Origin of the sequence: Aquidulcibacter paucihalophilus, from assembly GCA_030285985.1 — a bacterium.
In the GTDB taxonomy this organism is placed as follows: domain Bacteria; phylum Pseudomonadota; class Alphaproteobacteria; order Caulobacterales; family Caulobacteraceae; genus Brevundimonas.
Window position 1 is genome coordinate 2,787,576 of the sequence record CP127384.1, and the last position, 56,541, is coordinate 2,844,116.

General features: G+C 69.2%; 54 protein-coding genes and 1 pseudogene (2 of these 55 running past the window's edge). 9 read left to right on the forward strand and 46 right to left on the reverse strand.

The annotated features are described in order from the left end of the window. The 12 genes from KB221_13725 to KB221_13780 all read right to left on the reverse strand — a co-directional run. Positions 1-2,074 carry the 5' portion of a bifunctional [glutamine synthetase] adenylyltransferase/[glutamine synthetase]-adenylyl-L-tyrosine phosphorylase gene (locus tag KB221_13725; protein WIY69123.1) on the reverse strand. 815 nt of this gene lie to the left of the window's left edge, so 2,074 of the gene's 2,889 nt are visible here — the first part of the coding sequence; it begins with the start codon at positions 2,072-2,074; its stop codon lies beyond the left edge, outside the window. Next, a complete protein-coding gene (locus KB221_13730; protein WIY69124.1) occupies positions 2,071-3,477 on the reverse strand; it encodes a HAMP domain-containing sensor histidine kinase in 1,407 nt (468 codons plus the stop codon). The genes KB221_13725 and KB221_13730 overlap by 4 nt, the downstream gene beginning before the upstream one ends. A gap of 9 nt (positions 3,478-3,486) precedes the next feature. Then, entirely contained in the window at positions 3,487-4,158 is a 672-nt protein-coding gene (locus KB221_13735) for a response regulator transcription factor (protein WIY69125.1), read from the reverse strand. A 69-nt stretch (positions 4,159-4,227) separates the two neighbouring features. After that, on the reverse strand, positions 4,228-5,769 hold the full coding sequence (locus tag KB221_13740; protein ID WIY69126.1) for a trypsin-like peptidase domain-containing protein: 1,542 nt from the start codon (positions 5,767-5,769) through the stop codon (positions 4,228-4,230). Between the two features lie 178 nt (positions 5,770-5,947). Next, complete coding sequence (locus tag KB221_13745; GenBank protein WIY69127.1) at positions 5,948-6,451, reverse strand: cytochrome c-type biogenesis protein CcmH; 504 nt, start codon at positions 6,449-6,451, stop codon at positions 5,948-5,950. Beyond that, entirely contained in the window at positions 6,448-8,430 is a 1,983-nt protein-coding gene (locus KB221_13750; GenBank protein ID WIY69128.1) for a heme lyase CcmF/NrfE family subunit, read from the reverse strand. The genes KB221_13745 and KB221_13750 overlap by 4 nt, the downstream gene beginning before the upstream one ends. After that, a complete protein-coding gene (ccmE, locus tag KB221_13755) occupies positions 8,427-8,912 on the reverse strand; it encodes a cytochrome c maturation protein CcmE (protein ID WIY69129.1) in 486 nt (161 codons plus the stop codon). The genes KB221_13750 and ccmE overlap by 4 nt, the downstream gene beginning before the upstream one ends. Next, positions 8,909-9,718 carry a c-type cytochrome biogenesis protein CcmI gene (gene ccmI / locus KB221_13760; GenBank protein ID WIY69130.1) on the reverse strand — a complete coding sequence of 270 codons (810 nt, stop codon included), beginning with the start codon at positions 9,716-9,718 and terminating at the stop codon, positions 8,909-8,911. The genes ccmE and ccmI overlap by 4 nt, the downstream gene beginning before the upstream one ends. Positions 9,719-9,736: 18 nt before the next feature. Next, positions 9,737-11,098, reverse strand: a complete 1,362-nt coding sequence (locus tag KB221_13765; GenBank protein WIY69131.1) for a hypothetical protein — start codon at positions 11,096-11,098, stop codon at positions 9,737-9,739. 82 nt (positions 11,099-11,180) lie between these two features. After that, on the reverse strand, positions 11,181-12,629 hold the full coding sequence (locus KB221_13770) for a sensor histidine kinase (protein WIY69132.1): 1,449 nt from the start codon (positions 12,627-12,629) through the stop codon (positions 11,181-11,183). After that, the gene (locus KB221_13775) at positions 12,626-13,306 is read right to left on the reverse strand and encodes a response regulator transcription factor (protein ID WIY69133.1); all 681 of its coding nucleotides are present in this window, start codon (positions 13,304-13,306) and stop codon (positions 12,626-12,628) included. The genes KB221_13770 and KB221_13775 overlap by 4 nt, the downstream gene beginning before the upstream one ends. Continuing rightward, entirely contained in the window at positions 13,307-13,606 is a 300-nt protein-coding gene (locus KB221_13780; GenBank protein ID WIY69134.1) for a hypothetical protein, read from the reverse strand. A gap of 258 nt (positions 13,607-13,864) precedes the next feature. Here KB221_13780 and KB221_13785 point away from each other — a divergent pair, with 258 nt between their 5' ends. Further along, complete coding sequence (locus KB221_13785; GenBank protein ID WIY69135.1) at positions 13,865-14,302, forward strand: hypothetical protein; 438 nt, start codon at positions 13,865-13,867, stop codon at positions 14,300-14,302. 179 nt (positions 14,303-14,481) lie between these two features. Here the strand turns inward: KB221_13785 and KB221_13790 are convergent. From KB221_13790 to KB221_13880, 19 genes and pseudogenes are all read right to left on the reverse strand, one after another. Beyond that, positions 14,482-15,241 (reverse strand): annotated as a pseudogene (locus KB221_13790) (PhzF family phenazine biosynthesis protein). Next, on the reverse strand, positions 15,238-15,747 hold the full coding sequence (locus KB221_13795; GenBank protein ID WIY69136.1) for a hypothetical protein: 510 nt from the start codon (positions 15,745-15,747) through the stop codon (positions 15,238-15,240). Before KB221_13795 ends, KB221_13790 begins: the two are co-directional and overlap by 4 nt. Further along, complete coding sequence (locus tag KB221_13800; protein WIY69137.1) at positions 15,744-16,313, reverse strand: nucleotidyltransferase family protein; 570 nt, start codon at positions 16,311-16,313, stop codon at positions 15,744-15,746. Before KB221_13800 ends, KB221_13795 begins: the two co-directional genes overlap by 4 nt. Further along, positions 16,310-17,122: a bifunctional hydroxymethylpyrimidine kinase/phosphomethylpyrimidine kinase gene (gene thiD, locus KB221_13805; protein ID WIY69138.1), complete on the reverse strand. Its 813-nt coding sequence runs from the start codon at positions 17,120-17,122 to the stop codon at positions 16,310-16,312. Before thiD ends, KB221_13800 begins: the two co-directional genes overlap by 4 nt. Positions 17,123-17,158: 36 nt before the next feature. Beyond that, positions 17,159-17,956, reverse strand: a complete 798-nt coding sequence (folP, locus tag KB221_13810; protein ID WIY70935.1) for a dihydropteroate synthase — start codon at positions 17,954-17,956, stop codon at positions 17,159-17,161. A gap of 80 nt (positions 17,957-18,036) precedes the next feature. Further along, positions 18,037-18,339, reverse strand: a complete 303-nt coding sequence (locus tag KB221_13815; protein ID WIY69139.1) for a transcriptional regulator — start codon at positions 18,337-18,339, stop codon at positions 18,037-18,039. A gap of 3 nt (positions 18,340-18,342) precedes the next feature. Further along, positions 18,343-18,987 carry a hypothetical protein gene (locus KB221_13820; protein WIY69140.1) on the reverse strand — a complete coding sequence of 215 codons (645 nt, stop codon included), beginning with the start codon at positions 18,985-18,987 and terminating at the stop codon, positions 18,343-18,345. A 58-nt stretch (positions 18,988-19,045) separates the two neighbouring features. Further along, positions 19,046-20,266, reverse strand: coding sequence for an acyltransferase family protein (locus KB221_13825; GenBank protein WIY69141.1), 1,221 nt, complete (start codon positions 20,264-20,266; stop codon positions 19,046-19,048). A 120-nt stretch (positions 20,267-20,386) separates the two neighbouring features. Further along, on the reverse strand, positions 20,387-22,321 hold the full coding sequence (gene ftsH / locus KB221_13830) for an ATP-dependent zinc metalloprotease FtsH (GenBank protein ID WIY69142.1): 1,935 nt from the start codon (positions 22,319-22,321) through the stop codon (positions 20,387-20,389). A gap of 39 nt (positions 22,322-22,360) precedes the next feature. Then, positions 22,361-23,590, reverse strand: coding sequence for an ATP-binding protein (locus tag KB221_13835; protein ID WIY70936.1), 1,230 nt, complete (start codon positions 23,588-23,590; stop codon positions 22,361-22,363). Between the two features lie 125 nt (positions 23,591-23,715). Then, entirely contained in the window at positions 23,716-24,609 is an 894-nt protein-coding gene (locus KB221_13840; protein WIY69143.1) for a tol-pal system protein, read from the reverse strand. A 40-nt stretch (positions 24,610-24,649) separates the two neighbouring features. Beyond that, a complete protein-coding gene (locus KB221_13845) occupies positions 24,650-25,771 on the reverse strand; it encodes a DUF3667 domain-containing protein (GenBank protein ID WIY69144.1) in 1,122 nt (373 codons plus the stop codon). Between the two features lie 111 nt (positions 25,772-25,882). Then, positions 25,883-26,437, reverse strand: a complete 555-nt coding sequence (gene pal, locus KB221_13850) for a peptidoglycan-associated lipoprotein Pal (protein WIY70937.1) — start codon at positions 26,435-26,437, stop codon at positions 25,883-25,885. Between the two features lie 125 nt (positions 26,438-26,562). Then, positions 26,563-27,933, reverse strand: coding sequence for a Tol-Pal system beta propeller repeat protein TolB (tolB, locus tag KB221_13855; protein WIY69145.1), 1,371 nt, complete (start codon positions 27,931-27,933; stop codon positions 26,563-26,565). 127 nt (positions 27,934-28,060) lie between these two features. After that, the gene (locus KB221_13860) at positions 28,061-28,846 is read right to left on the reverse strand and encodes a hypothetical protein (protein ID WIY69146.1); all 786 of its coding nucleotides are present in this window, start codon (positions 28,844-28,846) and stop codon (positions 28,061-28,063) included. Between the two features lie 4 nt (positions 28,847-28,850). Continuing rightward, positions 28,851-29,318, reverse strand: a complete 468-nt coding sequence (locus tag KB221_13865; protein WIY69147.1) for an ExbD/TolR family protein — start codon at positions 29,316-29,318, stop codon at positions 28,851-28,853. Positions 29,319-29,320: 2 nt separating this feature from the next. Then, positions 29,321-30,049 (reverse strand): protein TolQ, encoded by a 729-nt coding sequence (gene tolQ, locus KB221_13870; protein ID WIY69148.1) that lies wholly within the window; start codon positions 30,047-30,049, stop codon positions 29,321-29,323. A gap of 130 nt (positions 30,050-30,179) precedes the next feature. After that, on the reverse strand, positions 30,180-30,635 hold the full coding sequence (gene ybgC, locus KB221_13875; protein ID WIY69149.1) for a tol-pal system-associated acyl-CoA thioesterase: 456 nt from the start codon (positions 30,633-30,635) through the stop codon (positions 30,180-30,182). Beyond that, positions 30,632-31,012, reverse strand: a complete 381-nt coding sequence (locus KB221_13880; GenBank protein ID WIY69150.1) for a hypothetical protein — start codon at positions 31,010-31,012, stop codon at positions 30,632-30,634. The genes ybgC and KB221_13880 overlap by 4 nt, the downstream gene beginning before the upstream one ends. A 112-nt stretch (positions 31,013-31,124) precedes the next feature. Between KB221_13880 and KB221_13885 the strand changes: the two genes are divergently transcribed. Further along, a complete protein-coding gene (locus tag KB221_13885; protein ID WIY69151.1) occupies positions 31,125-32,660 on the forward strand; it encodes a serine hydrolase domain-containing protein in 1,536 nt (511 codons plus the stop codon). Here the strand turns inward: KB221_13885 and ruvB are convergent, their stop codons facing one another. Genes ruvB through KB221_13905 form a run of 4 tightly spaced genes read right to left on the reverse strand, consistent with a single transcriptional unit; the run spans position 32,661 to position 35,262 of the window. Further along, the gene (ruvB, locus tag KB221_13890; protein WIY69152.1) at positions 32,661-33,695 is read right to left on the reverse strand and encodes a Holliday junction branch migration DNA helicase RuvB; all 1,035 of its coding nucleotides are present in this window, start codon (positions 33,693-33,695) and stop codon (positions 32,661-32,663) included. Further along, positions 33,692-34,309: a Holliday junction branch migration protein RuvA gene (gene ruvA, locus KB221_13895; protein WIY69153.1), complete on the reverse strand. Its 618-nt coding sequence runs from the start codon at positions 34,307-34,309 to the stop codon at positions 33,692-33,694. Before ruvA ends, ruvB begins: the two co-directional genes overlap by 4 nt. Further along, the gene (gene ruvC, locus KB221_13900) at positions 34,306-34,821 is read right to left on the reverse strand and encodes a crossover junction endodeoxyribonuclease RuvC (protein ID WIY70938.1); all 516 of its coding nucleotides are present in this window, start codon (positions 34,819-34,821) and stop codon (positions 34,306-34,308) included. Before ruvC ends, ruvA begins: the two co-directional genes overlap by 4 nt. Before the next feature lie 45 nt (positions 34,822-34,866). Continuing rightward, the gene (locus KB221_13905; GenBank protein ID WIY69154.1) at positions 34,867-35,262 is read right to left on the reverse strand and encodes a cupin domain-containing protein; all 396 of its coding nucleotides are present in this window, start codon (positions 35,260-35,262) and stop codon (positions 34,867-34,869) included. 201 nt (positions 35,263-35,463) lie between these two features. Here KB221_13905 and KB221_13910 point away from each other — a divergent pair, with 201 nt between their 5' ends. After that, positions 35,464-36,900, forward strand: a complete 1,437-nt coding sequence (locus KB221_13910) for a M20/M25/M40 family metallo-hydrolase (GenBank protein WIY69155.1) — start codon at positions 35,464-35,466, stop codon at positions 36,898-36,900. Between the two features lie 9 nt (positions 36,901-36,909). On the opposite strand, the gene KB221_13915 is transcribed toward KB221_13910, so the two are convergent. The 3 genes from KB221_13915 to KB221_13925 all read right to left on the reverse strand — a co-directional run bounded on the left by KB221_13915 (position 36,910) and on the right by KB221_13925 (position 38,813). Further along, the gene (locus KB221_13915; GenBank protein ID WIY70939.1) at positions 36,910-37,371 is read right to left on the reverse strand and encodes a cation-binding protein; all 462 of its coding nucleotides are present in this window, start codon (positions 37,369-37,371) and stop codon (positions 36,910-36,912) included. A gap of 104 nt (positions 37,372-37,475) precedes the next feature. After that, a complete protein-coding gene (locus KB221_13920; protein WIY69156.1) occupies positions 37,476-38,039 on the reverse strand; it encodes an energy transducer TonB in 564 nt (187 codons plus the stop codon). Further along, positions 38,040-38,813, reverse strand: coding sequence for a YebC/PmpR family DNA-binding transcriptional regulator (locus KB221_13925; GenBank protein ID WIY69157.1), 774 nt, complete (start codon positions 38,811-38,813; stop codon positions 38,040-38,042). Positions 38,814-38,978: 165 nt separating this feature from the next. On the opposite strand from KB221_13925, the gene KB221_13930 reads away from it, so the two are divergent. Beyond that, positions 38,979-39,179, forward strand: coding sequence for a hypothetical protein (locus tag KB221_13930; protein WIY69158.1), 201 nt, complete (start codon positions 38,979-38,981; stop codon positions 39,177-39,179). On the opposite strand, the gene KB221_13935 is transcribed toward KB221_13930, so the two are convergent. Next, positions 39,176-39,613, reverse strand: coding sequence for a thioesterase family protein (locus tag KB221_13935; GenBank protein WIY69159.1), 438 nt, complete (start codon positions 39,611-39,613; stop codon positions 39,176-39,178). The genes KB221_13930 and KB221_13935 overlap by 4 nt on opposite strands. A gap of 136 nt (positions 39,614-39,749) precedes the next feature. Here KB221_13935 and KB221_13940 point away from each other — a divergent pair, with 136 nt between their 5' ends. Then, positions 39,750-40,874 (forward strand): zinc-dependent alcohol dehydrogenase family protein, encoded by a 1,125-nt coding sequence (locus KB221_13940; protein ID WIY69160.1) that lies wholly within the window; start codon positions 39,750-39,752, stop codon positions 40,872-40,874. Between the two features lie 10 nt (positions 40,875-40,884). Here KB221_13940 and KB221_13945 read toward each other — a convergent pair whose 3' ends face one another. Next, on the reverse strand, positions 40,885-41,643 hold the full coding sequence (locus tag KB221_13945) for an NYN domain-containing protein (protein ID WIY69161.1): 759 nt from the start codon (positions 41,641-41,643) through the stop codon (positions 40,885-40,887). A gap of 139 nt (positions 41,644-41,782) precedes the next feature. On the opposite strand from KB221_13945, the gene KB221_13950 reads away from it, so the two are divergent. Beyond that, positions 41,783-42,220, forward strand: coding sequence for a hypothetical protein (locus KB221_13950; protein ID WIY69162.1), 438 nt, complete (start codon positions 41,783-41,785; stop codon positions 42,218-42,220). Between the two features lie 5 nt (positions 42,221-42,225). Here KB221_13950 and KB221_13955 read toward each other — a convergent pair whose 3' ends face one another. Further along, complete coding sequence (locus tag KB221_13955) at positions 42,226-43,050, reverse strand: hypothetical protein (protein ID WIY69163.1); 825 nt, start codon at positions 43,048-43,050, stop codon at positions 42,226-42,228. Positions 43,051-43,478: 428 nt separating this feature from the next. On the opposite strand from KB221_13955, the gene KB221_13960 reads away from it, so the two are divergent. Further along, complete coding sequence (locus tag KB221_13960; protein ID WIY69164.1) at positions 43,479-44,486, forward strand: HNH endonuclease signature motif containing protein; 1,008 nt, start codon at positions 43,479-43,481, stop codon at positions 44,484-44,486. Here KB221_13960 and KB221_13965 read toward each other — a convergent pair. The 3 genes from KB221_13965 to lepA all read right to left on the reverse strand — a co-directional run bounded on the left by KB221_13965 (position 44,483) and on the right by lepA (position 47,645). Then, entirely contained in the window at positions 44,483-44,695 is a 213-nt protein-coding gene (locus tag KB221_13965) for a hypothetical protein (GenBank protein ID WIY69165.1), read from the reverse strand. The genes KB221_13960 and KB221_13965 overlap by 4 nt on opposite strands. A gap of 86 nt (positions 44,696-44,781) precedes the next feature. Beyond that, positions 44,782-45,543: an SseB family protein gene (locus KB221_13970; protein ID WIY69166.1), complete on the reverse strand. Its 762-nt coding sequence runs from the start codon at positions 45,541-45,543 to the stop codon at positions 44,782-44,784. Positions 45,544-45,836: 293 nt separating this feature from the next. Beyond that, a complete protein-coding gene (gene lepA / locus KB221_13975) occupies positions 45,837-47,645 on the reverse strand; it encodes a translation elongation factor 4 (GenBank protein ID WIY69167.1) in 1,809 nt (602 codons plus the stop codon). Between the two features lie 268 nt (positions 47,646-47,913). Between lepA and KB221_13980 the strand changes: the two genes are divergently transcribed. Both KB221_13980 and KB221_13985 read left to right on the forward strand, forming a co-directional pair. After that, the gene (locus tag KB221_13980; GenBank protein ID WIY70940.1) at positions 47,914-49,017 is read left to right on the forward strand and encodes an efflux RND transporter periplasmic adaptor subunit; all 1,104 of its coding nucleotides are present in this window, start codon (positions 47,914-47,916) and stop codon (positions 49,015-49,017) included. After that, the gene (locus tag KB221_13985; GenBank protein ID WIY69168.1) at positions 49,014-52,214 is read left to right on the forward strand and encodes an efflux RND transporter permease subunit; all 3,201 of its coding nucleotides are present in this window, start codon (positions 49,014-49,016) and stop codon (positions 52,212-52,214) included. Before KB221_13980 ends, KB221_13985 begins: the two co-directional genes overlap by 4 nt. 295 nt (positions 52,215-52,509) lie before the next feature. On the opposite strand, the gene KB221_13990 is transcribed toward KB221_13985, so the two are convergent. Together KB221_13990 and nhaA are read right to left on the reverse strand one after the other, a co-directional pair. Next, positions 52,510-55,110, reverse strand: a complete 2,601-nt coding sequence (locus KB221_13990; GenBank protein ID WIY69169.1) for a TonB-dependent receptor — start codon at positions 55,108-55,110, stop codon at positions 52,510-52,512. Positions 55,111-55,339: 229 nt separating this feature from the next. Beyond that, on the reverse strand, positions 55,340-56,541 hold the 3' portion of the coding sequence (gene nhaA, locus KB221_13995) for a Na+/H+ antiporter NhaA (GenBank protein WIY69170.1). It continues 13 nt past the right edge of the window; only the last 1,202 of its 1,215 coding nucleotides appear in the window; its start codon lies off the right edge, out of view; it ends in the stop codon at positions 55,340-55,342.

Genomic DNA, 56,541 nt, shown 5'->3' on the forward strand with positions numbered 1-56,541 from the left:
GGGCGACGACGGCGACGGAACCGCCCGGCAGCTCTCCGCCCTGACGCACGGCCTCGGCCATGGCGGCCGGGGCCAGGGCGTCCATCACGGCGTCGGCCAGGGCGGTATAGGCGCGGCCCGCCGCCTCCGGCCCGGCGTGACCGGCCAGTGTCTGGAGGCCGATACGGAACATCTGCTCGCGATGGACGCGACGCGCGGCGTCGAGCGCGGTCTCGAAGTCCGGCGCGGCCGCCGCGTCGGCCCGCATCTGGTCGACCAGACCGGAATCCTCGTCGATGGCCCGGGCGAAGCGGGCGTCCAGCATACTGTCCAGGGCGGCGGGATAGCGGCCGAGGGTGCGGGCCAGCCGGGGGGCGAAGGCCATGACGCCGACGACGAGGTCGAACAGCCTGGGCTGGGCGAGAAACAGGGCCTGGACCTGCACCCCGCTGTTGAGGCCGGCGAAGAAGACGGCGAACCGGCGGAAGGCGGCATCGGCCGCGCCGGTGTCGGCCAGCGCCGTCAGCAAGCGGGGGGCGAGCCGGGTGAACAATTCACGGCCACGGGCCGACCGGGTGGCCGGGATGCGGCCGTGGTGCCAGCTGCGGATCGTGTCGGCGATCGTTCCCGGCTCGGCGAAACCCATCCGTTCCAGCGTCGCCAGGGTCTCGGGGTCGTTTTCGACGCCGGTGAAGACCAGCGAACCATAGGGGGACGACAGGGACTCCTCCCCCTCGAACAGCCCACCATAGGTGCGGTTAACCCCGACCAGCAGGGCCTCGACGCCATGATCGAAGCCGGCCAGATCGCCCTGCCCCGCCAGCGCCGCCACGGCCGCGCGCCGCGCCGGAGCGGCCGGCAGGATGTGGGTCTGTTCGTCGTCGAGCATCTGCACCCGGTGCTCGAGGCCGCGCAGGGCCGCATAGGCGGCGGTCAGTTCGGCGCAGGCCTCCGGGCTGACATGGCCGGCGTCGCGCAGGGCGGCGAGGGCATCGACGGTGCGCGGGCTGCGCAGGGCGGGGTCGCGACCGCCGAGGATCAACTGCTGGGTCTGGGCGAAGAATTCGATCTCGCGAATGCCGCCCCGGCCCAGTTTCAGATTGGCCCCGGCGGCGTCCATGCCCTCGCCGGTCTTGTGGACGTGGATCTGGCGCTTGATCGACTGGATATCGAGGATGGCCGGATAGTCGAGACTGCGGCGCCAGATGAAGGGCCTCAGCGCCTTCACGAACCCGGCGCCGGCGGCGAGGTCGCCAATCACCGGCCGGGCCTTGATGAAGGCGGCGCGCTCCCAGTTCTGGCCGACGCTTTCATAATAGGCGAGCGCCATGGGGGCGGCGACCACGGGCGGGGTGGACGAGGGGTCCGGGCGCAGTCGCAGGTCGAAACGGAAGACATAGCCGTCGCCGGTCCGCTCCTGCATCAGGGAGGCCAGGGCGTGGGCGGCGCGGTCGCAGAATTTCTGCGGCTCGACCCCTTCGGCCAGGGCGCTCTCCAGCGCCTCCGGCTCCCAGAACAGGCTGATGTCGATGTCGGAAGAGTAGTTGAGCTCGAAGGCTCCGTGCTTGCCCATGGCCAGGCCGAACAGGCCGGGGATGGGACCGCGAGGATCGTCGGCCGCCGAGACCAGCTTGCCCCGCTCGCGCTGGTCGTGGGCCACGGCGCGCAGGGCGGACCGGGTCGAGGCGTCGGCGAAACGGCTGAGCGCGCCGGTGACGGCGTCCAGATCCCAGACGCCGCCGAGATCGCACAGGGCGGTCAGCAGGTGCAGTTCCGCCTTGAGCCAGCGCAGCGGTGCGCGGACGTCGTCGGCGCCGCCGGTCAGGGCCTCGGTGGCGGAGAGGATGGCCGCCAGCCGGTCTTCCGGTGCCGTCTCCAGCGTCAGCCGGAGCCGCTCGGGCCAGCGCCGCGCCAGGCCGCCCAGATAGGGGGAGGCCGCGAAGACGGGAGCCAGCGCCGGCCAGGCGGCGTCCATCGCATCGGTCCAGCCACCTTCGCGCGCCGCCTCGCACAGGCGTTCATGGACCCGGTCAGCCGCGACGGCGTCGACGACCGGGCCGCATGGAACCATAAGGGCGCCGAGCGGGCCGCTCATTCCGCCGCCGGCAGGACCAGGGCGACGCGCAGGCCGGGGCCGAAGCCGCCGTATTCGCCGGGGCCTTCATCCAGCAGGATGCGGCCGCCGTGGGCCTCCATCACCGCCCCGACCAGCGACAGGCCGAGACCCGAGCCCGCTTCTGTGCGGCTGTTGTCGAGGCGCACGAAGCGTTCGATGACGCGTTCGCGGTCCGCCTCGGGCACGCCGGGGCCGGTGTCGGTGACGGAGTATTCGATCTCGCCCGAAGACCGCCGGCGCGCGCGCAGCATCACGGCACCGCCGGTGGGCGTGTATTTGATGGCGTTGTCGATGATGTTGGCCAGGGCCTGGGCCAGGAAGGGCTGGTTGCCCTCGATCATCAGGCCGCGCTCGATCTCGGCCGAGAACTCCAGCCCCTTGTCCTCCGAGGCGGGCTCGTACAGCTCGGCCATGTCGGCGGCGAGGTCGGCGGCGTCGAACACCTTCGGGTCCGGGGTGCGGCCGGCCGCGGACTGCAGACGGGCGATGGCGAGGACGGTGTTGAAGGTCTTGAGCAGATTGTCGGCCTCGTCGAGGGCCAGCTGGACCGCGTCGACGCCGTCGATCCGGCCGGCCTCGGCGTCCATCAGCGCGACCTCCAGCTTGGCCCGCATCCGGGTCAGGGGCGAGCGCAGGTCGTGGGCGATGGCGTCGCCGGCGTGGCGGATCGAGGCCATGGAACCTTCCAGCCGGTCCAGCATGGTGTTCAGTCCGGAGCCCAGTTCATCCAGTTCGTCGCCGGAGTTGCGGACCTCGGCCCGGGCCTTGAGGTCGCCCTCCTGCACCGCCGTGACGACCTTGCCGAGCCGGCCCATGGCGTGTTCGAGGTTGCGACTGACCAGCACCCCGCCCGCCAGACCGAGCAGCAGCACAATGCCCATGGCGGTCCACAGGGCCTGGGTCAGGCGGGCCAGATAGGCCTCGGTGTCGCCGAGCGACTGGCCGACGAACAGCATGCCGCCGTCCTTCAGCCGACGCTGGACGCCCCTGACCTGGGGCCGGGTCACCCGTCCCTCCACATCGGTGTCAGTGAAGGGGAAGGTGATCCACTGCTGCTCTTCTTCGAGCGTCTCGATCGGGAAGATCGTCAGGCTGCCGGCGAACCAGCCGCCATCGGCAGGCTCCAGCCGGTAGAGGAAGGCGCTGTCCCGCAGGGTGCGGTCGATCACTTCCCGGTTCAGGGCATCCAGACCCCGCGCTTCGTAAATGCCGGCCAGGACCTCCATCTCGCCGCGCACGTCGCGCTCGGCCTTGGTCCGCGCCTCGGAGGCCGAGGCGAAATAGACATAGGCCAGGATGGCGCTGGCCGCCGCCGCGAACAGGGCGAGGAACAGCAGCGTCAGCCGGAAGGGCGTGCGGCGCAGGAGGGAGGGAAGCCGCATCGCGGTTGCTTACGGCTCCAGCCGGTACCCCGCCCCGCGCACCGTCTGCAGCATGGCGTGGTCGAAGCCCTTGTCGATCTTGGCGCGCAGGCGGCTGATGTGGACGTCGATGACATTGGTCTGGGGGTCGAAATGATATTCCCAGACCTTCTCCAGCAGCATGGTGCGGGTCACCGACTGGCCGGCGTGGCGCATCAGGAACTCCAGCAGCTGGAACTCGCGCGGCTGGAGGTCGATCTCCTTGCCGGTGCGATGCACGGTGCGGGCGATCAGGTTCATCTCGAGGTCGCCGACCTTGAGCATGGTGGCGACGCTGCCGGTCTCACGACGGCGCGACAGGGCCTCGACCCGGGCGATCAGTTCGGAGAAGGCATAGGGCTTGACCAGATAATCGTCGGCGCCGGCCTTCAGGCCCGTGACGCGGTCCTCGACCTCGCCGAGGGCGGACAGGAACAGGACCGGGGTCTGGTCCCCGTCCTTGCGCAGGGTCTCGACCATGCCGATGCCGTCGAGGCGGGGCATCATCCGGTCGACGACATAGACGTCATAGCCGCCCTTCTGGGCCTCCAGCAGGCCGAAGGCGCCGTCGACGGCGTGGGTCGGCTCGTGCCCGGCTTCGGTCAATCCCCGGACCATGGCGGTCGCGGCTTCAGCGTCGTCCTCGACCACCAGAATGCGCATGGAATCAGCCCTCAAATGCGGAATCGCCGCCGATGTTAGCGCATCGGCGGCGATGGGGGCAGTTACGGCTTATTCAGGTTTGGGAAGCGGCAGCACGATCGGCGAGTTGCCCTGCGGGGTCCAGACGATCAGGAAGACGCCCGACCGGTTGGACCGACGCGCCGCGTCGATGGCGGCCTGAAGTTCAGCCGGTGTCCGGATCGGACCCGACCCGCTGCGCGTGATGACAAAGCCGGGCCGGAAATTCAGCTCGCCAATGGTCTCGGCGGCGGTCACCACCAGCCCGTTGACCGGGGCCGGAATGGAGTAACGCCGGCGCAGGGCTTCCGACATTGGCGCCACGGTCAGGCCGCCGACGGAGGTGCCGGCCAATTCCTGTGCCGAGGGATTGTCCGAATCCTGATCCGGTCGGGCGTTCAGTTCGGACTCGGGCGGCCGCGCGCGCACCCGGATGGACAGGTTCTGTCTGCGGCCGTCGCGCAAGACCTCAAGGCGAACGGTCTCGCCCGGGCTGACCTGACCGATGCGGCGGGTCAGATCCGTCCGGTCGCGCACGACCGTTCCGTTCAGCCGGGTGACGATGTCGCCGATCTGGACGCCGCCGGCCTCAGCCGGGCCGCCGGCGGTCAATTCACCGACGAGGGCTCCGGTGAAGTCTGCGGGAAGCCCGAGCGCTTCGATCTGATCGCGGCTGAGATTCTGGATGCCGACGCCGACGTATCCGCGCTCGATGGTCTCGCCGCGCATCAGGCGATCCGTGATCGGCTTGGCCACCGAGGCCGGGATGGCGAAGCCGATGCCGACCGAGCCGCCCGTCTGCGAGAAGATGGCCGCGTTGACGCCGATGACACGGCCGTAGATGTCGAAGGACGGCCCGCCCGAATTGCCCTGGTTGATGGCCGCGTCGATCTGGAGATAGTCGACATAGGCGCTGTCGATGTCGCGACGGCCCTGGGCCGAAACGATGCCGGCCGTGGCCGTTCCGCCCAGACCGAACGGGTTGCCGACCGCGATAACCCAGTCGCCGACGCGAGGCTGGGCCGTCTCCTCGAAGGAGACGAACGGGAAGTCCGTGCCCTCGACCTTGATGACCGCGAGATCGGTGTTCTCGTCGCGGCCTATCAGGCGCGCATCCATCTCGCGGCCGTCGGCCAGTTTGACGCGGATGCTGGTGGCGTCGGCGACGACGTGGTTGTTGGTGACGATGTAGCCGTTGGCCGCGATGAAGAAGCCGGAACCGGCCCCCAAGGCGGTCGCGCCCTCGCCTTCAGCCTCCTCGCCCTCTTCTCCACCGGGGCCGCCGGGCACAGGCACGGCGCCGAGGCCGGGAACCTGGATGAAGCGCTGACGCTGGGCGACCCGGGTCCTGACCTCGATCTGCACCACGGCCGGGGCGACCTGGGCGAAGATGTCGGCGAAGCTGAGCGGCGCGCCCTGCGGCGGGGCGAAGGCGAGGCCGGCACCGCCGTTGTCGGGCGAGAGACGGCCCGTGAAGCCCGCCACCGGGCCCGCATTGGCCGAGGGCCAGTCGATGACGCCGCCGGCGGTCGCCGCGGCGGCGAAGGTCAGGCCAGCAATGGCCCCCAGCATGAATTCCTTGCGCTTCATCATAGGCGTGTCTTGCGATCCTCTCGTCGGGCGCGGAACGCCCGTTAGGCCTTGTAATATAGGGCCGCGCCCCCTTTCACCAACGTTGCCGCGTCGTGAAGGGTCCGCAGTCCCTGCGAGCCTGCTTCACGCTCTCCTCGGAACCGCGAAGCGATTCCTCCTCAAACGACCAGGCTCGGGCCTAGTCGTCAGACGGCTTTGCGTCAGGATCGGGGCGAACCGCCTGATCGGCGAGTATCCGCGCCAGATCGGCCTCTTCAGCGGCCGAGAGCGGTTCTGCCACGACAGAGCGGCGGCGCGCCGAGAACCACAGGCCACCGCCCGCCGCCAGCAGCACCGCCAGCGGCCCGAACCAAAGCAGCCAGGTCCCGCCCCGCAGTGGCGGGGTGAACAGGACGAAGTCGCCGTAGCGGCGCACCAGATCGTCCCGGACCTGCTGATCACTACGCCCGGCCGCGATCTGTTCGCGCACCAGGGCGCGCACGTCCGCGGCGAGGCCGGCAGGGCTGTCGGCAATGGCCTCGTGCTGGCAGACGACGCAGCGGATGTCGTCGAACAGGGCCTGGGCCCGCGCCTCCTGCGCCGCATCCGCCAGCGGCCGGTCCGGCGTAGGCGGCGGCTCCTGCGCCGCCACCGGCGCGGCGGTCAGGAACAGGGCGGCGGCAAGCAGGAGAACGCGTTTCACGCCGCAGGCTTCCGGTTCACGCCCAGCCTCAGCCGCCGGTCCAGCAGCGACAGCAGGCCGCCCAGGGCCATGATCGCCGGGCCGAGGAAGATCAGCCGCGCCCAGGGATTCCACCAGACGCGGACATTCCAGGCCGGGGCGCCGGCGGCCGTCTGGCCGCGCTCGCCCAGCACCACATAGACGTCGTCCAGCCCGCGGAAATCGAGGCCGACCTCGGTCGTGGTCTGGCCGCCGGTGGGGAAGAAGCGGCGTTCGGCGGTGACCGTCTTCGGCGAGCCGCCGTCGCGCAGGGTCACGGTGAGTTTTCCCTGCTCAGCCAGGTAGTTCGGGCCCTCGACCACACGGACGGAGTCCAGGGTCACGGCCCATTTGCCGGCCTCGAGGGTCTGGCCGGGGGCGATCGGGCGGGCCGCCTCGACGCGATAGCCGGTCTCGACCACCGCCCCGAGCACGAAGACGCCCAGCCCGGCATGGGCCAGGGTCGTGCCCCAGGCGCCGAGCGGCAGACCCCGCGCACGACGCAGACACTCGGCCGGGGGCACGCGGAACAGCCGGAGCCGCTCGGCGACCTCGGCGAGGGAGCCGAGGATCAGCCAGGTGCCGAGACCGATGCCGGCGCCCGACAAGGCCTTCCTGGGGTCGAACGCCATCCAGCCCGCCAGCGCGATCAGGATCGACAGACCCGCGGCCAGGGCCAGCCGCTGGCCCACGCCCTTCAGGTCGCCGCGCTTCCACGCCAGCAGCGGGCCCGCGGGCACGATCAGGCAGGCGGCGGCCATCAGGGGCACGAAGGTCAGGGCGAAATAGGGCGGGCCGACCGAGATGGTCGCGCCGTTCGCCGCCTCGAGGATCAGCGGATAGAGGGTGCCCAGCAGGACGGTGGCGCAGGCCGCGGTGAGGAAGACGTTGTTCAGCACCAGCGCGCCCTCGCGGCTCACCGGGGCGAACATCCCCCCGCCCTTCAGCTGCGGCGCGCGCCAGGCGAACAGGGCGAAGGCGGCCCCGGAGGTCGCGCCGAGGATGGCCAGCAGCATCAGGCCGCGCTCGGGATCGACGGCGAAGGCATGGACGCTGGTCAGGACGCCCGAGCGGACGAGGAAGGCCCCCAGCATGGAGAAGGTGAAGGCCAGCAGGGCGAGGAAGGTCGTCCAGCCCGCCAGCGCCCCGCGCCGCTCGGTGACCACGGCCGAGTGCAGCAGGGCGGCACCGGCCAGCCAGGGCATGAAGCTGGCGTTCTCGACCGGATCCCAGAACCACCAGCCGCCCCAGCCCAGCTCATAGTAGGCCCAGAAGGCACCGAGGGTGATGCCGACCGTCAGGAAGGCCCAGCTGGCCAGGGCCCAGGGCCGCACCCAGCGGCCCCATGCCGGCCAGAAGCTGGAGTTGGCCCGGCCCTCGATCAGGGCGGCCACCGCCAGCGAGAAACAGACCGATAGCCCGACGTAGCCCGCGTAGAGGAAGGGCGGGTGGAAGGCGAGCGCCGGGTCCTGCAGCAGCGGGTTCAGCGAATTGCCCTGGAACGGGGCCGGATCCAGCCGCTCGAACGGATTGGAGGTGAAGACGGCGAAGGCGAGGAACATCAAGCCGAGCAGGCCCTGCGTGGCCACGGCCGAGGTCTTGAGCCCGAACGGCAGGCCGCGCGCGCGCGTCAGGAGCGCGCCGAACCCGGTCAGGACCAGACACCACAGCACCAGCGAGCCCTCGTGGCTGCCCCAGGCCGCGGCGACCTTGTAGAGCATCGGCTTGTCGGTGTGGCTGTTGGCCGCGACATTGGCGACCGAGAAGTCAGAGGCCGCGAACGCCTGGATCAGGGCGGCAAAGGCCAGGGCCACGGCGGCCGCACAGGCCCAGGCCGCGCCCTCCGCGGCACCGGCCAGCACCGGACTGCGGCGCAGGCGGCCGGCGACGGCCATGCCCGTCTGCAGCGTGGCCAGCGCCAGGGCCAGGATCAGGGCGAAGGCGCCCAGTTCAACGGTCACGTCGTCGGCGCTCCCGCAGCAGCCGCGGTGCCCTCGGGCCGCCACTCGCCCTTGGCCTTGAGTCGTTCCGCGACCTCGCGCGGCATGTAGTTCTCGTCGTGCTTGGCCAGCACCTGGGTGGCGCGGAACGACCGGTCCGGCTCGAAGCTGCCCTGCGCGACAATACCCTGCCCCTCGCGGAACAGGTCGGGCAGGTCGCCGTGATAGACGATGCGGGTGGTCGCGGCATTGTCCGTGATCGCAAAGGCGACCTCGCCATCGGCCCCGCGGACCACGCTGCCCGTCTCGACCAGTCCGCCGAGGCGAATGACCCGGCCCACGGGGGCGGTCTCGGCCGTCGCCTCGGACGGCGAGAAGAAGAAGGTGACGTTGTCGCGCATGGCGTAGAGCGACAGGCCGACCGCGACCGCCAGCACCGGCGCCACCGCGGCGACCACCCAGAGGCGACGACGCGCCTTCGGCGACTTGGGAAGCCAGCTCATTGCGTTTCTCCCGGCATGCGCCGTTGCAGGTCAGCCCGGCGTGGATCGGCCGGGTCGAGGGCGGCGATCAGGGGACCCCACATGGCCCGGACCATTGCCGCCTCATTGCGGGCGAGGGCGGCCTCGCCGAGGAAATAGCGCGCGCCCAGCTGGCCGGGATCGCGGCGCAGGGCCTGGGCGAAGGCGGCCTCGGCGTCGCCGCCGACCACGCCGCCGTTGGCGCGGGTCAGGCTCTCGCCCAGTCGCGCCCAGCTTTGCGCGTCGTCGGGCTGCAGGGTCAGCGCCCGGCGGAAGGCCGAGGCCGCGCCGATCGGATCGCCGGCCTCGAACCGGGCCGCGCCCAGCATGGTCAGGGCTTCATGATCATTGGGCCGGTCCCGCACGACCCGGGCGGCCACGGCGGCGACCTGCGGCGGCTGCAGCGTCTCCAGTTCGGTTGTCCACTGATCCACACGGCGCTCATACGCCTGATCGGGCAGTCCGGGCGCGCCGATCCCGGCGTAGAGGCCCAGGGCCGCTACGGCCGTGACCACCAGCCCGGCCAGCACCCAGAACCGGTCCCTTGTCCCGGCCCTGGCCGGTTCGGCCTCCCGGTCGGAGACGAGGATGCGGCGCCCGGCCTCGGCGCGGGCCGCGGTCCAGCCGGCCTCATCCAGCAGACCCCGGGCCTTGAGGCGATCGAGTTCTGCCAGTTCAGCGGCGGCGGATATGGTCTCGTCGGCGTCCGCGCCACGTCGGGCACCGGCGAGGGCGCACAGGCCCGCGAGAGCCGTCAGCAGCGCCGCCATGATCCAGAATGCCGTCATCCCCGGCGATGTAGCCGATCACGCGGCCCGCGACGAGGCCTCGGACCCCGTTGCAGGGGTGCCAGCGACCGCGGCCCGACGCCGCACCGTGCGGGCGGGTTCGTCGGCGTCGATGTGATCGAGGCAGAGGGCGGTCAGTTCGACGAGCCCGAGCGCATGGGCCTCATCCTCGGCCTCGCGTTCATTGATCATCCGCAGCGCCTGGTCGGCATAGTCCGACAACCGGGCGATCAGGGCGTCGACCAGGGTCTTGCGGTCGGCCTCGCAGCCGAACGTCGAAGCCGGGCCGCGCACCGAGCCGACCAGCTGCAGCAGGCTGAGCGCGGCGTCGACCGTTGGCCCCACAACCGGGGCCGACAGCCGCGGCAACTTGCGCGTCATGCGTCCGGCGATCTGCACCCGCTCCAGCGGCAGGGCTTCTTCCACGGCCTTGTCCGCCGCACGCAACAGGCCGGACAGGCAACGGGCGATGGCCACACGCCCATCCCGTACGGACTTGCCCCAAACGCTCTGCGGACTGAGGGTCAGGGTCACGTCCAGCTCGGCGAGCACGCTGGCGCACCAGTTCAGGTCGGCGATCACCGTCCCGACGTGGGCGAGGTCAGCCCCCGGCTTGAACGCCTCGATCTTGCGGGCGCGGACATCGACGCCGGCGATCAGCCGGTCGACAAACCCGGCCAGCTCCGATTCGCTGAGGAAGCCCTCGCGCCCGGCCGAAAGCGACGTCTGGGTGAGGATCCGCAGGATCAGCACCGCGTCATCCAGATGGGCGAACAACATTTCCAGCACGCGCTGGGCACCGTCGACATGAACCCCGGCGCAGTCCTTGAGCAGCAGCCGCAGTTCGGCGATCTGGTCGCCGTCAGGGCGTTTGAGCCAGATCTCCAGCGACGGCAGACCGCGCCGCCCCAGGTGGGCGAGGTCAAGGCAGGCCATCAGGTCGGCGAGCCCCTTCTGGCGCAGCGCTTCATCGCCTGCAGGCGGCCAGACAAGGTCCGGCTGGTCGCGCACGACACTGGCCGCCGTCTGGCAGAAGCGATCAGCCATCGCGACGCACGAGCCCTCCTCCCCGTCCAGGTGAATCAGCAGGTCAGGCTCGCGTTCACTGGCAGCGCGCCAGAGGCGGGGCAGGACATGCGGCGGGAAGGTCATGGCCGAAATGCCGTCGGTCCGTAGACGGAACATCGGGATCAGCGGTGCCAGCACCATGGCGCGACGCACGCGGTCGCGGGTCTCCTGCTCGACAATCGTCCGCAGCTCGGCGGCCCGGCCACCGCCCAGCGGTGCCACAGCGGCCGAAACGGCCCTGAGCGCGGGTTCGGGACACCGCGCCAGAAGGGCGGTGAGCGCGACGCGATGGGCGACGGAGAGCCCGGCCATAGGAAAATCCCGAACCGGACTCGTGCCGGCCTACAGGACTGTGGTGACACAGTGTTAACAATCGATATCCATACGGCGGACGTCAGGCCTCTGCTGCAGGCAGTTCCAGCAGGACCTTCAGGCCACCGAGATCGCTGTCGGCCAGGGTGATCTTGCCGCCATAGGCACGCGTAAGCTCGACCACGATGGAAAGGCCAAGGCCGGACCCGGGCGTGGTCTCATCCATGCGGGCACCACGTTCGAGGGCGGCTTCGCGCTGGTCCGCCGGCAGACCGGGACCATCGTCCTCGACCACCACCACCATCTGGCCCAGACCGGTCGGACCGGCGGAGATGCGGACCCGCCGCTTCGCCCATTTGCAGGCGTTTTCCATCAGATTGCCGAGGATTTCCTGCAGGTCCTGGCGCTCGCCCCGGAAGCCGAGCTCGTCGGGCGCGCGCCAGTCGATCTCGACGGACTTTTCCTCGAACACCCGCTCCAGCATGACCGCCATCTCGTCCAGCACCTCGGCGATGGGCGTGCGTTCGCCCAGCAACTGGGCGCGGGCGGCGGCGCGGGCGCGGCGCAGATGGTGGTCGACCTGGGCCTTCATCACCTCGGTCTGTTTGCGGACCATGTCGGGCAGGTCGCCCGTCTGCGATCCGGCCTCGGCCAGCATGACCGACAGCGGCGTCTTGAGCGCATGGGCCAGGTTGCCCACGTGGGTGCGCTGGCGCTCGACCGTCTCCTGATTGTGGTCCAGCAGGCGGTTGACCTGTTCGGCCAGCGGCTGGATTTCCATCGGATAGCTGCGGGCGATGCGGGCGGCCTTGCCCTTGCGGACGTCGGCGATCTCGTTGCGGAGGCTGAACAGGGGCCGAAGACCGATCTGCACCTGAAGGAAGACGGCGATGACCAGGCCCACGCCGAGGATCAGCAGGGCGGTCCAGGTGAAGGTCGCGAACTGGCGTGTGTCATTCTCGATATTGGTCCGGTCGATCGCGGCCATGAAGACCAGCGGCTCGGTGCGCCCCGGCAGCGACTTCAGGCTGGCGGCGACACGCAGGGGCTGACGCAGCGGCGGACGCAGGAAGCCGGAGTCATTGAAGCTGATCGTGGCACCGTTGGCACCGGCCAGCCGGTCGGGCAGCCCCCGCGGCACGGCCAGCGCTTCTCCGGCGAGGGAGGGCGAGCCGGCGATGAAGCGCATGCCGCCTTCCCCGTCCAGCTCGGCAACCGCCCAGTATTTTCCGGACAGGGCCCGGTTGGTCTGCGCGTCCGGGATATCAGCGACGACGATGCCGTCAGGGCCGGCATTGGTGGCGATCACCACCTCGTCGATCGTTTCGGCCAGCACATTGCCGAGCCGTCTCAGGGCGGATTCCTGGTACTGGCTGGTCAGGGCCCAGCCGGTCATCACGAGAGCCAGCACGATCCAGGCGGAGGCCAGCCAGATCAGCCGTCGGGTCAGGCTGCGGCCCGGCCGCCCGAACCAGCGGCCCCAGGACCGGTCATCCGCCGGCGCCGCCTCGCCCCCCGCCGCTTCGGTCACGCCCCGTCGGACTCCCCGGCCAGGGGCGTCAGACGGTAGCCGAGACCGCGCACGGTCTCGATCCGGTCAGCCCCGATCTTCTTGCGCAGCCGGCCGACGAAGACCTCGATGGTGTTGGAATCGCGGTCAAAATCCTGATCGTAGAGGTGCTCGACCAGCTCGGTGCGACTGATCACCCGACCCTGGTGCATCATCACATAGTGCAGCAGCCGGTACTCGAGCGACGTCAGCCGCAGCGGCTCGCCGTTGACCGTGGCGCGGGCCGCGCGCGGGTCGAGGCGCAGGCCGCCGCACGACAGGGTCGCCGAAGCGATCCCCGCCGACCGGCGCAGCAGGGCGCGCAGGCGGGCCAGCAGTTCTTCGGTGTGGAAGGGCTTGGTCAGATAGTCGTCAGCACCGGCGTCGAAGCCCGAGACCTTGTCCGACCAGGCACCGCGCGCGGTCAGGATCAGGACGGGCGTGGTCTTGCCGTCACGGCGCCAGCGCTCCAGCACCGAGACGCCGTCGATCTTGGGCAGGCCGAGGTCCAGCACCACCACGTCATAGGGTTCGGTGTCGCCGAGGAAATGGGCTTCCTCACCGTCCGCGGCGTGGTCGACGGCATAGCCGGCGTCGCCGAGGGCCAGCTTCAGCTGGCGCGACAGATCAACGTCATCCTCGACAAGCAAGATTCGCATTCAACGCTCTCCAACGACCCGACCCGAACGGGCGTCCACCATGATGTCGGCGACGCGCCCGCCGGGATACTCCCAGCGAACGACGATGGTGTCGCCGCGGTTGCTGGCCCCCAGGAAGCGGCCCGGACGCCCGGACGAGGCGCGCTGAACCGCCTCGCCCACGCTGACGCGGGGGCGTTCGTCCTGGTCCTGCTGGCGCTCGGGCCGGTCACCGCGCGCGCCACGGTCCTGCGCAACCGCCTGCGACAGGGGCGCGGCGGCGATCAGGGCTGCAAGCAGTATGGCGGACGGGCGGATCATGGAGAGCGGTCTAGGCCCCGGGCTCTGAACGACGGCTGAACGACCAGTCTAGACATGTTTCACCTTTCGCGCCGCCCCCCTCGCGCGCGCGGCGAGGATTTGTCGTCAAGGCCCGGCATCCGGGGCGTGACGGCGAATTCATGCCGATGAATGAAAGCTGACACGCGCCGTTCAGATCGCGCTCAGCCGGGGAATGGTCATCTCACATCAACGCCGGCCACCCCGGTCCGCGTGGAACCCTCAAGGAGAAGTCCGATGATGAAGAAGTTTCTCATCCCCGCCCTCGCCCTGGCCGCGGCTTCCGTCGCGGCCCCCGCCATGGCTCAGTCCTACGGCCATCAGGACCGCGACGGCCGTGGTGGCTATGAACAGGACCGTGGCGGCCGCTACGACAACGACCGCGGCGGCGACCGTGGTGGTCGCTGGGACAATGATCGCGGCGGCAACTGGCAGAACATCAGCCAGCGCAAATACCAGCTGGATCGCCGCATCGACCAGGGCGAACGCAACCGCCAGCTCAGCCGCCGGGAAGCGACCCGGCTGCGTTACGAGCTGAACAGCCTGGTCAATCTGGAGCGCAGCTACATGCGCGGCGGCCTGTCCTACCGCGAACGGGCCGAGCTCGACCGCCGCTATGACCGCCTGTCGATGCAGGTCCGCGCCGAACGTCGTGACCGCGACGACCGTCGCTACTAGAGCGAAATCGGCCGGGGTGGACACCGTCCACCCCGGCTCAGATTTCGCTCCAGCGTGATGAAGGACCATTTTCTGGATTCAGGTCGAATCGACCTGAAGCAACAATGGTCCGGGCCTGACCTTCCTCCCCGAAGGTCCGGGGGGCGCGATCCGAAAGGGTCGCGCCCCTTTTCCCTGTCTCAGACCCTGAGCCGGCTCTCGATCACGGTGACGGCCTGGCCGCGCAGCAGGACCCGGTCGCCGCGGGTCTCGCTTTCGATATCGCCGCCCCGGCCGGGAAAGACCTGCCGGAACCGCACCGTCGCCCGGCCGAGCTTGCCGGCATACAGGGGCCCCAGGATGCAGTGGGCCGAACCGGTCGCCGGATCCTCGTCGACGCCGCAACCCGGCGCGAAGAAGCGATCGACCACATCGACATCGTCCGACGGACCGGCAGGGGCGCAGACGATCACCTGACCGACCTCACCGGCCTCCCCCTGAATCGGGGCCAGCGCCCGGATGTCAGGCATGACGGCGTGCACCGCCGCCGCGTCTTCCAGCACCGCCACCAGATACCGCCCCGCCCAGACCTCGACCGGGACGACGCCCAGCGCCTCGACCAGGCCGGCGGGGGCCGTGGTCCGGCGTGGCGGATCGGCGGGGAAGTCCATCTCATAGCCGACGCTCGCCCGGCTCACGATCATCGGCCAGCAGCACATGGGCCGAGGCGAGGGTGGCGTGGCCGCACAGATCGACCTCCATCCCGGGCGTGAACCAGCGCAGGCCGAACCGCGACGGATCGCCGGTGCGCAGCAGGAAGGCCGTCTCCGCCTGATTGTTCTCCCTGGCCAGCGCCTGCATCCAGTCGTCGAACGGCCACTGGTCGAAGGGCTCGACCACGCAGGCGGGGTTCCCCTTGAACGGGGCGGCGGCGAAGGCGTCGACAGTCCACTGTTTCATCGGTCGCCGCCCCCGGCCCCGAACGCCTCGACACGCTGTCTCAGGGTCCGGGCGACCATGGACCATTCCCCTTCGATTTCAGGCAGGTTCGGCGCGCCGTCCCGGCACACCGCTTCTGCGATCACGGCCATCGCCGTGTCCGGCTGTATCGGTGCCGGAACGGGCGTGCGGCGGGGCAGCGGCGGGCCGTCCGCCGGCGTCCAGCGCCGTGGCGGCGGATCGGTCTCGCCGAATCCGGTCCGCGATTGCGTGCCGGCGGCGCAGTCGAGCGCGTGCACAAAAAAGGCCTGCGTCAGCGCCGGTGGCCCGCCCGGCGCGTCGGCCACCCAGGCGGTCGTTATCAGCACGACCTCGCGGGTATCAGCGGATCGGGCGGTCGGCAGGAAGGCGACGGCCCCGCCGGGCCCTTCCATGGCCACCCGCCAGCGCCGGCTGCCGGAAACATCGGCCTCGATGAGATCCTGTGCGGCAAGGAGAAGCGTCAGGGCGGCGGTCGCTGCAATCACGTCACAACCCTCAACTCCGGCCACCGGGCCCGGGCCCGCTCGACCACGCGTGGCCAGTCTTTCGCCCGGGGGCGGTTCGGGTTGGGCCGCAGGGTCAGGGCGAACACATCCTCCAGCCCCAGCGGTGCCGCCACGCTGATCGTATCGTCCGCCTCCAGCCGCACGCCGACCGCAAAGGCCGGGGCCACGAAGCGTTCGAGGGCCTCATCCGTCCCCGACAGCGGATCATAGGGCTCGCCGAAATGGGCCGGGAACCAGATCGGCACCCGCGCCTGGTTGCGGACCTCGACGGTGCTGCGGAACGGTTCGTCAAAGGCGGCGGCGACGCGCTTGATGATCACGTCCTCGGCGTCCCAGCTGGTGTCGGGATCGAAATAGCCGACGTCATAGTCACGCACGCCATAGCCCGCAGGCCGCCCGGTCAGGGCGTTCCAGACGCTCTGGTAGACAGCCCCCGAGAAGATCCGCCAGTCCGGCAGGCCCTGATCCCGGACGCCCTTCAGGACGTGCATCAGGCCGGGGTCGGCGCGGACGATGTCTACAAGGCGTGCCTCAAGCTCGCTCATGCGTCGCGCCTCAGCGGCCAGCCGTGGTCGAGCGGCCCGTGTCCTCCGCCCAGCCCCGGGGCCCGGCGGATGGCCTCGGCGACATAGGCCCAGGCCTCGGCCACGGCGGCCTCGAGCGGCAAACCCTTCGCCAGTCCCGCCGCGCAGGCGCTGGCCAAGGTGCAGCCCGTGCCGTGGGTGTTGCGCGTGTCGAACCGCTCGCCCTCCAGCAGGGTCTCGCCGGTCGGGGTCAGCAGCAGGTCGACGACCGTCGCCCCCGGCACATGGCCGCCCTTCATCAGCACCGCCCGCGCGCCCAGGGCCAGCAGGGCCTCGCCGGCACGGCGCTGGCCATCGAGGTCGGCGACCGCGATCCCTGTCAGGGCCTCGGCCTCGGGCGCATTGGGGGTCAGCAGGGCCGCGCGGGGAATCATCAGCGACCGCACGGCGGCCACGGCATCGTCCGCCAGCAGGGCCGCGCCGCCCTTGGCGATCATGACGGGATCGACGACCGCGGGAGCGGCGGACGAATCGAGAATGGCGGCCACCCGCTCGACCACTGCGGTCGAGCCCAGCATGCCGGTCTTGATCGCATCGGCGCCGATGTCGTCCAGCACGGCCCGCGCCTGGGCCTCGATCAGGTCCAGCGGCAGCGGATGCACGCCGTGAACGCCGAGGGTGTTCTGCACCGTGATCGCCGTGATGGCCGTGGCGGCGTATCCGCCGAGCATGGTCACGGCCTTGATGTCGGCCTGGAGTCCCGCGCCGCCGCCGGAATCCGAGCCGGCGATGATCAGGACGCGTCCGCGGTGGTTCGGCTGGTCGGGCATGTCCCTCCCATGCGGCAGAGCGGCCGAACGGACAAGTCAGTTAGGGTGGGCCGCTGCCCTCACCGCCGCCTGGACCGCCAGGGCCTGCACCGTCTCGCGCACATCGTGGACGCGGAGGATGGAGGCCCCTCCCCGCGCCGCCTCGAGCGCCAGGGCCAGGGAGCCGCCGAGCCGGTCGCCGGGATCGGCCGCCGTCGGATCGACCGACTGGATCACCCGCTTGCGGCTGGCCCCGTAGAGGACCGGAAAGCCGGTGCCGGCCAGCCGGTCCAGCTGCGCCGTCAGGGCCAGATTGTGGGCGGCCGTCTTGCCGAAGCCGAGGCCGGGATCGAGCCAGATTCGTTCGCGCGCCACCCCCGCCGCCATCGCAGCGCCGGCCCGGGCGGTCAGCCAGCCGGCGACCTCGGCGACCACATCCCCGTACTGCGGATCGGCCTGCATGGTGCGCGGCTCGCCCCGCATATGCATCAGCACCACGTCGCAGCCGAGGTCAGCGGCGGTCGCCCGGCTGTCCGGCGCGAAGCCCAGCGCCGTCACATCGTTCCACATGGTCGCCCCCGCGGCGACGGCGGCGCGGGCGACGTCGGGCTTCATGGTGTCGATGCTGATCGGGCCGGCCCAGTGGGCGCGCAGGCCCTCGATGACCGGCACAACACGGGCGATTTCCTCGGCGGCATCGACCGGTTCGGCGCCGGGCCGGGTGCTTTCGCCGCCGATGTCGAGGATGTCCGCGCCCTGTTCGACCAGCGCCAGCCCGTGCGCCACGGCCGCCTCGACCGAGGCCAGCCGGCCGCCGTCAGAGAAGCTGTCGGGCGTGACATTGACGATGCCCATGACACGGACGGGCCCGATCTGCTTCGGCCGGCTCCCGAAAACCACCTCCATCAGCTGATCGACGAAGCCCGGACCGGCCATCAGTCCTTGCCCCCGATCAGGCTGCCGATGGCGTCCAGATAGGCGCCGAACGCCTTGCGGCCCGCGGGCGTGATCGAGACCCGGGTCAGGGGTTTGTTGTCCTTGAAGCTCTTGGCGATGGCGACGAAGCCCGCCTCCTCCAGCTTCTTCAGATGGACCGACAGATTGCCCTGGGTCGCCTCGAGCACGGTCTTCAGCTCGGTGAAGTCGGCGCTGTCGGCGTCAGACAGATAGACCATGATCCCCAACCGCATGCGGCCGTGGATGACCTCGTCGATCCGTCCGAGATCGGCCAGTCCCATGGTTCAGGCCGCCTTCGATCCGGCACGGGCGTCGCGGAACAGGATCCAGCCGGGCAGGGCGAACAGCAGGAACAGGGCGACCGTGCAGACCCCGAGGTACAGCATGGGCTCGCGCACCAGCACGCCGAGCGCCACCGCCGTCGCCCAGCCGCCCAGCGCCGTGGCCAGCATCCAGCCCTTCCGCTTCAGCGTCCAGGCCATGTACCAGGCCGCCGCCTGGAGGGCGAAGACGATGGCCGCGTAATAGAGCCAGATAGCGAAGTCCTGGTCCCGCCAGGCACCGACGCCGAAGACGATGATCACGGCGCAGTTGGCCATGCCGGTGGCGCTGAAGGCGGCGTTGAGCGTGCGGGTCGCCATCGGGCCGCGATTGGAGGTGCCGTCCTTGCGATCCTTCAGGATCGCCCAGGTCAGGATCGACAGGAAGGTCGCGCTGATGCCGACCACGAAGACCAGGTTGGCGAGGTCGGGCCAGCGGATCAGGCCGGTCGCCTGGCCGACGTGGAAGAGGCACTGCAAGCCGTACAGCAGCCCGCCCGCGAGGTAGCAGATCGCCAGCGTCATCGGCGGCCGCCCGCCGCCCTCGACGATCGAGCGCATGAAGGCGAGGTCGTCCTCGGCGGAATGCAGGCGGGGCTTGGCGGGCATGACGATTCTCCGGGGCCGGCTCGCCCTTGGGGTGGACGAGCCGGCGGGTAATGGCAAGCTATTCGGCGGGCGAGAATTCCGCGTCCCGCTGGCGGCGCCAGGGGATGCGGCGGCCGTTCAGCCAGCCACCCATGAAGGTGTGGCGGATCAGCAGCTCATAGGTCAGCAGGCTGATCGCCATGGTCCCGCCGATGACCACGCCGAACTTCACGAACCAGGGCCAGGTCTCGTTCACCACCAGAATCTGACCGCCCATGACCAGCGGCAGATGGACGATGTAGACCCAGTAGGAGGAGTCGGCGAGGTAGCGGCGGACGGCGCTGTATCCGGAGGCGAAGCGCAGGGCCAGCGACAGAACCGCGAAGGTCGAGGCGAAGACGGCCAGGGCCATGACCGCCGCCAGCGGAGCCTTCAGCTCCGGATCGGTGACCGGCGCAAGCTCCGGGACCGGGCCGCCGACCATGACGAGGGCCGCCGTCCCGGCGACCAGCGCCACGACCGTGAACACCAGCCAGAGGCGCTCGATGCGGACCAGCAGGTCGCGGCGGCGATCCAGCAGGAAGCCGAGGCCGAAGGCGGTCCCGAAGGCGGTCAGGGCGGTCGCATTGGGAACCAGTCCCGTGTCCGGCGTCGGAATGCCGAAGAAGGGCGTCCAGTTCGGCGCGAACCAGAAGGCGAGCGCCAGCGGCGCGGCCATCAGGGCCGGGGTCCAGGGCCCGATCAGGGCACCGGTGATGCGGTCGACGAACCGGCCCCAGCCGCCATCGCGGTCCGCCATGGCGAAGGGCGCGCGCAGGACCAGCATGGCCACATAGAGGATGAGCAGCACCCACAGGAACCACAGATGGGTCAGGGGGAAGGTCTCGATCGTCAGCGGCGGCGGCGGCGGTCCGTCGGTCGGAATGGACCCGCCGTTGCGGATCGCGGCCATCCAGATCAGCCCGGCGATGATCGCCGCGAGCACCGGGAACCAGAAGGTCGCCAGCGGTCCGGCGATGCGCATGGCGCGGTCCCTGACGAAGCCGAGGGTGCCGCGCCGCTCGAGCATCATGTGGGCGAACAGGCCGGCGATCAGGAAGAAGGTGGTCATCCGGAAGAGGTGGATGGCGAAGAAGATGACGCTGGCGACCGGCGAGTTGTCGGTGTCCGACACGATCCAGATCGGGACCGGGAAATAGGTCATGGAGGCGTGCAGGACGATGCCCAGCAGCAGGGCGATCCCGCGCAGGGCGTCGAGGCCATGCAGGCGCCCGGACGGTTCGGATTCGGATGAAGACATGGAAGAGCTCCCCTCTTGATGGAGAGCCATATCTCATAGACTTGTTTATAATGCAAACAAGTTCGCCTGAAAGAACCCGCCGCGAGCGATGCCCACGGCGGGTCCTGTCTTTTCAGCCGGTCAGTGGACGGTCTGGGCCTCGACCTGGGCTCCGTCCGATACCGGGGTGATCGGCACGGAGACCGACGGGCCGGCGTTGGGGAAGTTGCTTTCGTCGCGGTTCGGGGCGATGCCCTTCTCCAGCAGATCCCTGATCTCCTGACCCGAGAGGGTCTCGTACTCGAGCAGGGCCTGGGCCAGGGTCTCCAGATCGGCGGCCTTGTCGGTCAGGATCTGGCGGGCTTCATCCCAGCCGGCACCGACGATGCGCTTGACCTCGGAGTCGATGATCCGGGCCGTCTCTTCGGAGACGTTCTGGCTGCGTGCGACCGAGTGGCCGAGGAAGACCTCCTGCTCGTTCTCGCCATAGGCGACGGTGCCGAGGATGTCGGAGAAGCCCCACTGGGTGACCATGCGGCGCGCCAGCTTGGACGCCTGCTGGATGTCCGACGAGGCGCCCGAGGTGATGTTCTCCTTGCCGAAGATCAGCTCCTCGGCCACGCGGCCGCCGGCCATGATGGCGATACGATCGACCATCTGCTGGTATTTCATGGAATAACGGTCGCCTTCCGGCAGCTGCATGACCATGCCGAGGGCCTGGCCGCGCGGGACGATGGTCGCCTTGTGCACGGGATCGGCCATCTTGACGTTCATGGCCACGATGGCGTGGCCGCCCTCGTGATAGGCGGTCAGGCGGCGCTCTTCCTCGTTCATGGCCATGGATTTGCGCTCGGCGCCCATCATGACCTTGTCCTTGGCGTCCTCGAAGTCGCGATGGGTGACCATGCGACGGTCCTTGCGGGCCGCCATCAGGGCCGCCTCGTTCACGAGGTTGGCCAGGTCAGCGCCGGAGAAGCCGGGCGTACCGCGGGCGATGGTCTTGACCATGACGTCCGAGGCCAGTGGCACGTCCTTCATGTGGACGCGCAGAATCTTCTCGCGGCCGTTCACATCGGGATTGGGCACCACGACCTGGCGGTCGAAGCGGCCGGGACGCAGCAGGGCCGGGTCCAGCACATCGGGACGGTTGGTGGCGGCGATCAGAATGATGCCTTCATTGGCCTCGAACCCGTCCATCTCGACCAGCAGCTGGTTCAGCGTCTGCTCGCGTTCGTCATTGCCGCCGCCCAGGCCGGCGCCGCGGTGACGGCCGACGGCGTCGATCTCATCGATGAAGATGATGCAGGGGGCGTTCTTCTTGGCCTGTTCGAACATGTCGCGCACGCGGCTGGCGCCGACACCGACGAACATCTCGACGAAGTCCGAGCCCGAGATGGAGAAGAAGGGCACGCCGGCTTCACCGGCCACGGCGCGCGCCAACAGGGTCTTGCCGGTACCGGGAGGGCCGACCAGCAGGGCGCCCTTGGGGATCTTGCCGCCCAGACGCTGGAATTTGCCCGGGTCCTTGAGGAAGTCGACGACCTCCTGCAGCTCTTCCTTGGCCTCGTCCACGCCGGCGACGTCGTCAAAGGTCTTGCGACCCTTGTGCTCGGTCAGCAGCTTGGCCTTGGACTTGCCGAAGCCCATGGCCCCGCGGGCCCCACCCTGCATCTGGCGCATGATCAGGATCCACAGGCCGATGATCAGGACGAAGGGCAGCAGGCCGATCAGGGCGCTGACCCAGAGCGACTGACGCGTCGTCTTGACGTCGACCTCGGCACCCTTGGCCTGGATGCTGTCGATCAGGGCGGCGTTGGGGACAGGGGTGGTGACCGTCACGACCTTGCCGTCGCGCAGGGTCGCCTTCACGGCCTCGCCGCGCACCTCGACGCTGACGATATTGCCGTCGTCGCGGGCCTTCAGCAGGTCGGAATAGCTCATCACCACGGGACGCGCCGCAGCGGCCTCCTTGGCGCCGGGAGGAGCCGTCAGGCCGCCGGGGCGGCTGGCGGCGACATAGAAGGCCATGGCCCCCAGGATGATCACGCCCCAGATGGCCAGATTGCGCAGGTTCATTCTCGTCTCGTTCCCTGGGTGCGCCGCAGCGCCCGGTCGTCAGTGATGTAAGCCGGAAAATAGGTGGTTCCGGGGCGATGCGCCATGGAGGAGGCCGCCAAGGTCCCGTTCGTGCGTCATTCGGTCCAGCGCCAGCGCCAGTCTCTCCCCGACCAACGACACCGCCTTGCCCGCCGTCCCTGCAAGAACCGGGGCAGTCGCATCGTTCCGGATCAGCACAGGCATCGCCCCGCGCACGGCGGGCGGCAGGGCCTTCAGGACGACCCGGTCGGCCCCGGACAGGGCCGCCAGACGCCCCGCGGCGGGGATGACCGACCAGCCGGGCGAATCGACCGTGATCGCCCAGCGCCCGTCCCAGACCGTCTCGACGCCGGGGAGCAGCGGCAGCGGCACGCGGGGCCGGCGGGCGAACTCGCCGGCCTCACGCGACACAAGGACGGAGTCGCCCCGGGCCTCGATCCGGGCACCGGACAGGGTGGCGGTGAAATCCCCGCCGGATTGCAGACGGGCTTGGATGGCGGAGAGCCGGTCTCCGCGGGGAAGCTGGTCTCCGCCTCCAGCACAGACGAGTACGGCGGCGAGGGTCTGGGTGTCGACGTCCCGGCTCACCGTCAGCGATCCCTCTCCCGATGGGAGAGGGCTTGAGCGCACGGCGGCGCAGCCGTCGTCCTTGCGCGAAAGGGTGAGGGGCGACTGTCCGAGGGCGGCTTCGCCGCTCGACGGGCCGACCCTCATCCGGCCCTCCGGGCCACCTTCTCCCAAGGGGAGAAGGAACGCACGGGCGCGACTCCGCGCAAATTTCAGGTCCTCATTGCCCGGATCGTCGATCCACGCCGCCCCCTGCCCCACCAGCCAGTCGCGCACCTCGCCCCGGCCCGCCCCCAGCATCGGCCGCAGCAGCATCAGGCCCCGCCCTTCGGGCCAGGCCGGCGAGGGCGACCAGTCGCGCAGCCGGCCGAGGGTCGAGCCTTCGGCGCGCATCACCTCCGCCTCAGCGATGTCGTCGGCGGTGTGGGCCAGCAGGATGACCCGCGCCCCTGCCGCGCGCGCGGCGTCCGCAATCAGGCGATGACGGGCCATGCGGGCCGCGGCTGGCAGGCCGGTGGCGGGCTTCGGCCCGGTCCAGTGCAACCCGCGCCAGTCCGCCCCGGCCTCGCGGGCGGCGCGTTCGGCGAAGGCGGTCCAGCCGGCGCTGTCGGGGTTCAGCCCGTGGTCGACGGTCAGGGCCAGCAGGCGTCGGCCGTTCTCGCGGGCCCAGTCGGCGGCCAGCCGAAGCAGGGCGATGGAGTCGCCGCCTCCGGACAGGGCGAGGGCGATCGGGCGATCGATACCGGTTTCCAGCCGCGCGGACAGGACAGCCCGGGCGGGCCCGGTCCAGTCGGCGGGGTCTGGCGTCAGCCCCCTCTCCGGGCCGGCGGCGCGGCCGGGGCGGCGGGGCAGCCGATGCGGGTGCGGGCCTCGGTCGCCCGGGTGCGTACGGCAGGGCTGGCGGCCTCGGCATAGCGGCGGGTGAATTCGGTCAGGGCGGTGCAGGCCTGGGTCTTCCGGTCCGTCGCGTTCAGGGCGTTGGCCAGTTCCAGCGTGGTCGAGCCGGCCCAGGGTGCCGTCGGCCAGCCCTGCAGCGCCGTGGCGTAGGCGGAGACCGCGCCCGCGTGATCCCCGGCGGAGACGCGCAGGTCGCCGAGGCGGCTGGAGGCCTCCTGCGCCTGGGGCGTGCCGGGCCAGGCGAGGATGACGGTCTGCAGGGCGCGGTCGCCCCGTTGCGGGTCGGTGGCGGCCAGTCGCGCCGCGGCGGTCAGGTCGCGCGCGGCGTCGCCGGTCGGCGAGGTGGTGGGGATGGGCGAATTGAGCTCTGCCTCGCGCGCCGCCGCCGCCTCCATGGCGCGGAGACGGCCCTCGGCGTCGCGGACGCGGGTGGCCAGGGCAGTGTTGTCGCGGCCGGCCTCGTCCAGCTGGAAGGTCAGGCGTTCGAGGTCACCGTTCACGCGCTGGACCGTCGCCTCCATGTCGGCGAGCCGGCGGTCCATCAGGCCGACGCGGCCCTGCAGGGCGATCACCTCGGGATCGGGTTCGATGATGACGGGCTGGCCGGCGGCGTTGCGCTGGGTCACGGCGCGCTCGAGGCGGCGGACGTTGCGGTCCAGCTGGTCCAGCCGGCGCTTGTCCCACTGCACCGGTTCAAGCGGCGTGGTCTGGGCCACGACCGTGGTCGTGCCCGCAATCAGGACGACACCCAGGACCGAGATCAGGGCGTTACGCGAGCGGAGGGCGGCGGGAAACTTCAGCATGGTTGTTTTCGTCCCACCGATTTGCGGCCTCCGCAAGGCGTCACCCCGTCAGGCCGAGCATGATGATGCCGATCAGGAACAGCGTCAGGGCGAAGATGCAGAACATCAGCAGCAGGATCGTCCGCCAGGCGGCGGAGAACCACGACAGCTGATAGGCCCCCTTCAACTGGGCGAACATGTGTGCGGGGACGCCGAGGGTGACGGCCAGAACGCCCACCAGGCCGAACCCGCTCCAGATCCCGCCCAGGATCGAGAGGATCATCATCAGAACCGACATGGCGGTCAGCGAATAGAGCACGAAGACGCCGTGATCATACAGGGTGACCCCCCGTCGCCACAGGAACAGCAGGGCGACGAACGGGATGGAAATCGGGATCAGCAGGAAGCTGAATTTGTAGGCCGTCTGCTGGATCTTGTAGAGCAGGAGATCGGGATTTCTCAGCTTGTGCTTGACCTTCTCGACCCATTTGCTGTCGCCGCGGACCTGAACCCGGTCGGCCTGGACCGCATCGGACATCTCGGCCTGCCAGCTGCCGGCCGTGAGGCCGTCGGGACGGGCCCCGGCCTCCCCCGTGCCGGTCAGGGCCGCCAGCCGCCGCTCATGCACCCCGACCCGCGTGCGAACCGCCTCCGCAGTGATGGCGAGGGCCTCGGAATCGGGACTTGCCGCGGCGACCGCTTCCGCCCGGCCCAACTCGGTGCGGGCGGCCTCCAGTTCACTTCTTGCTTCAGCGATCCGTTCCGGCAGGGGCGTGGTCATCTTCGGCTCCAGCGCGCCGCTGAAGCTGAAGACGAAGAACATCAGAAAGACGCTGAACAGGAACATCGCGAGCGGCGAGACATAGCGGGTGCGCTTGCCCTGGACCCACTCGCGGGTCAGCCGTCCGGGGTTGATCGCCAGCAACGGCAGGGTCCGCCAGATGCGGGCGTCGAAATGCAGCACGCCGTGCAGCATCTCCTCGCCGAGATGCAGGAGCGACCGGTGCACATGGGTGGGCTGGCCGCATTCGGAGCAGTATTTGCCAGTGGCGACTGCGCCGCAGTCACTGCAGATTCCGGCGTGTTCCTCAGCCGATTCGGCGCGGCGGTTCTCGCGCCGCGACAGCAGTTTGGCGATCAGGCCGCCCGTGACCAGGCCGCCTGCTGCTTCGATAACGTCCATGACCGTCCCCGTGTCCCGCGCATCCGATTGTGCGATGCGGCGAAACGCAGGTCAAAAAGAAAGGGCGGCCGGGACCCGGCCGCCCTTTCCGTTTCATACGCCGCGTCGGGCCTAGCGCGTGGCACCCGAGACGATGGCGGTGTGGCCATTGCGGTTGCGGGCCCAGGCTTCCTCGTTGGAGCCGGCAGCGATCGGGCGCTCCTTGCCGTAGCTGATGGTGTCGATACGGCCGGCGTTGACGCCGCGCTCGACCAGATAGGTGCGGACCGATTCAGCGCGGCGGGCGCCGAGGGCCAGATTGTATTCGCGGGTGCCGCGTTCGTCGGCATTGCCCTCGATGCGGATGGTCACGCCCGGATAGCGCTGCAGCCAGGCCACCTGGGCGTCGAGGCGCGGATAGGCTTCCGAACGGATCGAATAGCTGTCGAGGTCGAAATAGACGCGGTCGCCGACGTTGACGACAAAGTCCTGCTCCGAACCGGGCGCGGGCGCGCCGATCGCGCCGCCCGAAACCGGGCCCGCACCGTTGCCGGCGTACTGGTCGTTTCCGGCGGGCGGGACGCTGTTGCCGGCGCCGGTATCAGCCGGCGTGCGCGGGGTGCAGGCGGCGATCGCGGTCACGGCCAGGCCGACGGCGGCCAGACGGACCAGGGTGGAGGGCTTCATCATCGGGTCGTCTCCTTGAGTGGAGGGCTGTGCCTCCAGCTTGGCTTTAAAGGGTTGCTACTGACGCGCCAGCGGTTTCGCCAGTCGCGATAACGCGGGTTTGAGCCGGATGGCTCCGTTCGTGATCAGGCGGGACAGCCGTCCGGGCCGCCGCCGCCGAGGTTGGCGGGCTGTTCATCGAGAAGGGGCGACCAGGCCGGATCGGTGCCCCGGCCCGAGTAGCCGGCCTGTGACACGACGCGCCCCGACAGGTCCACGGTCCACAGGCGGGTGTCCCCGCCCGGCGACTGGCGGGCGAACATGATGTAGCGGCCGTTCGGGGCCCAGGACGGGCCTTCCTCGAAATAGCTGGACGACAGGATACGCTCGCCCGAGCCGTCGGTGTTCATGACCCCGGTCGAGAACCGGCCGCCGCCCTGTTTGGTGAAGGCGATCAGGTCGCCGCGCGGGCTCCAGTTCGGGGCGGTGTAGAGGCCGCCGCCGCGCGAGATCGGGCGCTGACCCGTGCCGTCGGCCCGCATGGTGTAGAGCCGGGCGCTGCCCGACCGGTCCGAGGTGAAGACGATCTGGCTGTTGTCCGGCGAGAAGCTGGGCGAGGTGTCGATGCCCGGGTCGCTGGTCAGGCGGCGCAGCTGGCGGCTCGACAGGTCCATCACATAGACGTCGGTATTGCCGCCGCGAATGATCGAGAAGGCCATCTTGGACCCGTCGTTCGAGAAGCGCGGGGCCAGCACCTGCCCATCGAACTCGCCCAGGCTCTCGCGCCGGCCGGTCGTCAGGTTGAACAGATAGATGCGGCTGTAGTCGCGGCCGAGCGCGACATAGGTGATCTCATTGGGGTCGTTCAGCGAGAAGCGCGGCGACATGATCACCTCGTCGCCCTGGGTCAGGTAGACGGGGTTGAACCCGTCCTGATCCGAGATGGCGAGGCGCGACAGGCGGTTCAGCTGGGTGCCGCTTTCCGAGACGAAGACCACGCGGCTGTCGAACAGGCCGCTCTCGCCGGTCATCCGCTGATAGATCAGGTCGGCGATCTTGTGGCCGATGCGGCGCCACTGCTCGGGCGTGGCGGTGAACTGGTAGGAGGCCAGTTGGCACTGGCGATAGGGGTCGTACAGGCGGAAGCCGAAGTCGTTGCGGCCGTCCGGCCGGGGCGTCACCGCGCCGTACAGCACCGCCTGGGCCCCGATCGAGGTCCACTGCGGGAAGTTGGGCGCATTGGCCAGGGTCAGGCCGGTCTCGACGAAGCCCGCCGGGTCCATCGGCTCGAAATAGCCGGAGCGGCGCAGGTTCGCGCGGATCACGCCGCTGAGATCGGCACCGTTCTGGCCGTTGAAATTGACCACGGCGATCTGCATCGGCCGCAGCACGCCCTGGTCGATCTCGACCTCGACCGGGTCGGTCGACTGCGGCGGAACCGGGGGCGTCTGGGCGGTGGCCGTGCTCACCGTCATCGCCAGAACGGCGACACTGGCCAGAAGTCGGTTCAAACGCATCAGGGGCTCCCGCAAGTTTCTATCCACGCCACTCCTTATCGCCAGAGCGTGCGCATATGACCAGCATGGCCGTGAATGGGGCGACTTTCAGGCCCCGTCACGCATTGTCAGGATCGGAACCCGGGCTCTAACGGCCCCGACAGGCCCGTTCGGTGACGAAGGTGGGCCGGAACGGGCCGCCGGGGAAGCCGGCCGGGACCTCGAAGGGTGCCGTCTGGCGGATCGCCCGCACCGCGCTGTCAGCGGCAGCCCGCCACACCGGATCGGATCGGGCGCCGATCAGGGTTGGGCCGGCCGTGATCCGTCCCCGCTCATCGAGGGTCACATCCATCTGGATGCGCAGGGCATCCGCCCCGGGGATGTCGCAGGGCAGGATCCAGTTCGGATAGACCTGGTTGAAGATCGCCGTGATCTGCGGACCCGTCGCCCGGGGCGCCGCACCGGCACCGGTTTGACCCGTCGGCGCGCGCGGCCCGGGACGCGGGCCGGGACGGGGAGGACCCGCCAGGGAGTCCAGGTCGAGCGTCGGTTCACGCGGCGGCGGCGTCGGGCGGGGAGGCGTCGGCCGAGGCGGCGTGGGCCGCGGCGGCGTCGGCCGCGGGGGCGTCGCCTTTTTGACCGGGGCTGGTGCCGGAGTTGGCCGCGGCGGGGCGGGCAACGGTTCCGGCGGGACCGGCTCGGGCGGGGTCGGGGCGACCGGCGCGGTGGCGGCGTCTTCCGTGATCAGTTCATTGTCGGGATTGTCGGCCGCGGCGGCCTCGATCACGGTCTCGGAGACGATGGACACGGGGACGGCGCTTTCGACGTCCAGCGGCGCGCGCGTGAAGCCCAGCAGGCCGTAGCCGACCACGGCCAGAACCACCGCCGCGTGGACGGCGATGGAGGCCAGCAGCGAGGACCCGGGCCGCTCCAAGCCGTCAGCCCTCCACGTCCGTCGGGGCGCCGCCGGCGGTGTCGGTGATCAGGTTCAGCTTGGTGAAACCGGCCGAGGACAGGCGCGCCATGACGCGGGCCACGGCCTGGTAGGGTGCCCGGCCGTCGCCGCGCACGGACACGGCCTTCTCGCGGCCGTCCGGACCGGCGGCTTCCGCCACGGTCAGCACCAGACGATCGAAGCTGACCTCACCCTCGCCGACATAGATGGCACCGTCGCGCTTGATCGAGATCACCACCGGATCATCCGAGGCGTCGACCGCGCTGGCATCCGTCTTGGGCAGTTCCACCGGCACGGCCACGTTCAGCAGCGGCGCGGAGATCATGAAGATGATCAGCAGCACCAGCATCACGTCGACCAGCGGCGTGACATTGATCTCACTGAGCGGCCGTTTGCGCGGCCGTCTGCGGCCCCGGACGTGTCCGCTGCCGCCGCCTCCTGCGAGGGCCATGCTCAGATCTCCCGGGTCGGCTGCGGCGCGGCGCTGGACGGTCCGCCCAGACGGCGCGCCACGGCGGCCTGCAGGTCATCGGCGAAGCTTTCCAGCCGGCCGGTGAACTTGCCCGCGTCGATGGAGAATTTGTTGTAGGCGATATAGGCCGGGATGGCCGCCGCCAGACCCAGGGCCGTGGCGAACAGGGCCTCGGAGATGGCCGGGGCCACAGTCGCCAGATTGGTATTGCCCGACGAGGCGATGGCGCCGAAGGCGTTCATGATGCCCCAGACCGTGCCGAACAGGCCGATGAAGGGCGACGAGGTCGCCACCACCGACAGCACGCCCAGACCGTTCTCGACGCGCTGGCCCTCGCGGGCGATCAGGCTGTCGAGGGCGCGGTCGATGCGCGACATCACAAGATTGGCCTGGTTCTCGGTCAGCGGACCGCGCGTGCGCGCCTCGCGCCAGTCGGCCAGGGCGATGACCAGCATGCGCGGCAGGGGATGCACCGGATTGGGTCCGGCCTGGGTTGCGATGTCCTCCAGCGACCGGCCCGAGCCGACGGCGTCCTCGAAGGTATTGGCCTGGCTGTTCAGGGCGCTGAACCGCATGGCCTTGTCGATGATCACGGCCCAGGACCACAGCGAGGCGATCGCCAGGCCGATCATGATCGCCTGCACGACAATGTCGGCCTCCATGAACAGGGAGACCGGGTTGATCATCGAGGCGTGGGCGGCGGTGGTCATTCAGGCGTCCTTCCGTCTGGCCGTCCACTGTGCACCGGACGGGCGTGGCGGTTGTGTGGCGGTTTGAGCCGGGTCTAGCGAGGTGTGGCCGCGACGTCACCTGTCTGCACGTGACAGGCGGGCGAAATGGTCAAGCTTCGCGCGCCAGCCACGGTCCGACCTTGTCGACCAGGGCGCGGCCCGGCCGGCGGGGCCGCCCGTCCATGTGGATGCAGACCACCTCGACCTCGGCCCGGCACAGGACGTCGTCTCCGCGGCTGATGGCCTGGGAGATCAGCAGGCGCGGCCCCTTCACGGCGTCATAGTGGGTGCGCACCACCAGCTGGTCGTCGATCCGGGCCGGCTTGAGGAAATGCAGCCCCATCTTCGAGACCACGAAGGCCATGGGCTGGTCGCCGTCCAGAAGCTCGGCGTGGCCGATCCCCATCAGCCGCAGGCAGTCGGACCGGCCGCGCTCGAAATAGCGGACATAGTTGGCGTGATAGACCAGACCGGTGAAGTCGGTGTCCTCGTAATAGACCCGGACCGGCAGGCGATGCTCGCGGCCCTCGAACCGGCCGGCTGTGGGTGTATCGGGCGTCGTCACGGGACAGCCCGCACGGCCGGCGGTTCCGGGAAGCCCGGACAGTCGGCGGCGATCATGGCGCGGAACTCGCCGTTCAACGGATCCTGGCTCAGCAGCATCCGCTTGGGACGGGAGATGAAGCCCACGGCCCGTCCGCCGCGTTCGGCCGCGATATAGCCGCAGACCACCCGGCCCCGCCCCGGCTCGATCAGCTGGACCTCCGCCGTCCGTCCCAGCTGTTCGCGCGCCTGCCGCAGCACGCGACGCGAGGCGGGCTCCTCGGTGAAGCCGCCGCCCGAGCCCTGGGTGAAGAACCACAGCGCCAGCGCGCCAAGCACGACCACCGCCACGCCCAGCACCGCGATCAGCCTGTCGATTCGTATCGCCCGTCGCGCCATGCAGCCTCCTGACCCCCGACCATGCCGGGGTTCGGGCGGGACGTGAAGCCCGCCCATGGATTGGAGCGTCATGCGGCGGATGCTAGGCCTTGGCGGTTCGAACGGAGGGGTGATGCGACGCAACGCTCTGGCCTTGGCCCTGACCGCCTCACTGGCGACCGCGATCCCCCTGCAGGCGCAGACGCCCGCCCCGGCGCCCGCCGCCGCGCCGGCCCCCTCGACGCTTGAGGACGCCATCCCGGTCATCGACGCCGCCTTCGACCGCTGGCAGGCCAACGCCCACGCGCCCGGACTGGTCTATGGCGTGGTGCAGGACGGCCGGATCATCCACCTGCGCACGGCGGGCGTCCGCACCGTCGACGGCCCCGCGGTGAAGCCGGACACCCTGTTCCGCATCGCCTCCATGTCCAAGGCCTTCACCGCCCTGGCGATCCTCAAGCTGCGCGACGAGGGCCTGCTGTCGCTCGATGACCTGGCCGAAACCCATGTGCCGGAGATGCGGGCCTGGTCTTACCAGACCGCCGATTCCCCGCGCATCCGCATCCGCGACCTGCTCAACCACACGGGCGGCTTCGTCACCGATGATCCCTGGGGCGACCGCCAGCAGGTCCTGACCGAGGCCGCGTTCACCCGCATGCTGACCGAGGGCGTGCCCTTCACCCGCGCACCGCAGACGGCGTTCGAATATTCCAATTTCGGCTACGCCCTGCTGGGGCGGATCGTCACCAATGTCTCGGGCCGGCCCTACAACGCGTACATCGAGGCCGAGATCATGCGGCCGCTGGGCATGACCTCCAGCGGCTATGACGTCTTCGCTTCGCCGCAGGACCAGCGCGCCCTCGGCTATCGCTGGGAGAACGACGCCTGGTCGCGCGAGCCCGACATGCGGCACGGCGTCTTCGGCTCCATGGGCGGGGTCCAGACCAACGCCCCCGACTATGCGAAATGGATCACCTTCCTCCTGTCCGCCTGGCCCGCCCGCGACGACCCGGAGACCGGCCCCGTCCGCCGCTCGACCGTGCGCGAGATGGCGACCGGCTCGAACTTCGTCTCCGCCAGTGTGCGCACCCTGCCCGACGGTTCGCCCTGCCCGGTCGCCGTCGCCTACGGCATGGGGCTGAGGGTGTCGGCCGACTGCGAGCTTGGACAGGTCCTGGCCCACGGCGGCGGTTATCCCGGCTACGGCTCCTACATGATCCTGATGCCGGACCGGCGGACGGGCCTGTTCGCCTTCGCCAACCGCACCTACGCCGGCCCCTCGGCTCCGCTGCTCGAGGCCGCTTCCACCCTCGTCCGCGCCGGCCGGGCCCCCGTCCGGCCGCTGGAGACCAGCGACATCCTCGCCGAACGCTATGTCGACCTCGGCCGCATCTGGGCCGCCGGAGACGTCGCTATCGCGCAGGACCGGCTGGCGATGAATTTCCTGATGGACCGGTCCGTCGACAACTGGCGGACCGTGCTGGACGTGCTCAAGACCGACGCCGGTGCCTGCGCGACCGACGCCCCGATCACCCCCACGGGCGCCCTGTCCGGGACCTTCCGCTGGACCTGCGACAAGGGCGTGATCGATGGCCGACTGCTGCTGGCCCCGACGACGCCCGTCACCATCCAGGCGCTGAATTTCCGCCTGACCCCGACCGCGCCCTAGCTATTCGAACAGGGCGGTCTGCCCCGCCCCCGCCGGCTTCGGCGGCTCGGCAAGGCCGAGGTGGGCGTAGGCGCGTGCACAGGCCATCCGTCCCCTTGGGGTGCGCTGGATGAAGCCCTGCTGCAGCAGATAGGGTTCGATCACATCCTCGACGGCATCGCGCGCCTCGGCGATGGCCGCCGCCAGCGTATCCATTCCGACCGGCCCGCCGCCGTAGTTTTCGATCAGGGCCTTCAGGAAGCGGCGGTCGAGGCTGTCCAGCCCCGCCTCGTCCACCTCCAGCCGCGCCAGCGCCCGCGCCGCCGCCAGCCGGTCGATCACCGGCGACCCTTCTGCCTCGGCGAAGTCGCGCACCCGGCGCAGCAGCCGACCGGCCACGCGCGGCGTGCCCCGCGAGCGGCTGGCGATCTCGCGCGCGCCCTCGTCATTGATGCCGACACCCAGCTTGCGGGCCGCCCCGGTGATCACCCGGACCAGCTCCTCGGGCGTGTAGAACTCCAGCCGCAGCGGAATGCCGAACCGGTCCCGCAGCGGCGTGGCCAGCAGCCCCGCCCGCGTCGTCGCCCCGACGAGGGTGAAGGGCGCCAGATCGATCCGCACCGACCGCGCCGACGGGCCCTCGCCGATGATCAGGTCCAGTACATGGTCCTCCATGGCGGGATAGAGGATCTCCTCGACCGTCGGCGCCAGGCGGTGGATCTCGTCGATGAACAGCACGTCGCGCGGTTCGAGATTGGTCAGTATGGCCGCCAGATCGCCGGCCTTGGCGAGAATCGGCCCCGAGGTGGCCCGGAACCCCACGCCGAGCTCCCGCGCCACGATCTGCGCCAGCGTTGTCTTGCCCAGCCCCGGCGGGCCGAACAGCAGGACATGGTCCAGCGACTCGCCGCGCCCCCGCGCCGCGTCGATGAAGACCTTGAGATTGCCCTTGGCCTGCTCCTGGCCGACGAACTCCGACAGGGTCTGCGGCCGCAGGGCGCGGTCGTGGCCTTCGCCCGGCGCGGGGTCCCCCGAGATGATCCGGTCCTCGCTCACCGCCCCAGCTCCTGCAGGGCCGCGCGGATGACCGCCGACAGATCCGCCTCATCGCCCAGCCGGATCAGCGCCTGATCGACCGCGCGGCGGGCGTTGACCTCGGCCACGCCCAGCCCCAGCAGGGCCGACACGGCCTCGCCCGTGACGCTGGGCGCCGGCGGCGCGACCTCGGCATGGACGCCGGGCGCGCTCGGCGTGAACGACGCATCCCCCAGCGGCTTGCCCTTGAGTTCGGTGACGATGCGCAGGGCCAGCTTCGGCCCGACGCCATTGGCCCGCGCCACCGCCGCCTTGTCCTCGCGCGCCACCGCCGCCGCCAGCTCGCCGGGCGGCAGGACGTCCAGCACCGACAGGGCCGCCTTGGGCCCTACGCCCTGGATGGCGGTCAGCGTCGTGAAGGCCCGGCGCTCGTCGCGGGTCAGGAAGCCGTACAGCCGCGGCCCGCTCTCGGCGTTCCAATTCGACTCGATATGCAGGGTCGCCTCGTCGCCCGGCGCCGGCAGCCGGCCCAGCGTCCGCGCCCCGCAGGCCACCACATAGCCCACGCCGGCGCAGTCGATCAGGCAGTGGTCCGCCTCGACCTCGGCCAGCACGCCTCTGAGACGACCGATCATGCGGCGCCTCGCAACGTCGTCAGAAGCGCCCGCTTGCGCATCTGTGCGTGGGTGATCGCCACGGCCAGGGCATCGGCGGCGTCCGCCTTCACATCCCCTGCGGCCGGCAGAAGCCGCTTCACCATGAAGGCGATCTGGGTCTTGTCGGCATGGCCCGCGCCGACCACCGCCTTCTTGATCAGGTTCGGCGAATACTCCGCCACGCTCAGCCCGTGCCGGGCCGGTGCCAGCATCACGGCCGCCCGGGCATGGCCCAGCTTCAGCGTCGAAACCGGGTTCATATTGACGAACACCTCCTCGATCGCGGCCTCGTCACATCCCTGATTGACGCAGACCTGACCGACGGCCTCCAGCAGGAACAGCAGCCGCTCACTGAACGGCGCGGCCTCGGGCGGTGCGATGACCCCATGCGCGATCCAGCGCAGGCGCGCCCCTTCGGCCGCCACCACGCCCCAGCCGGTGCGGCGCAGACCGGGGTCCAGTCCCAGGATTCGAGTCGTTCCGTTCGTCATTCGTTCCATTCATGCCTCAAACGAGGTTGACGAACAATGACCGGCCTATTCCGTCGTGGTCCCGTCGAAATGCTCTTCCTTCGCGTCCGCCTCGGCCTTGGTGGCGCGGACCACGCCGTCGCGGTGCTCGGGCGGGCCGTAGAGGGAGTAGAGGCTCAGCGGCGCGTCGCCGGTGTTGATCACATTGTGCCGGGCGCCGGCGGGTACGATGATGGCGTCATCGTCCTTGATCGGGGTCCGCTTGCCGTCGATCAGGACCTCGCCCGAACCGGATTCGATGCGGAAGAACTGGTCGCGGTCCTCGTGGACCTCCTCGCCGATCTCGTCACCCGGCTGCAGGGCCATCAGCACCAGCTGCAGATATTGGCCGGTGTAGAGGACGCGCCGGAAGTCGGTGTTCTCGGTGGTCAGGGTCTCGATGTTGTCGACGAAGCCTTGCATGGGGGTCCTTGATCAGCAGGTCTGGAATGTGACGGTGAAAGCGGGAGTCGCGGGACACGGGCCAGGATGCGAAGGCCGGTCCCTCCCACGGCAACGGTCGTGCGGGCCTGCTGTTCCGCCGTCGCCCGTTCCGCGCTAGCGTCCAGGCCGGATCAGGAGGAGGCGGCGATGTCGGGTTCAGGTGGAGCGGTCGTCGTGGCAATGACGCGACGGGTTCGCGTGGCGATCGCACTGTTCGTGGTCGCGGCGCTCTCCATCGACTTCGGCGCATTCCGCGCCCAGGCCCAGACGGTCGCGCCGCGCCCGGACCAGCTCGCCTTCCGCGCCCTCTATGAGGAGCTGGTCGAAACCAACACCACCCTGTCGCAAGGCAGCTGCACCCTCGCTGCGGAGCGGATGGGTGCCCGCCTGCTCGCCGCCGGCTATCCGGCCGCCGACGTGCGCGTGCTGGCCACGCCCGAGCGCCCGAAGGACGGCAATCTCGCCGCCGTTCTGCGCGGCTCGGACCCTGCCGCGCCGGCCCTGCTGCTTCTGGCCCACATCGACGTCGTCGAGGCGAACCGCGCCGACTGGGACCGTGATCCCTTCACCCTGATCGAGGAGGGCGGCTATTTCTACGCGCGCGGCGCGGTCGACGACAAAGCCCAGGCCGCCGTCTGGGTCGACACCCTGATCCGCCTCAAGGCCGAGGGGTTCATCCCGCGGCAGGACATCAAGATCGCCCTGACCTGCGGCGAGGAATCCCCGGACGTCTGGAACGGCGTCGAATGGCTGCTGGCGACCCATCCCGATGCGCTCAGCGCGGGCTTTGCCCTGAATGAGGGCGCGCGCAGCCGGCTCGATGACGAAGGCAACCGTATCGCCCTCGAAGTCCAGGCCGGCGAAAAAGTCTATCAGGACTTCCAGCTGGAGATCACCAATCCGGGCGGCCACTCATCGCGCCCCCTGCCGGACAACGCCATCGACCGGCTCGCAAACGGGCTTGTGCGTCTGTGGGACCAGCCCTTCCCGCTCGAGGTCAATTCCACGGTCCGGGCCTATCTGGTCGCCATGGCGGAAGTCACGCCCGGCCTCGCCGCCGACATGCTCGCCGTCGCCGCTGAACGGCCGGATGCCGCCGCCGCCGGACGGCTGTCCGCCGCCGATCCCGGCTTCAATGCCATGCTGCGGACGACCTGCACCCCGACCATGGTCAACGCAGGCCATGCGCCCAACGCCCTGCCGCAGCGCGCCCGTGCCAACATCAATTGCCGCATCCTGCCCGGACATACGGCGGCCGAGGTCAAGGCCGATCTGGAGCGGATGATCGCTGATCCCGGCATTGCGGTGACCCTGATCGGCGAACCCGATCCGGTGTCGACGCCCCCGCCCCTGACGCCAGCCATTGTCGATCCTATCATTGCGGCGGCGGCCAGGCATTGGCCGGGTGTGCCGATGATCCCCGCCATGGCGACGGGCGCCACCGATGGCCGCTTCACCAACGCCGCCGGTATTCCGACCTATGGGGTGACCGGCATGTTCTACGACCCCGACGGTGGCGGGACCCACGGTCTGAACGAGCGGATCCGCGTCCGCTCGCTCTACGAAGGTCGGGACTTCCTGTACGATCTTGTGAAGGCCTATACGGGCCAGCCGTGAGGCGTTGCCTCAGCCGTGCTTCTCGACATAGGCCTCGGGGTCCTTGTTTACCGGCTTCACGCCCGTGATGTGCTCGGCCTCGAAGGCGGCGAATTTCACCGCAAGGTCATGGCGGCTCTCAAGCGATGCGTTCAGCCGGAAGTCCGTCAGTCCCTGCCGTTCTTCCTCGCCCATATGTTTTGAGTTGACGACGTTGGCCTTGCCGACGGCCTCGACCCAGGCCTTCGTCCCGACCTTGTGCTTGCCCACGGCCGCCACGGCGTCACGCAGCTTGTTGTGATCCTCGATGGCGTCGATCGTCTCCGGCCCGGCGTCGTTTCCCTCGGCGTCATTGGCCGCCTCGCCGACCTTCATCAGCTCCGGATAGAAGAACCGCTCCTCGGCCTCGGCATGCACATCGAGGAAGGCCGACAGCCGACCCCAGACCTTGGTCAGGGCGTCCGTATCCTTCGGATCAATCTGCTCGAGGATGGCGAACAGCCGCCGCTGCTCCGCATGGTCATCGAGAATAAGCTGGGTGATGTCAATCGGGGTCGGTCCGCGGTTGGAAGTCGTTGGCTAACCCCGGCGCAGCGTCACGGTTCCTGTGGCGGGCGGAAACGGACGGTGAAGGTGACGTCACTGTCCGTTGCGAACCCGTCGATACTGTAGGGCCTGACGCGTGCCTGTCGGGTCGCCGCGATCGCCGCCTCGGCGAACCCGGCGCCGGGCGGGGTTTCGCTCAGAGCCTCGCACGCCCCGAATTGCCCTGTCGCGAGGGTCTCGCACCGAAGCACCACATCGCCCTGCTCGACGCCACGGCGCATGGCCAGAACGGGGAAGACCGGCACAGGCGTCTTCACCCATGCCGGGTGTCTCACGACCTCGCCGTTCGGCCCGACGGACGACTTTGGCGGCGTCGGAACCGCAGGCTGCGCGACGGGCGGCGGAAGCGGCTCGATGATCTCCAGATCGACAGAGCGATCGTCGTAGGTGACTTCCTTCAGGGTGAAGGTCGCCCCGACAAAATACAGGGCCAGAAACACCGCGATGACGATCAGCGCCACAATCAGCAGCGCCCGGCCTGCCCGGGAAGCCCGCCGCTTCGGCTCCGGCTGCGGCGCCTCAGGCGCGGGTGGCGCTGGGTCCCACGGCCCCATTCAGCCCGCGTATTTCGCCAGGTCTTCGTCCGAGATGTCCTCGTTCGAATAGACGTTCTGGACGTCGTCCTCGGCGTCCAGTGCATCGAGCAGCTTCATCAGGGTGCCGACCGCCTCACCGGTGACCGCGACCTCGTTCTGCGGACGCCAGACCAGGGCCGTGGACTTGGCGTCGCCGAGGATCTTCGACAGGGCCTCGGCCACCTCATTGAGGTCCTCGAACGTCGTCCAGATGGTGTGGCCCGGCGCGTCCTCATAGATGTCCGGCTTGACCAGATCGCTCTCGACATCCTGGGCACCCGCCTCGATGGCGGCTTCCATGACGGCGTCCTCGCTGCCGGCCTCGGCCGGATAGATGATGCGGCCGACGCGGTTCCACATGAAGGCGACCGAGTTCATCTCGCTCAGCGCCCCGCCGTTCTTCTTGAACGCCGCGCCGATGTTGGAGGCGGCGCGATTGCGGTTGTCGGTCAGCGCCTCGACGATGATCCCGACCCCGCCGGGGCCCCGACCCTCGTAGCGGACCTCTTCCATCATATCGACGTCGCCGCCCGCGGCCTTGTTGATCGCGCGCTGGATCACGTCCCGCGGCAGGCTTTCGGCCTTGGCGTTGTTAACCGCCAGACGCAGCCGCGGGTTCATGTTGACGTCGGGCATGCCCAGCTTGGCCGCGACCGTGATGTCGCGCGACAGTTTCGAGAACAGCTTGGACCGCTGCGCATCGGCGCGGCCCTTGCGGTGCATGATGTTCTTGTATTTCGAATGGCCGGCCATGGATTGGGTCTCTTGGTGTGCGCTAACGCTCGCCGCGCGGCGGCTCGCTGCTTGAGCGCGGTCGGAACGATCAGGCCGCGCATCTAGCCGATGGCGGCGACGGTGTCACGGTTCAGGAACCTCTGCCGCGCTACAGCTTTTCCCCAACAGCAGCCGGAGCCCCCGATGACCGCCGAAGATGTTCTCTACGACGCCCAGGTCTACGCCGATGACGACCTCAACGAGGCCGACATCGTCGAATGGTACGAGACCCGCCCCGTCACCGTCCCGACCGCGGTCGCCACCGGCGCCATCATCGGTGCCTTCGCCCTCGGCGTGCTGACTGCGGTCGGTGCCCTGGCCCTGATGGGGCGTCTGGACGACTAGGTCTTCAGGCTCTCCAGGAAGCCCCGCATCTTGTCGTCCACCGGCACGGGCCGCTTGGAGTCGCGGTCCACATAGACGTGGACGAAATAGCCCACCGCCGCCGCCTCCTGCTCCTTGTTACGGAACAGGCCGATCTCGTAGCGGACCGAGGAGGTGCCGACGTGCGCCACCCTCACGCCCGCCTCGATCTCGTCCGGGAAGGCTGTCGGCGAGAAATAGCGGCAGCCCGTCTCGACGACCAGGCCGATGGTCTTGCCCTGGTGGATGTCGATGATGCCGTTGACGACCAGCAGCCGGTTCACCGCCGTGTCGAACCACGAATAATAGACGACGTTGTTCACATGGCCGTAGACGTCATTGTCCATCCAGCGCGTGGATATGGCCTGGAACCGGCGATAGTCGCCGCGCTTCGTCCGTTCGATCGTGCCGGTCATGAAGTCTCCCTTGGTGCGCTGGCGCTCGCGACGCGGTCGCTCGCTGCTTGAGCGCGAGTTGATTCCGCGCGTCTCGGCGCGCTTGTTCTCAGCCTTGGGCTTGGCGGACGCGGCGTCAAGCGCCTAGCCTGCCCTTATGCAGACCACTGCCGCCGTTCTCCGGGCCATGGGCGCCGCCCGCCCCTATGCCGCCAGCCGGCCGCTGTCGCTCGAGACGGTGACGCTCGATCCGCCCGGCCGCGACGAGGTGCGGGTCGCGATCAAGGCCGCCGGCCTGTGCCACTCCGATCTCAGCGTCATCAACGGCGACCGGCCCCGGCCCCTGCCCATGGCGCTCGGCCATGAAGCCGCCGGCGTCGTCGAGGCGCTGGGCCCCGGGGTCACGGACCTCCAGGTCGGCGACCATGTCGTCATGGTCTTCATGCCGTCCTGCGGCCATTGCGATCCCTGCGCCGGCGGCCGCCCCGCCCTGTGCGAGCCGGGTGCGGCGGCCAACGGCAAGGGCGAGCTGCTGGCCGGCGGACGGCGCCTCCATGATGCGGCGGGCGCGCTCAATCATCATCTCGGCTGCTCCGCCTTCGCGGCCCATGCCGTGGTCTCGCGGCGCTCGCTGGTGAAGGTCGACCGCGATCTGCCGTTCGAGCACGCCGCCCTGTTCGGCTGCGCGGTGCTGACCGGCGTCGGCGCGGTCGTGAACACGGCGCAGGTCCGGGCCGGCCAGTCGGTGGCCGTCGTCGGCCTCGGCGGCGTCGGCCTGTCCTCGGTGCTCGGCGCGCTGGCGGCGGGGGCCAGCCCTGTGATCGCCGTGGACCTCAGCGAGGACAAGCTGGCCCTCGCCCGCTCCCTCGGCCCGGTCCAGACCGTCAACGCCGCCGCTCCCGACGCCATCGAACAGGTCCGCGCCCTGACCGGCGGCGGGGCCGATTTCGTGTTCGAGATGGCCGGCTCCGTCGCGGCGCTGGAGGCAGCCTGGCGGATGACGCGGCGCGGCGGGACCACGATCACGGCCGGCCTGCCCCCGCCCGAGGCGGCGCTGGCGGTCAACATCGTCCAGCTGGTCGCCGAGGAGCGCACCCTCAAGGGCAGCTATATCGGCACCTGCGTCCCCGCCCGCGACATCCCCCGCTACGTCGCCCTGTTCCGGCAGGGGCGGCTGCCGGTCGATCGGCTGCTCAGCGGCACCATCCCCCTCGCCGACATCAACGCCGCCTTCGACGATCTGGCCGAGGGCCGGACCGTCCGCACCGTCATCACCTTCTGACTCCTCCCCTTCAGGCCTTGTCGCGGATCCGCATGGCCCCGCCGGCGGCGCCCGTCTGCACCTCGAACCGCCCCGTCCCGCGGATCAGGTCCGACAGTTTGGCGTGGCCATAGGTACGCTGGTCGAAGTCCGGATAGGCGTTGCGCAGCCGGTCACCGAGGCCGCTGACCGTGACCCAGCCGTCGCCGTCCTCGTCCATGTCGGCGATCACCGTGGCGATCAGGCGCGCCGCCTCGACCGGCTTGCGCTTGCCCGGAGCCTCCGGCGCGGCCGTGGCCGGCGCCCGCCCCCCGCCCGCCGCCGGCGCCACGCTCTCGACGGGCTGGCCGATCAGGTTCTCGGTGTAGATGAAGCGGGTGCAGGCCTGGCGGAAACTCTCCGGCGTCTTGCGCTCGCCGAAGCCATAGACATCGACCCCCTCCTCGCGGATGCGCGACGCCAGCCGGGTGAAGTCGGCGTCGGAGGAGACGAGGCAGAAGCCGTCGAACCGGCCCGAGTGCAGCAGGTCCATGCCGTCGATGACGAGGGCGATGTCGCCCGAATTCTTGCCCTTGGTATTGGCGAAATTCTGCTGCGGCTGGATGGCGTAGCGGGCCAGCACCTTCGTCCAGCCGCCCAGCTGGGCCGAGGCGAAATCGCCATAGATGCGCCGCGCCGAGGCCTCGCCCAGGGTGGCGATCTCGGTGAACAGGGCCTCGGCGATGCGGGCCGAGGCGTTCTCGGCGTCGATCAGCACGGCGAGGCGGGGGGCTTTGGAGACGACGGTCATGGGGGGCCTTGGGGGCGAGGGGCGAGGGATGAGGGATGAGGGATGAGGGAGGAGGGATGAGGGGGCACGTGTCGGCCCCGGCGACGGGCGGGTCAACGTGCGGATGCGGGCGGCGGCGGGATGGGGTAGAGACGGCGGCATGACCCAAGCCCTCCGCCGCCTGCTCGACCTGCCCGGTATCGATGATCTGGAGCTGAAGGCGCTGATGAAGCCGCGCGCCGCCGATCCGGACGAACTGTATGAGTTCCCCGAGATCGCCGAGGCCATCGACGCCGCCGCCCGCGCCGCCTTCGGCCTGACCCCGGACGAGGCCGCCGCCGTCGCCCGCCCCGCCGACTGGGACGCGATTGAACGCCTCGACCCCGCCGACATGGCCGAGGCCTTCGCCGCCGAGGGCTGGGACGTCATGGACGCGCGCCGCAAGCCCCTGCGCATGCTGGCCCACTGGGCCCTGCCCCTGGCGCTGTCGATGCGCGGCGTCGCCGGCGCCCTGCCCTTCCACGCCGAGCCCGACCAGCCGGTGACGGACTGGGGCTCGAACCTGAAGGCCGAGGCGACGCGGTTCCGGAAGCGCTAGAGGGATCACATCCCCACCTTCCACGGATCGCCCGGCGGCGGGCTGGGCGTAACGGTGACGTCCTCCAGTTCCGCCGTGGCCGCCAGCAGCCAGTCCCGCGTCCCGGCCATGGCGTCGAAGCTGGATTGCGACACTGTGATCTCGCCACCCAGATCTCGGATCTGACGCTCCGCCGCGTGGATACGCCGGACCATGGCCATGTGGTGGTGGGTCTGGGTCTGACGCACCTCGGACAGCCGCTGCTGGTAGGCTTCCTTGATGGCCCGGTCCGGATCGTCGACCCGGTCGGGATTCAGCGCCAGCCGCCGCGCCGCCACGCCGTGGTCATCGGCCAGTACCTCGAAGATCAGGCCGAGATCCATAGTCTCGATCGTCTGCCCCCCGCCCCGCGCCCGCTCGCCTAGCCGCGCATAGCTCTCGGCCAGCCCGGCCAGCGCCTTCGCCTCATTCCACAGCCGCCCCTTCATCGCCCGCCCCGACGCCAGCGTCGCCGCCCGCGCGAGGGCGGCGGGGTCAGAGGCCTCGGGATCGTCGACGGGGGCGGGGGCGAAGAGGGTCTTCAGCGCGCGCTGCTCGCGCCTCGCAGGCTCAGCCCGAACGGCCTCCGCCGCCTCTACGGCCTTGGCATGCTCCCTCGCCAGCTGGTCGCCGTTGCGCTTCTTGCTCCAGCCTGCGCGCCCGGCCTGATAATAGACGGACCCCGGCGACACCTTCCATTTGACCGCCAGTTCCCGCGCCGTCGCGCCGCTGCGATAGGCCTCAACTACCTCCGCCCAGGTTTCCTTGCTCAGGTGGTAGTGACACGGGACGACGGGAGGACGACTGGGCATGACGGAGAGTCTACGTCGCCCCGAAGGACTGCGAGGCTGAAACCCGGAAATGCCCGTGGGGGTTGGAAACGGAGTGTCGGAATCGGCCTTCGCCGGTGACCGCGCTCCCCTCCCTTTCGTCATTCCGGGCGAAGAGATGCGCAGCGTCTCGAAGACCCGGAACCCAGCGGCGCGCGCGAGCGCGAACCTGTCGAGAGCACCAACGGCCACCAGCATGCCCGAACAGATCGCCTTCGGCACCGCTGGGTCCTCCGGTCTGCGCCGCGAAGACGCGGCTTGCCGCAGGATGACGATAGCGGGGGATGCAGCAGTCACCCCTCGCCTCTCCCATCGGACGAGGAGGCCTGGCAAATGGCCGGCGCGTGTGCCTAACCTCCGGTAGGTGGAGGGGCCGTGACTTACCAATCGGAGATAGGAAGCGTTGGCGTTTGCCCGACGAGAAGTCGGCGTCCGGCATGAGCGCGCTTTCTGAGCGGCTTGCTACCCTTCCGCCCGAGCACCAACAGGCGCTCCAATGGTTCTGGGATAGACAAGGCGACTTGATCGGTTGGCCGGAACCCCTCAACGGCCTGTACTTGGTCAACCGGCCGAAGGGCATTCACAAGCCAAAGGGGTGGATCCACGCTCTCAGTGTTCGGCAGGCTCTGAAAGGGCCGTACGCCGACCGGCCGCCAGAGGGCTCGTTCAACACCTCTTGGAGCTACGACTATTTCCAAGAGGGGCAGGACCCGGCTACGCGCGACAATCACGCCACCAATCGCGGCTTGATGGCTTGCTGGACAGACAACATCCCGGTTGCCGTCTTGATTCAGGAAAAGTCAAAGCCCGGAGTGCGTTACCGCGTTTGGGGGCTGGCAAGGGTAGACAACTGGACCAACGGGCACTTCAAACTTGAGGGCTACAATCCTGCAGGCGAACTCGGGAACGTTTCGCCCGCGAACGGCGTGGATATCGAATACGATATCCCGGGTCACACACCCGTCGCGATCGCTGAGCCCTATGAACCGTTCAGTACCGATGACGCACGCAAGCGCATTCACGCCCAGATCGTCGCGCGCCAGGGCGGTGCGAAATTCCGTTCGAGTGCGCTCAAGACGTTTCAGGGCCGCTGCGCGATTTCTGGGTGCGACGTCCCTGCTGTACTCGAGGCTGCGCACATCGTTCCTTATCGCGGAAGGCAGACAAATTCCGACGACAACGCTTTGTTGTTGCGCGCCGACCTGCACACACTTTTCGATCGACTACTGCTGTTCGTGGACCCAGTGACCCTAGTTATAACCCTCGCCGATGAGCTGGCTTCGAGCGAATATGCGATGTTCGCAGACAAGCCCCTTAGCCTTCCGCTTGGTGTGGATCCCAAGACGATCGGCCTTCGTCTTGGGGAAAGAGTTGAAGCCCTAAAGGTAGCCAAATCTGGAACTGGCTCTCCCGGCTAGATCGCCCGTTCAAACAGGATCAGGTCGTACTTTTCAGCGTACCATTCGACGAACTCCGCCGGGCTGTCGCCATAGCTCCAGTACCGAAGAATATCCTCCCGCGACCAGCCCGCGCCATTCGAGTCGAGATACCAGTCACGTGTCATCGCGCGATCGACCTCGGCCAACCAGGCGATGCATTCACGGGGCAGGTCGTCGGCGGCATCCACGAACGGATTCTAGCCGTTCGAACTCATAGCCTCTACCAACTTGAAGTAGGAACGGCGCGGTCAGGGTATGGGCGAAGATCGCCCCCCTACCGGATCTTCACCCCGATACCCTTCTCGCCGCCCGGCTTGCTCACGCTCACGTCGAACACCTCGCCGCCGAAGGCGAGCCCGCGCACGGCGCGTTCGCACAGGGCGATGATCTCGTCGGCGGGCTGATCCGTGCGGATGTCGAGGAACCAGCCCATCATCTTCGCCTCGTTCCAGCGGGCGCGGGCCAGCCAGGCTTCGTCGATCTTCAGGTCGCGGAAGGCCACGTTCAGGCGGCCGATCAGGGTGAAGGGCTGCTGGGGCTCGGGCACGTCGGCCAGCTCGACCGTGCCCGAGGGGCGGCCGACGAAGGACGGGAGGGGGGCGTGTTCGAGCACGGCCTTGATCTGGTCGGGCTCCATCATCAGCCCCTTGCCGCCGGCCGGGTTGAGCAGGATCACCGTGTCCTTGAGCATGTCGAGCAGCTTGCGGCCCTGCATGGCCAGGATGCGGGTGTCCGGGCCGAACATCTGGACCGCCCGGGCCGGGTCGGTGAACAGGGTCACGGTGTTGCGGCCGTCGTTGAGGACCACGCCGCGCAGGATCAGCTGCTCGCCCGGACGCAGCACCTTGGCGCCGTCGTCGCCGGGGGTGCCGCCGGGGCTGTCGGGCTCGGGCACGGCATAGAGGTCGGCCTCGAGCATGATCCGCTCGAAATCGCCCATCTGCCGCGCGTCCGCCAGACCGGCGTAGAGCAGCTCCTCCAGCGGGTTCAGCGGATTGTCGGTGAAGGTCATGGGGGTCTGGGCGGCGTCGGTCATGGGGCGGGCTCGAAGTCGAAGGGTCGGACACAAGAGGGGAGCGCGGCGGCGGCGTCAATCGGGGGGGAAGCAAACCGTGGGCGGGCCGACCTCACCGCCCCTGCTTTCGTCATCCTCCGGCGAGCGCAGCGAGACCGGGGGACCCAGCGGCGCCGAAGGCGATCTGTTCAGGCAGGCTGCGTCGGGCAGCGGCGCTCCCGGCAGGTTCGCGCTCCCGCGCGCCGCTGGATCCCCCGGTCTGCGCGGCTGCGCCGCTTCGCCGGAGGATGACGAAAGCAGAAAGGTAGCTGCCCTCAATCGTCATCCATCTTCAGCGCGGCGATGAAGGCTTCCTGCGGGATCTCGACCTTGCCGAACTGGCGCATGCGCTTCTTGCCGGCCTTCTGCTTCTCGAGCAGCTTCTTCTTGCGGGTGGCGTCGCCGCCGTAGCATTTCGAGGTCACGTCCTTGCGCAGGGCGCGGACGGTTTCGCGGGCGATGATCTTGCCGCCGATGGCCGCCTGGATCGGGATGACGAACAGGTGGGGCGGGATCAGCTCCTTCATCTTCTCGACCATGGAGCGGCCGCGCATCTCGGCCCGGCCGCGGTGGACCAGCATGGAGAGGGCGTCGACGGGCTCGGCGTTGACGAGGATGTTCATCTTCACAAGGTCGCCGACCTTGTACTCGCTGAGCTCGTAGTCGAACGAGGCATAGCCCTTGGAGATGGATTTGAGGCGGTCGTAGAAGTCGAAGACGACCTCGTTCAGCGGCAGCTCATAGACGACGAGGGCGCGGGAGCCGACGTAGGAGAGCTCGACCTGGGCACCGCGGCGGTCCTGGCACAGCTTGATGACGCCGCCGAGGTATTCGTCGGGCGTCAGGATCGTGGCCTTGATCCACGGCTCGCTGATTTCCATGATCTGCATCACGTCGGGCAGGTCGGCCGGGTTGTGCAGCTCGATCTCGGAGCCGTCGCGCAGGGCGATCTTGTAGACCACCGAGGGGGCGGTCGCGATCAGGTCGAGGTTGAACTCGCGGCTGAGGCGCTCCTGGATGATCTCGAGGTGCAGCAGGCCGAGGAAGCCGCAGCGGAAGCCGAAGCCGAGGGCGGCGCTGGATTCCATCTCATAGGTGAAGCTGGCGTCGTTCAGGCGCAGGCGGCCGATGGCGGCGCGCAGGTCCTCGAAATCGGCGGCATCGACCGGGAAGAGGCCGCAGAAGACCACCGACTGGACCTGTTTGAAGCCCTTGAGCGGCTCGGCGGTGGGCTTCTTCTCGTCGGTGATGGTGTCGCCGACGGCGGCGTGGGCGACCTCCTTGATCTGGGCGGTGATGAAGCCGACCTCGCCGGGGCCCAGTTCGTCGACCGGGGTGTTCTTGGGCAGGAAGACGCCGACGCGGTCGATCAGGTGGGTCGAGCCGTTCTGCATCATCTTGACGCGCTGGCCGGTCTTGAGCGTGCCGTCGAAGACCCGGACGAGGACGACGACGCCGAGGTAGGGATCGTACCAGGCATCGACCAGCAGGGCCTTCAGCGGCGCCTTGGGGTCGCCCTTGGGGGCCGGCAGGCGGGTGACGATGGCCTCGAGCACATCCTCGATGCCGATGCCGGACTTGGCGCTGCACAGGACGGCGTCGGAGGCGTCGAGGCCGATGACGTCCTCGATCTGCTGCCGCACCCGCTCGGGCTCGGCCGCGGGCAGGTCGATCTTGTTCAGGACCGGTACGATCTCGTGATTGTTATCGATGGCCTGGTAGACGTTCGCCAGGGTCTGGGCCTCGACGCCCTGGGAGGCGTCCACGACCAGCAGGGAGCCCTCGCAGGCGGCCAGGGAACGGGAGACCTCATAGGCGAAGTCGACGTGGCCGGGCGTGTCCATCAGGTTGAGGACGTAGTCGAGGCCGTCCTTCGCCCGGTAGTTCAGGCGCACGGTCTGGGCCTTGATGGTGATCCCGCGCTCTTTCTCGATATCCATATTGTCGAGAACCTGCGCCGACATTTCGCGCGCGGTCAGGCCGCCGGTCACCTGGATCAGGCGATCGGACAGCGTGGATTTGCCGTGGTCAATGTGGGCCACCACACTGAAATTGCGGATACGTTCGATGGGAGGGGTCGTCATGGCCGCGCCGGTAGCACGGCAGGGCCGGATCGCCAACGCGCGCGCGGGCCGCGGGCTGTTTCGCCACCCTCCCGGGCGCGGATTACTTCGACGTAAGGCCGCGCTTTGGCGTTTGAGAAGCGAGGGCGAAACCGCTATTCAACGGCCGATGACAGGGGCGCCCAGGACGGGCGACCCGAACGCGAGACGCGCGGCTCCCCCTCCGCGGCGTCCATGAGGACCAGACGTGGCGAACATTGTGCGGAACAGCCTGGCCGGCGTGGCCATGATGGCCCTGGGCCTGACCCTCGCGGCTTGCGGCGGCGGCGGCGAAGACAAGGAAACGGCCGCCGCGGCGGCGCGCAGCGCGGGCCAGACGGTCACGGCCGCGACCGCGACCCTGATCAACCAACCGCGCACGGTGACGGCGTCGGGCAGCGTATCGGCCTGGGAAGAGGTGCCGGTGGGTGCGGAGACCGGCGGCCTGACGGCCATCGGCGTCTATGTCGACGAGGGCGCCTACGTGCGGCAGGGACAACTGCTGGTAAAGCTGAACGACGATGTTCTGCAGGCCCAGCTGCGACAGCAGCAGGCCGGGGTGGCCAGCGCCGAGGCCAATGCGGCGCGCGAGGACTCGGCCCTGGCCCGGGCCGAGGAACTGCGCGGGCGCGGCTTTCTGAGCCAGGCCTCGCTGGACACCGCCATCGCCAACCAGCGCTCGGCGCGGGCACAGCTGGCCTCCGCCCAGGCCTCGCTGAGCGAGACCCGCACCCGCCTGAACCAGACCAGTGTCCGTGCGCCGGTCGCCGGCATCATCAGCAGCCGCAGCGTCACCCGGGGCCAGATCGTCCAGCCGGGGACCGAACTGTTCCGGATGGTGCGTGACGGTCGGCTGGAGCTGGACGCGGAGATTCCCGAGGCCGAGCTGCGGCTCGTCCGGTCCGGCATGGCCGCGACCATCGCCTCCGACCAGGCCGCGGGCGCGACCGGACGGGTCCGTATCGTGACCCCCGAGGTCAATGCGCAGACGCGCCTCGGCATCGCACGCATTTCCCTGGCGTCCGGCAGCGGCCTGAGCCCCGGCATGTTCGCCCGCGCGACCATTGATGTGGGGTCCCAGCCCGCCGTGGTGGTGCCGTCAGACGCCATCGTGTTTCGTGAGGGCAAGTCCGGTGTCTATACAATCGGGGCCCGCAACGCCGTGCATTTCAACCCGGTCACCACGGGGGCCCGGAACGGTTCGCTGATTCAGATCGTCAGCGGGCTGGAAGCCAACCAGCGGGTCGTGGTCCAGGGCGCCGGCTTCCTGGGTGAAGGGGATGTGGTGACTGTTGTGGAGGCCCGGACGGCCCCTGCCGCGGTGCCTGCCGCGACCGGGACGACCAGCCGATGAATTTCAACAACATCTCATCGTGGTCGATCCGGAATCCGATTCCGATCGTCCTGTTGTTCGTGGTCCTGACGATCGCGGGCATCAGCAGCTATTTCAACCTGCGCACCAATAATTTCCCTGACGTCGACCTGCCGATCGTCGCGGTCACGGTGGTTCAACCCGGCGCAGCCCCGACCGAGCTGGAAACCCAGGTCACCCGGCTGGTCGAGGATTCGCTGGCCGGCCTGGGCCGGGTGCGCAAGATCAACTCCACCGTCACGGACAGCGCCTCGACCACCCTGGTCGAATTCGAACTGGGTGTGGACCTGGAAAAGGCCACGAATGACGTGCGCAACGCCGTCGCCGCCGTCCGTCAGGATCTGCCCGCGGATGTCCAGGAGCCCGTGGTCCAGCGCATCGAATTCACGGGTCAGGCCATTCTGAACTACGTCGTTCGCGCGCCGGGCATGAGCCCGGAGGAACTGAGCTGGTTCGTCGATAATACGGTCTCCAAGCGCCTTTTGCTGGTCAATGGCGTCAGCCAGATCAACCGCGACGGCGGCGTCAGCCGCGAGATCCGCATCAAGCTTGACCCCGGCAAACTGGCCGCCCAGGGCGTGACCGCCGCCGCGGTGTCGCAGCAACTGCGCGCCTCCAACGCCAACCTGCCCGGCGGCCGGAGCGAAATCGGCGGCGAGGAGCAGGCCATCCGCACGGTCGGGTCGGCCCTGACCATCGAAGCCCTGCGAGACACCCTGATCCCCGTCAACGGACGGGCGGTCCGGCTGGGGGATCTGGGCGAGGTCGTGGACGAATGGTCCGAGCAACGCGGTCGGGCCCGGTTCAACGGGCAGGAAGTGGTCGGCTTCGGCGTCGTCCGTTCGATCGGATCGTCTGAGGTCGATGTCTACCACCAGTCGATCGAGGCGATCGAGGCGCTGGACGCCGAGCGCGCCGACGTCACCTTCGAGAAAGTGTCGGATATCACATCCGACGTGATCAACAATTTCCACGCCTCGGTCGAGGCCCTGCTGCTCGGCGCCCTGCTGGCGATTGCCGTGGTGTTCGTCTTCCTGCGCGACTGGCGAGCGACCCTGATCACGGCCGTGGCCATGCCGCTGTCGCTGATCCCGACCTTCTGGATCATGGACCTGACCAACCAGTCGCTGAATGTCGTGACCCTGCTGGCCCTGTCGCTAACGGTCGGAATTCTGGTGGACGACGCGATCGTCGAGATCGAAAACATCGTCCGCCACATCCGTGACGGCAAGGCACCCTATCCGGCGGCAATGGAGGCCGCGGACGAGATCGGTCTGGCCGTGATCGCCACGACCGCGACCCTGGTCGCCGTGTTCGCGCCCACGGGCTTCATGCCGGGTGTGGTCGGCCAATTCTTCAAGTCCTTCGCCATCGCCACCTGTGTCAGCGTGGGCTTCTCCCTGGTGGTCGCCCGAACGATCACTCCCCTGATGGGAGCCTTCCTGCTCAAGCGCGACCAGGGCAAGGAGCACGGCGATCCCAAATGGATGAAGCCGTTCCTCGGAGCCCTGAGCTGGTGCCTGTCGTCGTCAACAGACGCCCGGCTGGTCGCTGACCGGGCAGAGGGCCGCGGCAGCTGGGTCCGGCGGCGGATCTTTTTCCGGCTCAAGGACCATCGACTGTGGGTCATGGGCATGGGTCTGGCGTTCTTCATCGGATCGCTGTTTCTGGCCGCCAGCCTGCCCGGCGAGTTCATTCCGGCGGAGGACATCTCGCGCTCCAATGCGACTGTCGAGCTGGCCCCCGGCACCACACTGGAACAGACCGATGAGGCCGTTCGTCAGGTGACGGAAATCCTCCGGGCCCGACCCGAGGTCGCCTCGGTGTTCTCGTCCATCGGCTCGGCCACGGTCAGCTTCGGGCCGGGCGGCGGCGGTGGCGCGGGCGAGGTGCGTCGGGCGAACATGACCATCAACCTGGTCAAGCGCTGGGACCGCAAGCTCAGCCAGCAAGAGTTCGAGCAGGAGATCGGGCGTGAGTTGAAGGTCATCCCCGGGGCCCGGATCCAGTTTGGAGCCGGCGGCGGCGGCGGCGGCCTGATGAGCATCGCCCTGGTCAGCGACAATCCCCGCCAGCTGGAACTCGCGGCGGCCCGGGTGGAGCGTGAGATGCGCGCCCTGCCCGAGCTGGCCAATGTGTCCTCGTCCTCGGCTCTGGTGCGGCCGGAAATCCTGATCCGGCCCAAGGCCGATGTGGCGGCGCTGCAGGGCGTCTCCGCCGCGGCCATCAGCCAGGCGGCCCGGGTCGCCACCCTGGGCGATGCCGACCAGCTGCTGCCGAAATTCAACCTCGGTGACCGCCAGATCCCGATCCGGGTCATGCTGGCCGAAGAAGCCCGAAGCCAGCTGGGTGTGATCGAAAACCTGCAGGTGCCGACGGCCTCCGGCGGGACCGTTCCGCTCTCGGCCGTAGCGGATATCAGCTTCGGCGCCGGACCCAACCAGATCGAACGGCTGGACCGCCGCCGCGTGGCCACCATTTCCGCCGAACTGGCCGGCGTACCGCTGAGCGTCGCGACCAAGGCGGTCGACGCCCTGCCCACGATGACCAACCTGCCGGAAGGCGTGACCCAGCAACTGACCGGCGATGCCGAGAGCAATCAGGAACTGGCGACCGGCTTCGGCTTCGCCATCATCACCGGCATCCTGCTGATGTATGTCGTGCTTGTTCTGCTGTTCGGCAGCTTCTTCCACCCGGTCGTCATCCTGGCGGCGCTGCCCGTGTCCTTCGGCGGGGCCTTCCTGGCCCTGCTGATCACCGGCAAGTCGATGTCGATGCCGGCGCTGATCGGCATCATCATGCTGACCGGGATCGCGGCCAAGAACTCCATCCTGCTGGTAGACTATGCCATCATCGCCATGAAGGCGGGCATGAACCGACGCGACGCCCTGATGGATGCGGCCCACAAGCGGGCGCGGCCGATCATCATGACGACGATGGCCATGGGGCTGGGCATGTTGCCGATCGCCGCGGCGATCGGCGAAGGCACGGCTTTCCGTTCACCCATGGCCGTGGCGGTGATCGGCGGACTGATCACCTCGACCGGTCTGAGCCTGCTGTTCGTCCCGGTGGTGTTCAGCCTGGTCGACGGGGTGAAGACCCGCCTGGAACGCCGCATGGACCGGATGTTCCACGGCCAGCGCGATACGCCCAACCCCCGGGAGCAGCCGGCGGAATAGCGGTCCGTCGGCCGGACCGGATGATCGTCCCGAGGGGGCGGTGGCCCCGGGGCCGCCGCCCCTTTTTGCTGCCCTGCGACCGGGGGCTGGGCGACGGGTCATGCCGGCCGCGGCGCACAGGCGCGGGGTTCCTGGCCCCCTTTGCGCCCTGGTGTCATCCTCCCGGGCAGGGTGCCGTTTGCGCGGCGGGCCGAATGACGATTGAACGCCACCTCATGAGCGGCATCGCCCAAAACAAAACCGGCCGGGGTTTCCCCCGGCCGGCTGGTTCGACCCGCCTTGCGGCGAGGCGGTTCTAGTATTTGAAGCGCAGGGTCGCGCCGTAGGTGCGCGGCTGGCCCAGGAAGGCGTCGTAGGTCTGCGAGTCCAGGGCCGGGTTGTAGAAGGTCCCGTTCGGCTGAACCGTCGTCTGGAACGCCGAGCCTTGCAGCGGAGCGTTATAGGCGACCTGGATGTACTCTTCGTCGGTCAGGTTCTGGACCCAGAACTCGGCGGTCCAGCGCTCGTCCTCGGAGCCGAGGATGATGCGGCCGTTCATGGTCGTGTAGGCTTCCTGCAGCTTGTAGGGGAGCAGGTCGGAGCCCGTGTTGTAGTCGTCCATGTATTTGGCGGCGAGGCTGAAGCCCATGCGCATGCCGTTGCCGATGTTGCGATCGTAGTTGATCGAGCCGGTGGCCGACCACTCGGGCGCGAACGAGGCGCGGGCACCCGGCAGCAGCGAGAGCTGCGGGAAGTTGCCCGGGCTGGACAGGTCGGCGGCGGTGAAGACGCCGTACTGCGCGTCCGTGTAGGTGACGCCGCCCTGGAAGCTCAGGCCCTCGATCGGGGTGAACCAGACCATGTCGGCATCGACGCCGCGCGAGGTCAGCTCAGGGATCGATTCCACCACGAAGGCGGTGCCGAGGAAGGTGTTGAGCTGGAAGTTCTCGAACGTCTGGTCGAAGTAGGTGGCGTTCAGCAGCAGGGTGCGATCCAGCAGCGTCATCTTCACGCCGGCTTCGTAGCTGTCGACCACTTCCGACGGGAAGAACAGCGAGGCGTTGGGCGTGATGCCCGTCTGCACGCGGTCCAGGTTGTAGCCGAAGCTCTTGTAGCCGCGGGCGTACGACACATAGGTCAGGATCGACGGGTTCAGGCGGAAGGCGGCCTTGATGGTGCCGCTCAGCTCGCCGTCATCGAAGCTCTCCGAAACGCCGCGGTTGTTGTAGGCGGAGTTCGACCAGGGAAGGCAGAAGTTGCCCAGGATGGCCGGGGTCGCCGCGCCGAGCACAGCACCGATGGCACCCGCGTTGGTGGCCGCCGCGGTGCAGGCACCGCCGTTGCCGTTCACGTTGCGCTGCAGGCCCTGGAGGCTCTTCTCATCCATGGTGTAGCGCAGGCCGAGCGTAATATCGAACTGCTCGGTGACGTGCCAGGTGTTGTTGGTGAAGATCGCGTACGAGGTCGAGTCCTGGTCGTACACATCCTCGAAGCCCTGACCGACGGTGAAGCCGGGGCCGCCGCCGTTGGAAGCGCCGCCGGTGGCCAGGCAGGCGCCGAAGCCCGGAGCCGTCTGGGCCGTACGGGTGTAGCAGCCGATGGTGCTCGGGCTGATCGGCAGGGCCGGGTTGATCGCGTTGAGACGGGCGCTGAGCAGGAAGGACAGGAACGGCGTGTAGTCGGCGCCGAAATACCAGCTGTCGGTGCGGCCGACTTCTTCCGAGGTGGCGAACAGGCCGACGAGCCAGTCGAACCGGTCGCTGGAGCCCGCCAGGCGGAATTCCTGGGTCAGGTTGTCGACGGTGAAGCCGTAGTCGCCGTCGTTGACGCGGTAGGCGATGTCGGCGCCGGTGTAGTCGACGTCCTGGCCGAGGCTGGACTCCCACTCACGCCACGAGGTGACCGAGGTCAGGGCACCGTTGATGCCCGGCATGTCGATGTTGGCCTCGAGCGAGACGCCGCGATCGGTGACTTCCTGGTAGGACGAGCGGTTGGCGAAGCCCGTGCGCAGGTAGGGCAGCGGGCCGCTGCCGACGGCCGGCGGACGCTGGCCGGTGCCGACCGAGAGGCCGTCAACGAACGCAAAGGTCGGGCCGGTGCGGATCTGGGTGCCGATGCAGCAGAACTCGTCACGACGGGAATAGTCGCCGATCAGGCGGAACGAGACGTTGTCGCTGGGCAGCCACAGCAGCTGGCCGCGGACGGTGCCGAAGTCCTGGTTGTTGTCGGTGGTCTCGGGACGCGGGCCGTCACCGATATCGATGTCCATGAAGCCGTCGCGCAGACGGCGGCCGGCGTAGAGGCGGAAGGCCAGGGTGTCGCTGATCGGGCCGGAGACCGAGCCCGAAGCGGCCATGGCACCGTAGTTGCCGACGGTCAGTTCGGCACCGAATTCCGGCGTGAACGACGGGGCCTCGGTGATGATGTTGATGACGCCGGCCGAGGTGTTCTTGCCGAACAGCGTGCCTTGCGGGCCCTTCAGGACCTCGATGCGGGCCATTTCGCCCAGATCGCCGAAGCCGACCGAGTTGCGCGAACGATAGACGCCGTCGATGACCACGCCGACCGAGCTTTCCAGACCGGGGTTGTCACCGACCGTGCCGACGCCGCGGATACGGGCGGTGGTCGAGGCTTCCGACGACGTCGAGGTGACGGTCATGCCGGGGGTCAGGATCTGCAGGTCCTTGATGTCACGGACGCCGGCGTCCTGCAGGGTCTCGGCCGACAGGCTGGTGACCACGATCGGCACGTCCTGAAGGTTCTGCTCACGCTTCTGGGCGGTGACGATGATGTCGTCGATGGTCTGCGGGCCGTCCTGGGCCGCGTCCTGGGCGGATGCGGCACCGGCGAGGCCGAAGGCGCATGCCCCGACCACGGCGGCCGACACAGTGGTGCGAAGAAGGTTGGTAAGGCGCATGGTGGCTCCCCGACATGGGCCGGGCCTCCGTCCTTGACGGCAACCGCGGCGTTTCCTGATCCCTTGGACCGCGCCCTTCTGTGGAGCACGGTTGGTCCAGTCTCCGGCGTAATCCAAGCGGGACTCAGCGACAAGGAGCGGGGGCCTCCAGCGCCTCATTTGCGCCACGGGTGAAGCCCGACTGTGACGCAAAAGCGACAGAAACCGATGACGTTAGGTCAATATTCGCCTAGCGGGCGTGAGTATCAGTGCCCACCCCGGCCAAAATCTTGCGCCTTCGTGTCGCCGCGACAAGAACCGCGGCCCCCACGGCGGCAGACAGGAACGATCCCGCCAGCACGCCCAGTTTGACCTCGACCTGCTCCACCGAGTCGATGGCACCCGGGAAGGCGAGGATCCCCACAAACAGGCTCATGGTGAACCCGACCCCGCACAGCAGGCTGACGCCGTAGAGTTCGAGCCAGGTCGCGTCCGTCGGGCGGCGGCCGACCTTCAGGGCCGAGGCGAGCCAGGCGAAGCCGAACACGCCGATCTGCTTGCCGATGAACAGGCCCAGGGCGATGCCCAGCACCAGCGGCGCGAAGGCCTGTTCGAGAGACAGGCCGGCGAAGGAGACCCCGGCCTTGGCGAAGGCGAACAGTGGCAGGACCAGATAGGCGACGTAGGGGTGGAGGTCGTGCATCGCCTCCTTCAGCGGGCTCTGACGGTCGTCGCTCCGATCGGCGACCGGCACGATCAGGGCGAAGGCAACCGCCGTCAGGGAGGTGGACAGGCCGGCGAGGACGGTGAGGTACCAGACCACGCCGAAGCCCAGCACCCAGAAGGGCGCGGCCACGCGGCGGCGCGAGGCGAACAGGGCACCGACCGCCAGCAGGCCCGCGACCCAGGCCAGCGGGACCCAGTCAACGCCGCTCGAGAACAGGACGGCGATCAGGGCGATCGCCCCGAGGTCGTCGACGATGGCGAGCGTGAGCAGGAAGACCCGCAGCGAGGACGGCAGGCCGCGCGCTGCCACGGCGAAAACCGCCAGGGCGAAGGCGATGTCGGTCGCAAGGGGGATCGGCCACCCGCCGTGCGGCCCGTTCAGCAGACCTGAAACGGCCAGATAGACGAGGGCTGGCGCGATCATGCCGCCCAGTGCGGCCAGCACCGGCGTGGCCAGCTTGCGGGGGTCGCTGAGCTCGCCCTTGAGAATCTCGTATTTGATCTCCAGCCCGACCACGAGGAAGAAGACCGCCATCAGGCCTTCCTTGATCCACTCGGATATCGTCAGCTCCAGCAACAGCGGGCCGATCTGCAGGATGTGCTCGCTCTTGAGCCAGCTGAAATAGGCGGGTGCCAGCGGCGAGTTGGCGACGATCAGGGCCGCCACGGCCGCCAGGCCCAGCACCATGCCGGACGCCGCCTCGGTCTTGAGGAAGTCGAGTGTGA

Bases quoted from the DNA above. Each gene is read 5' to 3' on its own strand.
- KB221_13730 (WIY69124.1), bottom strand. From the start codon at position 3,477: ATGCGGCTTCCCTCCCTCCTGCGCCGCACGCCCTTCCGGCTGACGCTG.
- KB221_13735 (WIY69125.1), bottom strand. From the start codon at position 4,158: ATGCGCATTCTGGTGGTCGAGGACGACGCTGAAGCCGCGACCGCCATG.
- KB221_13740 (WIY69126.1), bottom strand. From the start codon at position 5,769: ATGATGAAGCGCAAGGAATTCATGCTGGGGGCCATTGCTGGCCTGACC.
- ccmE (WIY69129.1), bottom strand. From the start codon at position 8,912: ATGAGCTGGCTTCCCAAGTCGCCGAAGGCGCGTCGTCGCCTCTGGGTG.
- ccmI (WIY69130.1), bottom strand. From the start codon at position 9,718: ATGACGGCATTCTGGATCATGGCGGCGCTGCTGACGGCTCTCGCGGGC.
- KB221_13765 (WIY69131.1), bottom strand. From the start codon at position 11,098: ATGGCCGGGCTCTCCGTCGCCCATCGCGTCGCGCTCACCGCCCTTCTG.
- KB221_13775 (WIY69133.1), bottom strand. From the start codon at position 13,306: ATGCGAATCTTGCTTGTCGAGGATGACGTTGATCTGTCGCGCCAGCTG.
- KB221_13780 (WIY69134.1), bottom strand. From the start codon at position 13,606: ATGATCCGCCCGTCCGCCATACTGCTTGCAGCCCTGATCGCCGCCGCG.
- KB221_13785 (WIY69135.1), top strand. From the start codon at position 13,865: ATGAAGAAGTTTCTCATCCCCGCCCTCGCCCTGGCCGCGGCTTCCGTC.
- KB221_13800 (WIY69137.1), bottom strand. From the start codon at position 16,313: ATGAGCGAGCTTGAGGCACGCCTTGTAGACATCGTCCGCGCCGACCCC.
- thiD (WIY69138.1), bottom strand. From the start codon at position 17,122: ATGCCCGACCAGCCGAACCACCGCGGACGCGTCCTGATCATCGCCGGC.
- folP (WIY70935.1), bottom strand. From the start codon at position 17,956: ATGGGCATCGTCAATGTCACGCCCGACAGCTTCTCTGACGGCGGCCGG.
- KB221_13815 (WIY69139.1), bottom strand. From the start codon at position 18,339: ATGGGACTGGCCGATCTCGGACGGATCGACGAGGTCATCCACGGCCGC.
- KB221_13820 (WIY69140.1), bottom strand. From the start codon at position 18,987: ATGCCCGCCAAGCCCCGCCTGCATTCCGCCGAGGACGACCTCGCCTTC.
- KB221_13825 (WIY69141.1), bottom strand. From the start codon at position 20,266: ATGTCTTCATCCGAATCCGAACCGTCCGGGCGCCTGCATGGCCTCGAC.
- ftsH (WIY69142.1), bottom strand. From the start codon at position 22,321: ATGAACCTGCGCAATCTGGCCATCTGGGGCGTGATCATCCTGGGGGCC.
- KB221_13840 (WIY69143.1), bottom strand. From the start codon at position 24,609: ATGCTGAAGTTTCCCGCCGCCCTCCGCTCGCGTAACGCCCTGATCTCG.
- KB221_13845 (WIY69144.1), bottom strand. From the start codon at position 25,771: ATGGACGTTATCGAAGCAGCAGGCGGCCTGGTCACGGGCGGCCTGATC.
- pal (WIY70937.1), bottom strand. From the start codon at position 26,437: ATGAAGCCCTCCACCCTGGTCCGTCTGGCCGCCGTCGGCCTGGCCGTG.
- tolB (WIY69145.1), bottom strand. From the start codon at position 27,933: ATGCGTTTGAACCGACTTCTGGCCAGTGTCGCCGTTCTGGCGATGACG.
- KB221_13865 (WIY69147.1), bottom strand. From the start codon at position 29,318: ATGGCCCTCGCAGGAGGCGGCGGCAGCGGACACGTCCGGGGCCGCAGA.
- tolQ (WIY69148.1), bottom strand. From the start codon at position 30,049: ATGACCACCGCCGCCCACGCCTCGATGATCAACCCGGTCTCCCTGTTC.
- KB221_13880 (WIY69150.1), bottom strand. From the start codon at position 31,012: ATGGCGCGACGGGCGATACGAATCGACAGGCTGATCGCGGTGCTGGGC.
- KB221_13885 (WIY69151.1), top strand. From the start codon at position 31,125: ATGCGACGCAACGCTCTGGCCTTGGCCCTGACCGCCTCACTGGCGACC.
- ruvA (WIY69153.1), bottom strand. From the start codon at position 34,309: ATGATCGGTCGTCTCAGAGGCGTGCTGGCCGAGGTCGAGGCGGACCAC.
- ruvC (WIY70938.1), bottom strand. From the start codon at position 34,821: ATGACGAACGGAACGACTCGAATCCTGGGACTGGACCCCGGTCTGCGC.
- KB221_13905 (WIY69154.1), bottom strand. From the start codon at position 35,262: ATGCAAGGCTTCGTCGACAACATCGAGACCCTGACCACCGAGAACACC.
- KB221_13910 (WIY69155.1), top strand. From the start codon at position 35,464: ATGACGCGACGGGTTCGCGTGGCGATCGCACTGTTCGTGGTCGCGGCG.
- KB221_13920 (WIY69156.1), bottom strand. From the start codon at position 38,039: ATGGGGCCGTGGGACCCAGCGCCACCCGCGCCTGAGGCGCCGCAGCCG.
- KB221_13925 (WIY69157.1), bottom strand. From the start codon at position 38,813: ATGGCCGGCCATTCGAAATACAAGAACATCATGCACCGCAAGGGCCGC.
- KB221_13930 (WIY69158.1), top strand. From the start codon at position 38,979: ATGACCGCCGAAGATGTTCTCTACGACGCCCAGGTCTACGCCGATGAC.
- KB221_13935 (WIY69159.1), bottom strand. From the start codon at position 39,613: ATGACCGGCACGATCGAACGGACGAAGCGCGGCGACTATCGCCGGTTC.
- KB221_13940 (WIY69160.1), top strand. From the start codon at position 39,750: ATGCAGACCACTGCCGCCGTTCTCCGGGCCATGGGCGCCGCCCGCCCC.
- KB221_13945 (WIY69161.1), bottom strand. From the start codon at position 41,643: ATGACCGTCGTCTCCAAAGCCCCCCGCCTCGCCGTGCTGATCGACGCC.
- KB221_13950 (WIY69162.1), top strand. From the start codon at position 41,783: ATGACCCAAGCCCTCCGCCGCCTGCTCGACCTGCCCGGTATCGATGAT.
- KB221_13955 (WIY69163.1), bottom strand. From the start codon at position 43,050: ATGCCCAGTCGTCCTCCCGTCGTCCCGTGTCACTACCACCTGAGCAAG.
- KB221_13970 (WIY69166.1), bottom strand. From the start codon at position 45,543: ATGACCGACGCCGCCCAGACCCCCATGACCTTCACCGACAATCCGCTG.
- lepA (WIY69167.1), bottom strand. From the start codon at position 47,645: ATGACGACCCCTCCCATCGAACGTATCCGCAATTTCAGTGTGGTGGCC.
- KB221_13980 (WIY70940.1), top strand. From the start codon at position 47,914: ATGGCCCTGGGCCTGACCCTCGCGGCTTGCGGCGGCGGCGGCGAAGAC.
- KB221_13985 (WIY69168.1), top strand. From the start codon at position 49,014: ATGAATTTCAACAACATCTCATCGTGGTCGATCCGGAATCCGATTCCG.
- KB221_13990 (WIY69169.1), bottom strand. From the start codon at position 55,110: ATGCGCCTTACCAACCTTCTTCGCACCACTGTGTCGGCCGCCGTGGTC.